Below are 57,177 nucleotides of genomic sequence, written 5' to 3' on the forward strand. Positions count from 1 at the left end.
CTCCATCTGGGTCTCCTGGATCGCCGGGTTCGCGCTGCTCGCCGGCCTGACCTTCGCCATCCAGGACTACGCGGGCACCCAGGACACCGCAACGGGTGTGCCGCCCGCCCAGATCTTCATCGACGCCCTCGGCACCGGCGCCGCCACGGCGCTGCTGCTCGTCGTGATCGTCGCCCAGCTCTTCTGCGGCAACGCGGAGGTGGCCGCCGCGAGCCGTATGGTGTTCGCCTTCAGCCGTGACAACGCCCTGCCGGGTTCGGCTCTGTGGCGCAAGGTGAGCAGCCGTACGCAGACGCCCGTCCCCGCGGTGTGGCTGTCCGTGTCGTTCGCCTGTCTGCTGGCGGTGCCGTCGCTGTATTCCACGACCGCCTACGGCGCGGTCACCGCGATCAACGTCATCGGCATCACCCCGGCCTACGCGATCCCCGTCTATCTGCGGCTCCGCGCCGGCAGCCGCTTCGAACCCGGTCCCTGGTCCCTGGGGCGCTGGAGCAGGCCGATCGGCTGGATCGCCGTGGTGTGGGTGGCATGCGTGACGGTGCTGTTCTGCCTGCCGCAGTCGTACCCGGTGACCGTCGACTCGATGAACTACGCCTCGATCGCGCTCGCGGCGGTGCTGATCCTGGCAACGGTGTGGTGGTTCGTGGCGCGCCGCTCCTACAGCACACCGTCGGCGTACGGGAACGCGCGCGAACAGGCGGAGATCGCGGAGAACATCGTCTGACCGCCCGCCGCAACAGGCCGACACCAGGCGGACATGGCACTGGCCGTGGGCGCGTGCGCGGAACCGCTCGAGTGACGCGGCCGCGCCGCTGAGCGGTCCCTTCGCAGCGGAGCAGGGCAGGCACCTCTCCGATGATTCCCGCCCGGTTCCGTCTGCGCGGCGTACGCCGGGGGCGTTGCTTCGGGCGCGGTGGTCGTGCACGAAGTGGCCCTTTTGGCACGGCAGTTGAGCAGAGTTCAAGGAGCCCCTGGCGGGGAGTCCGCATGTCCGGATCACTGGCAGCCGCGGCTGTCGTCGCGCCGTTCGTCAGCCCCGCCCGCGACGTCCTTCACCGGCGCCGTCGTCGAATCCGCGCAGACCGGGCCGGCGGACAGCGCTCCGGCCCCGATCGTGGCCCCGTCGCCCGGTACGGTACGCACAAGGCGCACGAAAGGTGCAGAAGTTGAGCAGAACGCACGGCGTCGAGGTGTCCCGTGAGCAGGTGCTGGCCCATCGGGTGGCCGTTCAGGGCCTGGACCGCTCGTCGGCCACGCCAGAGGTGCTGACCCTCGGTGTGCAGGACACGCCGAGCGGCTCGGCGCGATCGGCGCTCGCCGCGCGGGGCGCTTCCGCCGAAGGGCTGGAGCTCGTGTGGTCGTTCCGCGGAGCCCCGCATCTGCATCGGCGCGCCGGCCTGCCCGGCCTCGCCGCCGCGCTGTGGCCCGTGGACGACACCGATGCCACGGCCCGGCTCGACACCGCCGTGATCAAGGAGGGCGCCGGACTCGGCATCGAGGCCTTCAGGGCCACGGCGGAGGCGTTCCGCGAGGTGGTGACCTCTCCGATGGTCAAGGGCGAGGTCAGTACGGCGGTCAGCGCGATCGTGCCCCGGTCCCTGACGTACTGGTGCGAGGCGTGCGGCGCGCGCCACATCTCCGGACTGCTGTTCCAGCAGGCCGGGCTCTTCGGCTCGGTACGGGTCGCCGCGCAGGGCGGCAGGACGGTGCTGTCCCCGCTGGAGCGGCGGTTCCCCGTGCCGGAGTCCGCCACCGGTACCGCCCGGGTGATCGAGTCGTATCTGCGCTTCCTCGGTCCTGCCACGCCCGCCGAAGTGGCCAAGTACCTGGGCACGAAACCGACCGTGGTCAAGAGGGTGTGGCCCGTGGATCTCGCAAAGGTGTCGGTGGAGGGAAGGACTGCGTGGCTGCCGGCCGCCGACGTCGACGCTCTGGTCTCGGCGAGGAGCGGGAGGACGGTGCGGCTCCTTCCGCCCGGCGACCCCTTCCTTCAGGCGCGCGACCGCACACTCGTCGTACCGGACACCAGCCGCGCGAAGGAGGTCTGGCGCGCCATCGGAGCGCCGGGCGCGGTGCTGGTCGGCTCCGAGATCTCCGGCATCTGGCGCGCCAGGTCCGCCGGCCGCAGGATCGACGTGACCGTCCGGCCCTTCGGACGGCTGCCGGCCTCCGTCCGCAAGGCCGTCGAGGCCGAGGCCCGGATCGTGGCCGATGCCCGTGGGGCGACCGAGGCGAAGCTGCACGTCGAGGACAGTGCTTAGGGAGTACCACCGCCCGCCCGGTCGGGAGCCGGTCGCCGGCCCGACGGACGCTCCGGCAGTCCCGTTTCCCAACGGCCCCGGAGCGCGGCAGAGGCCGCGTCGGACACTCCGACACGGCCCCGGTCCACAGCTCTTCCGGGTCGGGACGACTGATTCGAAGCTGCGACCCCGTCCGGCGACACTTCGTGGGCATCGCCGGACCTGGCAGGACGGCCTGTGCAGAGGGGGTCCTTGGCCGTCCGGGTCCTCGGCGTCCGGTACTACGACCGCGTCCTGGCCGACACCGGCGGCTTGTGACCGTTGGCGGACGCCTGTCGGCGAGGCGCCAGCCGCGTCGAGAGGAGCGCCGAGAGGCGGCCTGCCGCCTCCGGCTTCGGCTGGTACCGGTATGCGTAGCCGTGGGCCTCACCGTCGCCCCGTGCAGGAGCAGCGTTCAGGACCGCCCCGAATACAGGCGCGTTGACGCGTTCGAGGATGCGCAGGGCGTCGAGGATCTGGCTCCTGCTCGTCCGTCCGGCACGTGCGACGAGCAGGTAGCCGTCGACGGCGTGTGCCATCGCCGGGGTGTCGGCGAACGGAAGCACCGGAGCGGTGTCCACGACGAGGTGGTCGAACTCCTCGGCGAGTTCCTCCAGCACGGCGGCGAATTGGGGACTGCCGAGGATCTGGGTCGGGTTGGGGGGAATCATCCCACTGGTGAGCACCGAGAAGGACCCGGTTGTCTGCAGGACCTCATGCACCCCTGCCTTGCCCACCAGAACGGTGGTCAGCCCGGCGTCCCTGACCAGGCCGAGGGCCGAGGCGACGGAAGGACGGCGCAGGTCGCAGTCGATCAGGCATACCTTGGCGCCTTCCTCGGCCAGTGTGGCGGCCAGGTTGACCGACACGCTGCTCTTGCCTTCGCGCGGCAGCGGGCTCGTGACGGCGATGACCTTCGGCCGTTTGCCCACTTCGGTGAACTGGAGATTGACCCGTAGCTTCCGGAAGCCCTCCGCACGGGTGCTGTGCGTGTCGTCGCGCAGGGAGACCGGGCGCCGTGAGGCTCGCGAGTCGTGCACGATGCTGGACAGCACAGGGGGTCCGGCAGCGGCCGCCAGGCACTCGGCCAGGGCTTTGGAGTCCCGCATCGACGTATCCACCGTCTCCAGTGCGACGCCGATCGCCAACCCGAGGACCAGTCCAACGGCCAGACCGAGTGCGACGTTGAGCGTGGTTTTCGGTGACGAAGGGACGGACGGCGCGGTCGCGGGCTGGATGACGGTGAGCCGCACCGGGGACTCGGTCGTGTCCGCGTCGGGGCTCTCCAACTCCCTGATCACCTGGGCGAAGCGGGTGGCGACGGCATTGCTGATCCGGGCGGCTCGTGCCGCGTGGGTGTCGGTGACGGTCAGACGGAGGAGCACCGTGTTGACCGGGGCCTCGGCCGAGACGCGAGCACCCAGTTCGCTCGGCGTCATTTTCAGCTTGAGGGATTTGACGACCGGGATGGTCACCTCGGGACTGGCCACGATGTCGGCGTAGGACTGAACTCTTGCCTGGGTGAACGAGTTCCCCTGGTTGAGCTGGGATGTGTCGTCGCCACCTTGGAGGGAGGCGAAAAGTGTGCTCGTTGCCTGGTACTCGGGAGTGGCGACAACACTGGTGAAGACGCCTGTCGCCGTCCCCAGCAATGCCACCAGGGCGATGACGCGCCATCGGCGGGAAAGGACTCGTAGGTATTGGTGCAAATCCAAGGTCTTCCCCGATCAGAGCGAGTAATTTGGACAGTCACCTTAGGGTCAGCACCGAGAATTTCGGGCACGCGGCATGCGTGTTCGGCCACTCGGTACCCTCCGCACTCCTCGGCGGAGTGCATCGGTCCCTTCTCAGAGGCGCTCCGCGGAGCCTGAACGGCAACGATTGCAGGCGTCGAACACGTAATCGGCGACACGCTCCACCATTGCGTAGTCGAAGTCGTCGTGATCGGTGGCCACGACCACTGCGTCGGCTGACGCGACCTGCTCCTCTGTGAGGTCGACACAGAGAATGTCCTGGGGCAGCTGCGACGGGTCGACATACGGTTCCACCGCGAGGACGTGCGCGCCGAGTTTCTGGAGACCCTGGGCGACCGCGACGGAAGGGGATTCGCGGATGTCGCCGGTATTCCTCTTGTAAGCGAGCCCGAGGACCAGGATCTGGCTTCCGTTGACCGGCTTGCGCCGCGTGTTGAGTCCTCTGGCCACCCGGAGAACCACATGATCGGGCATATGGCTGTTGATGTCGTTGGCGAGCGACACGAAGCGGAAGTCGTGCTGCAGCGCCTGTTTGACCTGCCACGACAGATACGACGGATCGATGGGCAGGCAGTGACCGCCGACGCCCGGCCCGGGCAGAAAGCGCATGAATCCGAAAGGCTTGGTCGACGCCGCGTCGATCACTTCCCAGATGTCGATGCCGAGCGGCCTGCAGAACATCGCAAGCTCGTTGACCAGGGCGATGTTCACATGACGGAAGGTGTTCTCCAGGAGCTTTGTCAGCTCCGCCGTGCGCGGTGAACTCACCGGGACGGTACGGTCCACCACGTCCTTGTAGAAGTTCTGGACATGCCTCAGGGAGGCGTCATCGATCCCGGAGACCACCTTGGGCGTGTTCTCCAGCCGCCAGGTCGGGTTTCCCGGGTCGATCCTTTCCGGACTGTATCCCAGGAAGAAGTCCTCGCCGGCCCGAAGACCGCTGTGAGCCTCCAGAAGCGGGCGCACGACGTGTTCGGTCGTGCACGGGTACGTGGTGGACTCGAGGATCACCGTGGCGTTCGCCCGGAGGTGGGGGGCGACTGCCTGCGCGGCGCTTTCCACGTAACTCAGGTCGGGCGCGCCGTTCTTCAGCGGCGTGGGCACCGTGATGACGCACACGTCGAAGCCCGCGGCATCCGCGTAGTCGATGCTGAGGAAGTAGCGGCCGGAGTTGAGGGCGGCCAGGAGACGGGGGGACGTGACGTCCTCGGCGAACGATTCACCGGCCGCGAGGCGCTTGACGCGCATCTCGTCCAGGTCGATACCCACGACGTTGTGCCCGGCCTCCACCACACGAATGGCGAGGGGAAGGCCTACATACCCTTGGCCGACGACGACCACCTTCTGCACTGACACCGACACGTCTGACTCTCCTCTCGCCTGCCCAGCTGAATTCTTCGAATACTCGCCATGTATGCCAGGCTCCGCCCGCACTGTGCCTGCCGGGTGACACCGCTTCAGGCAAACAGAGTCATCTTGTCCTCTGAGCGACGGGGCAAGTGGACTAACCGATCTATCAATTCACTCTGTTTGTGCGGTTCCGGGCTATCGTTGCCCTCGCGTCGCCGGTGGTGCACATGACCCTGGCAATGCCCCACCCACAGACATGGAGTGACGCCGTGACGGACCACCCGAAGTACCTGGTTACTGGAGGAGCCGGATTCATCGGCTCCCATCTTGTCGATGCGCTGCTGGCCCGTGGCGAGCCGGTCGTCGCACTCGACGATCTCAGCACCGGACGCCTGCAGAACCTTGCCGGCGCACGCAATCACGGACACTTTCAGTTCGTCCACGGCTCGGTGCTGGATGCGCCGCTGGTCGACAAGCTGGTAGGCGAATGCGACCGGGTCGTACACCTGGCCGCGGCAGTTGGGGTGAAGCTCATCATCGAGCAGCCACTGAGGTCTTTCACCATCAACACCAAGGGAACAGAAACGGTCATGGAAGCGGCGTACCGCCACCGCCGGCCGGTCATTCTTGCCAGCACGTCGGAGATCTACGGCAAGAACTCGTCGGGGCCGCTGAACGAGATGTCGGACCGCATTCTGGGCAGTCCCTCCGTCCCTCGATGGTCCTACAGCACGGCCAAAGCCGTGGACGAGATCCTCGCCGAGCTGTACCGCCGCGAGTACGGACTGCGTTCGACGATTGTGCGCTTCTTCAACACCGTCGGACCCCGGCAGAGCGCGGCCTACGGCATGGTGATTCCGAGATTCGCCCGACAGGCGGTCAGGGGGGAACCGCTCACCGTCCACGGCACCGGTCGGCAGAGTCGCTGCTTCCTCCATGTCACCGACGTGGTCGCGGCACTCGTCTCGCTGATCGACCGTCCGGAGGCCGAGGGAGAGACGTTCAACATCGGAAGCGACGAGGAAATCAGCATCCTCGATCTCGCCGCACGCATCGTCACCTGCGCGAAGAGCGCGTCGAGCGTGGAGCGTGTCTCCTACAACGAGGCATATGGACCTGGGTTCGAGGACATGGACCGCCGGGTCCCGGACACGACGAAACTGAGGGCCCTCACCGGCTGGCAACCACGGCGGAACCTCGACGACATCCTCGCGGACGCCGTGGCGGACGCCTTGGCGGACACCGCGGCGGACGCCCGTGGTGAAATGCCGCAGCAGGAGCCCGGCGCCGCCTCCCGTCGCGCGGACGAAGGACACACCGGCGACACCGACGGCCGGGCGACGGCGGCGAGTCCATGTCCGGTCTGAGCCCGTGGATGGTGACGGCACTCGCGGGGCTGGGGGCTCTGGCCGTCGCGGCTCTGCTGACCGAGCCCCTGCGTCTCCTCGCCGTGCGGCGTGGATACACCGACCGGCCAGCGGCACGCAAGGTGCATGTCTCCCCCACGCCCTATCTGGGCGGCATGGCCGTCGCACTGGCGACGGCCGGCTCCGCGGGTCTGGTGATGTACGCGGCGGGCGGGAGTGATTCGACCCTGGGCGTCGTGCTCGGATGTGCCGCTGTGATCGCCGTGCTCGGCCTCGTCGACGACCTGCGTCCGCTCAGTATCCGGGTGCGGCTCTCCGTCGAGACGGCCGCGGCGTTCGTGGTCGTCGCCTGGTGCGGCCACCCCGTGCTCTTCGGCACGTGGGTCGACGCGGTCCTTGCGGTGACGTGGATCCTCTTCACGACCAATGCCTTCAATCTGCTGGACAACATGGACGGCGTGGTCTCCACGGTGACCGCTGTCATCGCGGCATTCCTCTGCTGCGCCGCGCTGACCGCCGGGCTGGTCGGCACCGCGGTGGTCACCGCCGCCCTTGCCGGGGCCTGCGCCGGGTTCCTGTTCCACAACTGGCACCCGGCGCGCATCTTTCTCGGTGACGCGGGCGCGCTCTTCGTGGGCTTCCTGGTGTCGTCCGCGAGCATGACCCTCCACAAGGACAGCACCGCTCTCTCCGGGTACGGCAGTCTGCTGCTCATCACGCTGGTGGTCACCGCGGACACCGGATTGGTCATGGTGGCTCGGCGCAGGGAGGGACGGCCCGTGCTGCAGGGTGGCAAGGACCACATCGCACACCGCCTCCGACAGCTCGGGCTGACGGTTCGGCAGGTGGCGGCCGCCATCGGAGGCTTCGCGGCGGTGACGAGCCTCACGGCCATCCTGGTCATGCTCAAGGCCGTCCCGCAGCCGGTCGTGCTGATCACTGTTGTCGCGGTGACCGCCGTCGTCTGGCTCCGGCTCCTGCGAGTCCCGGTGTACAGCGCGGTTCCGGCGAACAGCACTCAGAGCAGCCCCAGCGAGGCGGCGTAACCGGCTTCGAGGAACGATGCGGCGGTCCGCGGCCGCTGCGCGACCCGTGCCGGCGCGTCAACAGGAACGTCGTCCTGCCGGTCCTCCAGCGCCGCGGCGAGGAGTCCCCAGATCGCGGCCGCCGGTGACCGTGCCCGCCGTGATCCGCCCGGGCAACTGCTCACGAAGCCGGCCCCGCCCCGTACCGCAGCACCTTCAGCCGCACCTTGGACTCCGCCCCCGACCACATGATCAGCCGGCTCTCGCCTTCGAGGGCCGATTGCAACAGCCGCTTGATCAACTGCTGCAGCCCTGCCTCGCCGGTCAGCTGAAGCCCTCGCCGCCGGGCCCCACCAACGAGCTCGTCCATCAGCCGGTCGTCGATGCATCTTCCCTCTCCAGGAGTCGCACCGAACGATTCGCAGGCCCCACTTCGCCCTCCTGACCGAAGCGCGCCCTCATTGCTGTCCTGGTCCGCTCGGATCGGGAGGTCTACTGCTGCGCGGCGCGGCCGAGCTGGCGAACGGTCCATCCGGCGGTACGCCAGATGTCGGCGTCGAGAACGTTACGGAGGTCGACGATGACGGACTCCGCGGCCAGGGTGGTCAGGTGCTTCGGGTCGGCGTCACGGAACTGCGGCCACTCGGTGGCCAGCACGATCAGCTCCGCGTCCTTGACGGAGTCGTCCAGATCTTCGTTGTAGTCGAGCTCAGGGTGCCGGCGCATCGCCGTGAGGACGGCGTGGGGGTCGTGGACCGTGACGGCGGCGCCACGTTGGTGCATGAGCAGGGCGATCGCGAGAGCGGGGGACTCGCGGACGTCGTCGGTGCCGGCCTTGAAGGAGGCGCCCCAGACGGTGACCCGTACACCGTCGACCGGTCGCCCGATGGTCTCTTCCACAAGGCGCAGAGCGGCAGCGGCGCGGGATTCGTTGACCTGCTCTGCGGCTCGCAGAAGTGCTGCGGCGTCGTGGGCCCCGAGGCTCAGGGCGGAGGCGGTGAAGGCACGGATGTCCTTGGGCAGGCAGCCTCCTCCGTATCCCGGACCGGCGTTGAGTCCCCCACGGCCGATACGGGGGTCGAGTCCGATGGCCTCGGTGAGTTGCTGTACGTCTGCGCCGGCCGCGGCGCACATGTCGGCGACGCCGTTGATGAAGGAAATCTTCATGCCCAGGTAGGCGTTGGCTGCGCCCTTGATCAGTTCAGCCGTGGCGGGGGTGGTGATGTACAGCGGAATCCGGTTCTTCAGCAGCGGGGCGTAGATCTCCCGAACGACGTCCTCGGCGTGCGAGGAGGGGACGCCGGCGACGATGCGATCGGGATGCAGAGTGTCCTCGATGGCGTGACCCTCGCGCAGGAATTCGGGGTTCCACACCACCTCGACGTCGTCACCCGCAGGGGCGAGACGTGTGAGGACTTCGGAAAGGTCGCGGCTGGTACCCACAGCGACGGTGGACTTACCGATGATCACGGCGGGTCGGGTCAGGTGGGGTGCCAGGGAGCGGGCGGCGCCGAAGACCTGGCTGGTGTCGTAGCTGCGGCCGTCGACGTCGATAGGGGTGCCGACCGCGAGGAAGTGGACGTCGGCGAAGGCGGCGGCCTCAGCCATATCGGTAGTGAAGCGGAGCTGTCCGGAAGCGGTGTGGGTGGCCAGCAGTTCAAGAAGGCCCGCTTCGTAGATCGGGCACTCGCCTGCGTTGAGCCGGTCGATCTTCGCCTGGTCAAGGTCCACTCCGACGACCTCATGGCCGATCTCGGCCATCGCAGCGGCGTGCGGGATACCCAGGTGTCCGCAGCCGATGACGGATACGCGCATGGTGCCGGCGCTCCTTTCCCTACTCTCACCCGGTCTCTCCGGGTCGGTCAGGGCGCCAGACTAATGCCGGTTTCTTCCTTAGCTGGGTATATGTCCTGGTGACGGGGTGGTCCGGGTACCCGGGGGCGGTTGTGGGGCGATGGCGCTCCCGGCACGGCCGGGTCGACAAGGACGAGGAAGGCGTCGTCCGTCGGTTGCCGCCGGCGCAGGAGGGCGCTGCGGGATCCGGTGACCCCAGGCCCTGGACCGCCCACACCCGCGCCGCCAACCGCCCATGCAGGACACGGCCCTTAATCCCCTGCCCGCCCCGCGTTGCAAGACATATACCCCCATCCGGGGTGTTACGTTATGGAACAAATCCATACAACTCGGAAATCTAGGAGGTCGCCGTGGGCCGAGCGTCGACGGTTCGTCGATGGGTCACGCACTCCGGTGTGGGGCCTGTCGCATCGGTGATGAGCGGATATCTCGCCATGCGGACCCTGGGAACCGGCATCCGGCGGTACACGGCGCCGGCCGTCATGGACTTCACCCGCGCCGGAGGAGCCGTCGTCACCGCAGCGGCCGCCTTCCTCGAGAACCTCGGCTGGCAGCCGGCTGAGGTCGAGCAAGTGCTGGCCGAGTACGAGGAGGTCGCCGAACGACTGACCCGCCGCTACGACGAGACCGAACTCTTCTACCCCTCGACCCATGGTGTAGAGGCCGAGACGAGCGCGGTCCTGTACGGGCTCGGCCGACTGCTGAAGCCGCAGACGGTCGTGGAGACCGGTGTGGCGGACGGCCGCTCCTCATGGCTGATCCTCGCCGCGCTGGAAAACAACGGCACGGGCATGCTGCACAGCTTCGACATCAACCGCACCGCCGGCCGGCTGGTGGGCAAGCACCCGCAGTGGCAGCTGGAGATCCTCGACCGCCGACGGCCCGAGTCGTCCCTGACCCGGGCCCTCGGGGACATCGGGAAGATCGACCTGTTCTTCCACGACAGCGACCACCTCTACCTGCCGCAGTTGTTCGAGTACGAGCGGGCCTGGCCCCTGATGACGGCGGGCGGCGTCATCGCCAGCGACGACGTCAACTGCAGCAGGGCCTTCCTCGACTTCTGCGGACACCGCCGTCAACGTCCGGTCTTTCTTTTCGACTCCAGGAAGATCACCGGCGCCATGCGGCTGCCGGGAGTGGCTCAGCGGCACGAGGCACGACTCGAGCGGTTGGGCTAGTGGCCGGCGTGCCGTACGGCAGGGCACACGGCGCAGCGACCTCCGCCGGGCCCGCTGACCGTCCGCGGCTCGTCTATGTGGTGCCCCACCTGACCGACGACGAGTCCGAACACTTCGCACACATCCCCGCATTGCTGGCGGCGCTGGGCAGGCGCGTGGACGTCGCGGCCGCGGTCGAGCGCGGAAGACCTCCGGCGCGACTCGCGGGAGTCCACCTCCTGCTGCGCGTCCCGGGCCGGAGCACGATCGGTCGGATGCTGGGCACCGCGCTCACGATCCACCGCCTGTCCCGCGCCGGTTACCGGACCTACTTTCTGCGCTACTCCACCCTCTTCGTGATCGTCCTCATTCTGACCCGCCCGCTGTACCGCCACCGCATCCTGCTGTGGCGCAGCGGTCTACCCGGTGTTCGGGCGCCCGAACAGCCCCGGACCGTCCGGCTCGGAGTCCGTGAATCGGTCAACAGGATCACAGCCCGGCTGGTGCACTGCATGGTCACCGGACCGGAGACCATGGTCCCCCTGGTGGCCGACCTGTGGGGCGTTCCGCGGCACAGGATGCGGCTGCTCTACAACGATGTCGATGCCGGCCGTTTCGCCCCTCTCGACCGCGCGGCACGCGACGAGACGCGGACGCGGCTCGGGTGGGCCGACGACGAGTTCGTCGTGCTCTTCGTACATCGGCTGTCGTACCGCAAAGGCGTCCGCCTCCTCTCGCCCCTGGTCGACGCGGTCGCCGAGGCGCCGGAGGCCCAGGCCTCGGGCCTACGGGTCCGGCTCGTCGTCGCCGGGGACGGACCGGAGCGGTCCCGCCTCGAGCGGGAGGCGGCCGACCCGGCGCGGAGCAGCCACATGCGGCTACTGGGCGCAGTGCCCAATCGCGACCTGCCACAGCTGTACGCGGCGGCGGATGCCGTCGTCATGCCCAGCTACGAGGAGGGATTCCCGCGGGTGCTGCTGGAGGCGATGGCCTCCGGCACACCGGTGGTGACGACCGACGCGGGTGGTTCAGTGGATGTAGTGGGTTCCGACTACCCCTATGTGGCACCGGTCGGTGACCTCGACGCGCTGGCCGGCCATCTGCGGTCGCTGATGGCCACCACCCTTGCCCAGCGGCAGGAGTTGGGGCAGCGTCTGCGGCACCGGGCGCAGAGCGAGTTCTCGCCCGACCGCGTGGCCGCGATGCTGCACGGGCTGCTGTGAGGCCGGTCCGGGCGATTGCCCGGGCCGACCTCACCGGGCCTTGCGGCGGTCCCGACGCCGAGATGACGGGACCGGGGCTCGAACGACAGGGCCTCGGAGCCGTCCGTCAGGCAACGTCCACCGCAACGGGCCCGATGGGTTGACGCCCCTCACCCCGCGCCGCATGGTCCGGCAGGGTGCGGAACCAGGTCACCGTCTGCGCGAGTCCCTCCTTCAGAGGAACTGGGGCGATACCGGGGAAGAGATCGCGCAGCAGGTCGTTTGAGGCCTGGGAATCGCGGACGTCCCCCGCCCTCGGCTGTTCATGCCGGATGCCGGCCGGCAGTCCGGTGATGTCACTGAGTTCGCGGGCGAGGTCGAGAACGGTGACCCGGGTGCCGAAGGCGAGGTTCACCGGACGGTCGCACGAAACCTTGCGCATCACGGCGTCTGCCAGCACCCGGACCACGGTTCCGACATAGGTGAAGTCCCGGCTCTGCAGTCCGTCGCCGAAGATCCGCACGGGTGTGCCGCGCAGCATGGCGTCGATGAAGGCCGGGACCACGGCGGCGTACGCATGGCCGGCCGACTGCAGCGGCCCGTAGACGTTGAAGAAGCGGAACGCCAGGGTGGGCAGGCCGAACGAGGCTCCGTAGGCAAGGACGTACGCCTCCGTGGCGAGCTTGCTCGCGGCATAGGGGCTCAGTGGCCGGGTCGCCAGATCCTCGTGCTTCGGCAGGACCGCGGTGGCTCCGTAGACCGAGGAGGACGACGCGGCGACAACGTGGACACCCGCGCGCCGGCAGGCCTCGAGGACGGTGACCGTGCCGGTCGCGTTGACGTGATGGCTGGCGACCGGGTCGGTCAGAGAGCGGGGTACGGACGGGCGCGCCGCGAGATGCACGACGGCGTCCATTCCGGGCACGACGCTGTCGAGGAGCCCGGAGTCGAGGATGCTGCCCTCGACCAGTTCCACGTCGGTCCCCGCAAGGTTGGCCGCCGAGCCCGTGCTCAGGTCGTCCAGGGCGATGACCTTGCCGGTGTTCGGACGCGACACCAGTTCTCGGCACAGGTTGGCGCCGATGAACCCGGCGCCTCCGGTAACAAGGACGTTCACTGTGCTCACCTTTCGGACGAGGATGCGGTCCACCAGCCGCGGGCGACGGCGATGGAGGTGTAGAGGGCCTGTGTGTCGGCCACCAGGCGCTCCTCGCCGAAGCGTCGGGTGGCGAACGCACGCGCCCGCGCCCCCATCTCCCGGCGCAACTGGGCGTCGCGCAGAAGAGTCACGGTGTGGCGTGCGAGGTCGGCGGTCCTTGGTGCGGCCAGGAATCCTGTTGTTCCGTGCTGCACGACCTCCGCGACACTGCCGACGTCGGTGGCCACCGTCGGAAGTCCGGCTAGGCCGGCTTCGATCAGACTCACCGGCATGCCTTCGTTGTCCGACGTCAGGAGCACCATGTCGGCCGCGGCGTAGACGGTCTCGACGTCCGCGCGCCAGCCCAGCTGATGCAGCGAGTCGCCGAGTTCGGCGAGGGCTTCCGGATCCGGACGGAAGTCTCCTGCTCCGCAGACCACGAAGTGGGCTTCCGGTACGGCCCGGTGCACCTCCCGGGCGACGGCGAGGAGACGGTCGGGACGCTTGATCCCGGTGATGCGTCCCACGTACGCGACAACCGGGCACCCCTGCGGGAGTCCCAGCATGCTTCTGGCCTTCGCGGTGTCGGGAGCTGGGGCGAGGCTGGTGCCGGGCGGAACCACCGTGTACTGCCCGGGCCGTCCGATACCCGCGGCGACGAGATCGTCACGTACCCGCCCGCCCACCGCGACCAGCCGGTCCGTGAGGGCCGCGAGCCCGCGTTCGGCGGCCACCACAACCTTGGTCTTCGCAGGAGAGAAATAGCCGTGCAGGAGATGGCCGTGAAAGGTGTGCACCCGTGAGGGCACCCGGGCCAGCACGGCGGCGGTCCGGCCGAGCGCGCCGGCTTTCGCCGTGTGCGTATGGACGATGTGGGGCCGGAACCGGCGCATGGCGGCCACGAGTTCGGCGAGGCAGCGTGCGTCGTCCGTGGGCCGCACGGCACGTCCCAGGCCGTTGATCCGGTGCACGGGCAGCCCGGGCGCACGCTGATCCAGGTGGTCCGCCTCGTCGTGACCCACGAATCCGGTGACCAGACGATGCTCGAACCGCTCGGGATCCATGCCTCGCATGAGTGCCGAGACCTGGACGGCCGGACCACCGATGTTCATCCGCGCGATCACCCTCATCACGCGCAGCCGAGGAATTCCGGAACCGCTGGTTCGCTGCATTGCGGTCGACATGTGCCCGATATTAGGCGGAGCACAGTCCACTGTCTGTCAAGGGCATGAGAACCCCGCGTGGCGCCCTCGGCGCGCCCGGTCGTGCCGGATATAAACGGCACAGACCCAGCCGGGTCTTGTTCAGGTGATGGACGGCAAATGCACTGCCATTTGCGTCGTGAGGCAGGAGCCCATGCCGACTACCGTGCAGGAAATGCTCAGACTGATCTGGAACCACCCGGCCAACCGGGGCCACCGCTCCGGAGCATACGCGCGCATGGCGCTGTGGCAGGCGCACAAACGCCTGCTGGGCAGGCCCTTTGACCTGAAGGTCTACAACGGCATGCGGTTCCGTGCCTATCCCGACAGCACTCAGGTGGGCCGCCTGCTCTATTTCGGCGGCCTGCCGGACTTCGAGGCCATGACCTTCATGAAGCGCTATCTGCGTCCCGGTGACGGATTCATCGACGGAGGCGCCAACGAGGGAATCTTCACTCTTCTGGCGGCCGAACTCGTGTCACACCGGGGCGCGGTGCACGCTTTTGAGGCTCACCCGCTCTATGCGAAGAGGCTGCGCGAGAACCTGCAAAAGAATCGGCTGAGTTCCGTGACGGTGCACGAATTGGCGGTCGGAGAGACTCCCGGCACCCTGCCCTTCGTGCTGCGCGGGACCGGTTCCCGGATCCGGACCCCGAAGGACGTCGGCGAGGTCGTGTCCGCGCGGGTGGTGCGCCTGGACGAGACGCTGCCGGACCGTTCCTGGGCCATGGGCAAGCTCGACATCGAGGGCGCCGAGCACTGTGCGTTGCGCGGAGCGGAGAAGCTGCTGTCCCGTGCCGACCCGCCGGTGTGGTTCCTCGAACTCGTCGATCCCTTCCTCGCGCGGTTCGGCTCGTCGGTCCACGAGGTACGCCGATGGCTCGGGGACCACGGATACGACTTCATGCACTACGAGCCCCGGCTGGACCGGTTCGTTGCGGGCCGGGGCACCCGCGGGCCGGACGTCTTCGCGGTCTCGCGGGAACGCCTCGCCGAGGTCGCGGCCCGGCTGCGCGAGAGCCGCGAGCGGGAAGTCGGCCTGTCCCACTCCCGGGCGGGCAGGCGCGGCGCACGGCAGGCGGCACGGTGACGACGGCCCGGATCTGCGAGGTCATCAAGACACTCGACGTCGGTGGCGCCGAGGTCCTCCTGGTGGAGCGGCTGCGTGCCGCACCGCGCGACAACCGCGCCTACACCGTGGTGTTCCTCCGGGCCGCCACCGAGACGCTGGCCGATGAGCTGCGTGCCTGCGGGGTGAACGTCGTCGATCTGCGGTCCTGCCCGCGGTGGTTGCGCTACGCCGAGCTCGTCCGTGTCGTGCGCAGGCTGTCCCCCGACGTCGTCAACGTCCACTCCCCCGCCCCGGCGGCTCTGCTGCGCCCGTTCCTGCGTCTGATGCGCCGCCGCCCTCTGGTGGTCTCCACGGTCCACTCGGTGTGGTACCGCCCGCTCACGATGCTGCTCGACCGGTCGACCCGCTGGCTGGACGACGTCACGGTCGCCGTGTCACCTCAGGTGGCGGGCGCTCGTACGGTGCGCGGAGCGCGCCGGGTACGGACCCGGATCCACGGCGTGGACGTGGCCGCACAGCGCTCCTGGGCACGACGCGCCCTGGACGTACGCTCGGAGTTCGGGATCCCTGCGGACTCCTTCGTCTTCGCGTGCGTGGCGAACCTCCGGACGCCCAAGAACCACACGCTGCTGATCGAGGCAGCGGAACAGGTGCTCGCCCGGCGCGCCGACGCGCTCCTGGTCCTCGCCGGCGACGGCCCCCTGCGGGATCAGGTGCTCGCCGAGGTCGACCGGCGGGGGCTGCAGGAGCGGGTTCGCTACCTGGGCGCGGTCGCGGGAGCCAACCGTCTGGTGGCAGCCTCGGACGCACTGGTGCTGTCCTCCTCGTACGAGGGGCTTCCCGTGGTGGTCATGGAAGCGATCGCGGCGGGCGTACCAGTGGTTTCCACGGCCGTCGGCGGAGTGCCCGACCTGGTGCGCGACGGCGACAACGGCATTCTCGTGCCGCACGCCTCGCCGCGGCGGCTGGCGGAGGCCATGCTGCGGGCGATGCGGCCCGATGTGCACGCGGCGCTCGCCGCCGGGGCACGCGCCGGCGCCGAGGCGGTGGATGTGAGGGCCACGACAGCGTGGTTCGACGAACTGTACGCTGCCGCGGCGGGCGGTGTGCGCGCCTAGTGGACGGTGATCTCATGGCAGAACGTGCGGGCGTGATGCTCGGCAGTGACTCTCCCTCCGGCACCTCGCGCGTGCCGGAATTCCGTGTGCTCACCGTGTGCACCGCCAACCTGTACCGCTCCCCGCTCGCCGAGTGCCTGCTGAGGACGCGGCTGGCCGTGGTGCGGGAGGCGATCCAACTCAGCAGCGCGGGCACACGGGCCGTCCCGGGCACTCCCATGGAGACGTCGGCCGCTTCCGCGGTCGTCGCGCGGGGCGGGGAGCCATCGGGAACGGGGGCCCGCCGGCTGACGGCCGGGCTGGTCGAAAGTGCGGATCTGGTGCTGGGGGCGGGGGTGGAGCATCGTGAGGCGGCGGTGCGCCTGGCGCCTGTCCGGGCTCTCTCCCGGGCCTTCAGCCTGCGCGAGTTCGCCCGGCTGGTGAGGGCGGAGGACGGCGCGGATGTGGTGGATCCGGCTGCCAGGTTCACCGCTCTCGTCGCGGGAGCCGCGGCGCGGCGCGGCGCTGCCACGGCGGACGCGGCCGATGACGACGTGGCCGACCCGCTCGGGGGCAGTGAGGCAGTGGTGCGGGAGTGCGTGCGGCGTATCGAGGAGTCGGTGGAACGCATCGCCGTGGCGATGGGCCTCGGCTGAGAGGTGGGTCCGCTCAGGCCGCGCAGGTCGGGTAGGGTTCCACAACGGTCCGCAACGGCGTGACCAACGGCTGGCGCAGGAGCACCGGCGCGCGGTGGCTGACCGGCTCCACGAGCCGGAGCGTCAGGGTGCGGCTGCTCTGTGCCGGCAGTTCCACATCGGCGGTGTAGACCGGATGACCCCGCTCGACACCCCTGTGCAGCATGGCGGGACGGCCGTCGACGGTCAGAGCGGTCAGTTGTGCGCCCTTGCTCGCGTAGTAGGAGACCAGCAGCCTGTTGTCACCGGGTCGTGTCGGGTAGGGCGGCTTGTCGCCGCGCTGGGTGACGTATGCGGGAAGCCCCGTGGCGGGGGCACGGTTGGTGAGCGTGATCCGTGCGGTGACCAGCCGCCCGTCACGTGTGCAGCGGCCGGGGATCCAGCGCAGCTCGCGGTCGAGGTAGTAGTCGAGCTTGCCACCCGCGGCGTTGTTGACCACCACGCCGGCGAAGGGGTCCGGCGTCGCCGGAAGCGCGCCGCTCAAGGGGCGGGTCATCAGCAGCCGTTGCTCGTCGGCCCGGGCACTCCACACCTTCAGGCGTTCCTCCGCCATGACGTCGTACGTGCCTCTGAGCAGTGCGGGGAGCCGCTGGGGGTCGCCAAGGGCCTCCATGAGCGACGTGGCGGCCGTTCGCGCCACATCGAGGAGGAAGGACTTGCGTTGCACGCTGTCCGGATAGCGCGCGTAGCCGTCCCGCTCCGCGAGGTCCAGTGCGTTGTCGGCGGTGAGCTCCGTACCGTCGGGCATCCGTGCGGGACCGGTCGCCCGCAGCAGTCTCGCGAGTCCGCTGGGGTCGAGGGCGATCACGCCGTCCACCCGGTCTCCGCTGTGGTCGTGCCAGGCCGCCGACCAGATGCGGGCCGCATGGGGAAAGTGCGGGCTGATGTTGGAGTTGGCCCAGGTGCCTACGGGGTCCATACGCGCGTACTGGGCCGTGTACTCGGCACCCAGATCGATCGCGGGTTCGGCCTCGGCCAGCATCGTGTCTGTGCCGAAGGTCTCGAAGCGTGGTTGCCCCTGCTCGAGAGAGAGCACGGCGAACGCTCCGGGCAGCCCGCCCGTACCGCGCGCCTCGGCGGTGTTCTGGAAGACCACGAGATACCGCCGCGGACTGTCCGCGCCCAGCATGGGCGGCACCACACGTGCCGCCACGGCGGCGTCGGTCAGCAGGGGGGCGATCCTGTCGAGTTGGCGGACCAACCGGGCCCGTGCCTGGTCGGCGGCACCCACCCATGTGTGGGACGGCAGTTCATGAGTGTCGTTTCTCGTGTCGGAGGCCACCCGTGCCGCCCGCTCGAAATCCGGAGCGGTCTCGTCCAGCCGGGACAGCACGTCCTGAAGGCCGCCGTCGCGAGAGTCCTTGCTTTCCGCCACCATGCTCACCAGGGGCGGGAGCACATCGTGCGTCAAACGGTGGGCGGCACGCGTCACACCGCGCACCGTGGTGAGAGGCCGGCCGACGAAGGGTACCCGCGCGGCAACGTACCAGGCGGGGCCCGAGGTGAGGCGATGGGCCCGGGTGGCATGCTCTGCGGCGGACCGCATCGCCGCCTTCGGGTCCGCCGACGCCTGCGGACCGGCAGCCTGTGCGGCGTTCGGCGCAGGCCCGGAGACCGATTGCCGCAGCGCCTCAAGGGACCCTTGTGCGGCAAGGAGTTCGGAACGGGCGACAAGGCCGGTGACCACGATCCAGCCGGCCCCGGCCAGACACAGCAGCACGGCCGCCCCGACCGCGTATGCGGCCCGCCGCCGGAGGGACGGTCCTGCCGTATCCGCTTCGGCCGGCCGGCCGAAGCGGATACGGCCCTTCCACTTCACCCGGGAACGCGGACGAATTGTCCTCATCGGAGCGGCCTGGGCAGGTCCGACGGCGCCTCACAAGAAGTGAGTGAAGCGGAACTCCATCTCGACGGGGCCGTCATCTCTTCACGCTCCTCGGCTCAGTTCGGTCGGTCCTCTGCACATCGCGAACTCTCGGACCGGCAGATGGATACATAACCCTCGTATGGTGACCGAGCGGTCCGCTTCCCCGAAACCACCGGATGGCGTAAGAGCCCCCGCACGCGGCTCCGATGCGCAGACACCGGGACGTTGCTGCATCAGGGTGGTGCCCAAAGGACACACACAAGGAGTCGGGATGAGGGCCCTGAGGGCATGCGTCAATGGCCCGGAAGAGGCATTGAGGAGCGTACGGAGTGCTGAAGGTGTGGCGAAGCGCGTCCGGTGAACCAGGGGTTGTGGTCGCCGCAGGGTTTGTCGCGGCCGGCCTTCGCACGGTCGGTCGCACGCTCGCCGTGAGCCTGTGAACCCGTCGCGCCGCCGTGCATGGAAACGCCACCTGCGGACCTTCGGCTCACTCACCGTCGCCGGCCAGGTGGAGGCAGCGCTCTCGTTGGCCACCACCGCCGCGCTGGTGCGGCAGGTGGGCGGCGCCGAGGCGGGGCAGGTGCTCTTCGTGCAGTCCCTGGCAACGGTCTGGTTCCTGCTGTGGGATCCCCGCCTGGAGGATGCGCAGCAGCGCTTCGTGCCGGCAGAGCAACTGCGCGGTGCGGGCCGAGGCACCCAGCTGTACCACCGGCTCGTCCGGCTGGACTTCGCCTCCGGGCTGCTGGCCACGATCGTGGGCGTGGTGGTGGCCTTCGCCGCCGCCGGCGCCGGATGGCTGCCCGCCGAGTTGCTCTGGCTGCTCGTTCCCGCCGTACTCGGAGCCGGTGTCGCGACACCCGTGGGAAGCGCCTCGGCCGGCTACGCGCTCACCGGCCGGCTGTTCCGGTTGGGCACTGTCCGTCTCGCGCTCGCCGTGTTCGGGTGTCTGGTCACGCTGACGGGGCTGCTGGTGGCCGGCCCGGTCGGCTACCTGGCGGCGACCGTGGTGACCGGTCTTCTCTCCACGGTCGTGCTCACCATCGGCGCTGTCCGGCAGGTGCGCGAAGCATGCGGTCCGCCTGCCGCCGAGCCCGTCGCACTGCCACCGGGCCTCGTGCCGTTCCTGGTGAAGACATCGGCGACGGGATCGGTCTCCGCTGCTTCGGAGAGCGGCGTTTCCGTACTCGCCGGAGTGTTCGGGGGCCCCACTCTGGTGACGTATCTGAAGGTGGCCACGTCGATGGCCCGCCTCTTCATCACCATCGTCAGCCCTGTGGCAGCACAGCTCTATCCCCGCCTGGCGATGGCGGGAGCCCATGGACGCCGTACCGCGGTGATGAGTGACGCCCTCCGCTCCAGTGCGTTGACGGGAGCGGTCGGGGCGCTGGCGGTGGCGGTGGCAGCTCCCCTCACCGGACTGCTACTGGGCCTGGTGTACGGCGCCGAGTACAGGGTGCTGTCGACGGCGGCGGTGGTACTGCTGGCCGGGGCCGCGCTGCGCGGCACGGTGATCTGGGGCAAGGTACTGCCGGCGGCCCTGGGGTTTCCCGGCGTCCGGCTGGCGTTCCTGACGGCCGAGGGTGTCTGCCAACTGGCCGTGCTGGTCGCCGTGACCCAGTTCTGGGCGGGCCCGGAGCGCATGGCGCTGGCCTACGCCTGTGGTCTGCTGTGCCTGCTGGCGTTGAGCACGGCGTGCTGGTTCCTCGTGCTGCGCGTCCTCGTCAGGTCGCTGCCCCATACGGTTCCGCCGACCGCTGCGGTCGGCGAGCCCGTGGGAACGACGCACGCATGAGTGGCAGGGCCCTGCGCCGACGCCCGTGAGAGCCCCTCTCCTGCGGTCGTCGGGCGGTCCGACGGCATGGGTGCATCGCCTGCCGGGGCCAGCCCCATTCCCGCGTAGGTGAAGAACAGGAGCGTCAGCAGGGACCCTGCGTACAAGGTCATCTCCGTGAGCGACATCGCGAGCACCGCGACCGTGAACAGCAGCGGAGCGCCGCGCCTCGCCACCAGACGGTGGAGCAGCCGGCACAGGAAGAGCACGAGCATCAGCACGCCCGGTACGCCCACCGAGGCGAAGACGCACACGAACAGGTTGTACGGGAGGACGTAGTCAACTGCCTGGTAGAGGTAGGACGGCACGGAGTGGTCGAGGCCGGACGAGGCATAGCCCCATCCGCTGCCGAAGAGGGGGTTTTCGAACCCGCGACGCAGGCCGGCCTCGATGGTCTGCCAGCGGTAGTCCGCGCTGGTCGAGTTGAGCCCGAACATGCCGGTGACCCAGCTGACGGTCTGCAGCCCCAGCAGGGCGAGCGCCGTGAACACGACGAGGAGCCTGCGCAGAGTCAGCCTCTTCTGGGCCCAGACGACGAGCACGACGACCGTGGCGAACCAGACGCTGCGCGTCTGCGTCAGGAAGATGCCGCAGAGCAGCACGGCGCCGACGAGCCACGTCCAGGGCGTCCGGAGTTCCGATGTCAGCAGAGGGCACAGTGCCGCCAGGAGCAGGCTCCCGGTCTGCGCCGGATCTCCGATGTCCAGGCCGACCAGCCTCGTCTGGTCCTGAATCACTCCGCCGACGACGTTGACCAGGGCGTAGCAGATGACGATCGCGTAGACCGGCTTCCGGTTCGTCCGGTGACGGCCCAGGAGGAGGAACACCGCGCCGTAGACGGCGATCCGCAGCAGCGGGGTCGCCGATGTGCCCGCGTGGAGTGTGGCCAGCAGAGCCCAGCCGACGAACAGCACCAGGCATACGGCGAGGAACCTGTCCTGCTTCACCTCGCCGGCACGCCGCTGGAGGAGACAGCCAAGGCAGGCGAGCACCAGCAGATCGCTCAGCAGCAGCGGCCCCACAAGAGGGGCCTTGAGGGCGGAGAAACCCAGGCCGCTGCCCGCCACGACGGCTGCCACCAGCAGGACTTCGGGGGGCAGGAAGAGCGCAGAGAGCGTGATCACGGCTGTGACCGCTACGGGGAGCGGCCCGCCCGGGCCCGCGAAGTGGGCGATCAACGCCACCGCAACTGTGAGAGCCAGGATCGGCGCGGCCTGTCGGGACAGTACCGGCATCATGTGATTCCTCCGCCGCAGACAGGACAGCTCCTCGTGTGAGTCCCGCCGAGACGTCGCAGGTGCGGACGGAAGAACAATGAGCAGGCGTCCTTGGACATGTCGAGGGCCGAGTATCGCCGTGCCGCGGGCCGTTGCGGATCCGGCGCGCGGAACGGCCTACCCCTCCGGTGCAACAGCACCCGGAGGATGTCCGCCGGAGGGGTGTACGGACCTCCCCAGCGGCCCGGTCGGCGACCCCACTCGTGTCGGCCGTGTCAGGCTGTGGCCGCTTCCACTCGGCGAAGGGTGGCGCGGGGAGTGGCGCGATGCGCAGCGCTCTGCCCCGACACGGGACGAGCAGGCTGCCCCCCTTCCACGGCGCCTATCACCGGCCGGCCTACTTGGAGGAAGATGTGACGCCTTGGGACTACCCGATGTTCGTCTGCGCCGTGTTGGGCGACCCGTCATGACCGCCGGACTTCACTCCGCCGAATCCGTGGCCGTCGATCCGGCGCAGCGCCGGATCACGGTGGTCACGCTCTCGGGATCCCGGCAGGCAGACGTCAAGGATTCCGCGGACTTCCGCACCTGGGCGGCACTCGCGAGCCGCCTCGGCGCCGCCGAATGCATCTGGGCGGGCCCGGACCTGGAATGCCGGCGAGGAGCGCTGCACGTGCTCAGGCGCTCCCGGGGCCCGGGAGTGCTGCGCTCGCTCGTCTGGGCGGCCGGGTCGGCACGTCACGGCGTGCGCCTCGCACGCGCCGCCCTGCGCAGGGGCGACAGCGTCGTGATCAATGGAGGGGAACCGTGGGGGTGGCCGTCCGCCTGGATCGTTGCACGTGCCACGAGGTGCCCGCTGCTGATCGACGTCCACGGGGACCTCCTGGCCCTGCCGGTCGCTGTCTTCGGCCGCTGGCGGCGGATCGTGCTGCGGCGGGCCGCCGTCACCTTCGCCCGGCACGCCGAGGGCTGCCGGGTCGTCGCCCGGTCGATGCAGGAGGGGCTGGCCCGGCGAGGCATTCCCTCGGTGCTCGTCCCGTCGCGGCTACTGCCCGTCTGGGAGGAGCCGTTGCAGCGGAACAGGCCCCCGCTCGCCGATCCAAAGGCACCCCAGCTCCTGACGGTCGGCCGGCTCCATCCTTCCAAGGGCCTGGACATGCTCCTGCCGGCGATGGCCGAGCTCGTGCAGACCCTCCCCTCGGCGCGGCTGCGGATCGTGGGGGACGGACCGCTCCGGGCCCGCCTGACCGAACAGGCAGCCCAGCTCGGCCTGGCGGGTCACGTGGAGTTCCTGGGCGCACGCGGAGTCGAGGACATCCGCGCGGAGCTGGCCCGCGCGGATCTCTTCGTCATCTCTTCACGGGACGAAGGACTGCCGAGGACTCTTCTCGAGGCCACGGCCGCCGCGGTTCCGGTCGTCGCGACCGAGGTGGGTGGCATTCCGGCCGCCGCGGCACGCTGGGAGAGCGTGACGCTGGTCGCACCGGACTCCGCCTCGATCGCGGACGGAGTACGCCGGGTCCTCGCATCCCCGCCGAGCGGCGAGCAACTGCTCGCGGTACGCGGCGACGTTCTCGCGCATTACGGCTTCGACGTGAACATCGATGCCGTGGCTGCCCTCATCCGCTCCGTCGGGGCCAAGTGAGACGGACGTCCATGGAGCACACCAGCGATCTGAGAGAAGCAAGGAGATTGTTGTGGACCGAGCGTCGACCGATGGTCGGCGGGCACAGGAGTGCACGCCGGTCCCCGAAGCGCGGAATCGGCGCCCGAGGCTGGTCTATGTGGTCCCCCATCTGTCCGAGACCGAGTCGCAGCACTTCGCACACATCCCGGCCCTGCTCGCGGCGCTGGGGAAGCGGATCGACGTCGCGGCAGCCGTCGAACGAGGGAACCCGCCGGCTCGCCTCGCCGGGGTGCGGTTGCTGCTGCGTGTTCGGGGCCGGGGCCGCCTGGGCCGGTTCCTGAGCACCGTACGCACGGTCCACCACTGTGCCCGGGCAGGCTACCGGACCTATTTCCTGCGCTACTCCACGCTGTTCGTGACCGTACTGATCCTCACCCGACCGGTGTACCGACACCGCATCCTTCTGTGGCGCAGCGGCACGGCGAATGTACCGGTGCCGGGCGAGCGCACCTTGTGGCACCAACGGCTTCGTCGTCTCCTCAACCGGGTGACGGCACGTTCGGTGGACTGTCTGGTCACCGGTCCGGAGTCGATGGTCCCCGTCATGGCCGGCCTGTGCGGAGTCCCGCGCGACAGGATGCGACTGCTCTACAACGACATCGACGCCGAGCGGTTCGCCCCGCTGGCCCCGGAGGCGCGAGGCGCAGCGCGGGCGAAGCACGGGTGGGGCGACGACGAGTTCGTCCTGCTGTACGTCCACCGGCTGTCCCACCGGAGGGGGGTTCGTCTCCTGGTGCCGCTGCTCACCGCCCTGCGCACGACGGAGGAGGGACCAGCCCGCAATGTCCGGCTCATCGTCGTGGGCGACGGCCCGGAAAGGTCTCGGCTGGAGCGTGCGGCGGCAGATCCCGCGCTGGGCGGTCGGATGCAGGTCGTAGGGCCGGTGCCCAACCGCGACCTTCCCGAGCTCTATGCGGCGGGGGACTGCCTCGTCATGCCGAGCTACGAGGAGGGGTTTCCACGAGTGCTGCTGGAGGCGATGGCCAGCGGCACGCCCGTCGTGACGACGGACGCGGGCGGATCGGCCGACGTGGTGGGCGCCGACTACCCTTATGTGGCTCCCGTGGGCGACCTGGATGCGCTGATCCGCCACGCCCGCGCCGTCAAGCTGTTGACGCCGGAGGAGCGGCGCGTCCTCGGACAGCGGATGCGGGAACGCGCGCGCAGGGAGTTCTCACCACAGCGCGCAGCCGCGATGCTCGAAGCGATCCTGTGACGCTCCTACCACCGTTACCCGATGAAGGATCCCTCCCGGAGCCCGGACGGCCTGGGGCGCGACATGGCCCGGCCCAGGCCACGGCATCATCCGACGGGTGCGAGCAGCGCCAAGTATGTGGAACCCAGCAGGTTGGGCCAGCGGCACACGGCCCGCCCGATGCGTTGCGTGTTCGGACCGGCCAGCACCCGCTCGTCCACGACCCGCCAGCCGTGCTCGCGCCCCGAGTTCCGTACGAACGCGCGCGCCTCGTCCAGCGAGAAGAACCACCGGTGACGGTCGCTGGGCCGCATCACGGGCAGCCCGTACTTCTGGGAGATCGGCTTCCCTCGCAGATGCCTGAGACGGGTCCTCACCTCGTAGGCGTTCGGGAGCGTGATGACGACATGCTCGCGCGCCACACGGCACAGCTCCGAGAAGGCGTTGTGGAAGTCGTCGGTGTGCTCCAGGACGTCGAAGGCGGTGACCACGTCCACCGACCCGTCGTCGAAGGGCAGACGTTCGCCGAGATCGGCCACCACCTCCGCCGACGGGTCGATGTCCACGCCCACATAATGAACCTGACGGCCCTTCAGTGCGGTCTCGAGCTCGCGTGTGCGGCATCCGACATCGACGACGGTGCCTCGCCAGATGGACGGGTAGACGCGCACGACGCCGGCCACCTTCTGCAGTGCCATGCCACCCTCGACCCTGGCGATGTCCATCGTGCGCATCGGTACTCCTTCTGTCGCTTCGCATTCATGGCGCGCGGGGACGACGTCGGTGTTGCCATCACCCGTAGACGCGCGAGATGTCCTTTATTCTGACTACTCGTTCCGGTCTGTCTCACCTGAGACATGCGCTTCAGGTGCAATGTCGTCCCAACGCCGCTGCGTGACGGTCCTCCACGTCGATCAGGGCGCGCAGTGTCACCCGCCGGAGCTCCCGGGGCAGAACGAGCCGCCGAGGAACCGGACGATCCAGGTCATCGGCGAACTGCGCCGATGACCTTCCTGCGATCGAGGAGCAGGGAAGGAGTCGTTCCGTTCCTGTGACAGAAATCCAGGAACGCACGGCTGTCGTCGACATCGTCGCTGGCGAACACACTGCCGGGTGTCATGAAGCGCCACGCCTGTTCGTACTCGATGAGCTGGCTGAGGTAGCGATGGTCGCTGTCGTGAAAGTAGAGGTCGATCCCCCCAAGACGCCGCAGTGCTCCGACGAAGGAGGACACGGCCTCCTCTGCCTTGGAGATCTGCAGATGCCACTGCGGGTGATGCCCCACCAGCTTGCCCACTTGGGGTTTGATGTCGAAGCTGTACAGAGCTCCGCATCCGTTCCGCTCGAGAGCGGAGAGGATGACGAACGAAGAGCGACCGTCCGCAACTCCGGTCTCCACCACGCTCTTCGGCTTGAGCAACCGAGCAACGGCGTAGAGGAAGGCGCCGGTCTCGGCTTCCACGCCGTGGGTCAGGGGGAACTCCAGCGCACACTCTTCGTACCGGTCGTTCAGCCGTGACTCGACCTCCTGATATTCGTCCAGCACCTCCGAGACCTGAGGCATGCTCCATCCCAGAGTCTGGACGAAGGCGGCGGCCGTGGTGGCGAGGGATTCACCGTGCTCGGCGAAGTCGGCCATCGTAGGCGCCGTATACCGCCGTACCCCGGTCGGAACAGCATGCACCGCGAGATACCCGCAGACCAGCGAGGCGACAGGAACCACTCCCGAGTGCCTGACCCATTGGCGGACGATCGACAAGCGACCCACGAAGTCACCCACATTTCCAAGGCAGCTGAATCGGACAGACACTCATACGGTCAGGACAGGCCGACTGCGAGGGCCATTCGCTCCTAGCCATTCCATGAAACAGGCGTCAGGACAGGGCACTCGTGACTGTCGGCGTGTGAGTGGACAGCCAGTCCCACTGACGCTCGATTCCCTCGACCAACGTTACGGAGGGGTCGTATCCGAGCAGGGAACGTGCCTTGGTGATGTCAGCGGCAGTGACCTGGACGTCACCCGGCTGCTCCGCATCGCTGACGATCGGAACCTCCTGCCCGGTGACCTCTGCGACGCAACGCAGGACATCGAGCATGGAGACACTGTTGCCACCGCCGACGTTGACCGCCTCTGCGGTCGCCGTCGCCGTCGCGGCAGCGAGGGTCCCAGCCACGATGTCCCCGATGTACGTGAAGTCCCTGCGCTGGCGGCCGTCCCCGTAAAGCCGCAGCGGCCGACCGGTCAGCACTGCGCGCAGCATGCGGCCGATGGCCATGTCCGGTCGTTGCCGCGGGCCGTACACCGTGAAATAGCGCAACGCGACCACGCTGGTGGGACTCGCCGGAGCGAGGGCGTAGGCGAGAGCGAGACGCTCGGCGGCGAGCTTGGTCACCCCGTACGGCGAGAGCGGAGCTGTGAGACCGTCCTCACGGAACGGCCCCGAGCCGTCGCCGTAGACACTGGACGAGGAAGCGAGAACGACACGGCGGACGCCCAGAGAGACACACGTCTCCATCAACCGCTGCGTGGCCAGGACGTTGCACTCCAGGTACTGGGAGAAAGCGCCTCCCCATGACGGTCGTACCCCCGGCACACCGGCGAGATGGAAGACCGTGTCGGCGCCGTCCGCCCAAGGCTTGATCTCGTCGCTGACGAGGTCGCATTCAACCAGCCTGAACGCAGGATGCTCCAATGCCCTGGAGAGGTTACGTGCGGCCTCGGGATCTTCTCGGGGTGATCGACGGTCGACGCCGACGACCCTCGCACCACGCTGCAGCAGAGCCTCGACCACGTGCGAGCCGATGAATCCAGCGGCTCCGGTGACCACTGCGTCCTCGATTGCCGGTGCTCCAGTCATCGCGCTTTCCCTCTCTGCAGTTGCCCGCCGCACCCATCGAAATAGACCTGAGTGACTGAATAGTCTCAGTATTCCGATATGCCCCTCTATCGCGCCGCTGGACACGCCATGGCGCGGCCGAATGGCCTGACTACGCGCAGGAATGACGACGTTCCAGCGCCAAGCGAAACCACTCCTCGACCCTTCCCGCGACCACTGGCCAGCCCAGTTCCGCTGCCGCGTGTCTCCCCCGCTCGCTCATGACGTGCCGCCCGGGGTCGTCGTCGAGCAGGGTGCGCAATGTGCCCACCAGATCCGCCTTCACCCCGGCGCGAAAGACTCGGTACGCCTCCGGGATCGTGACCACCGGGTCGAGCGAAGCCTCCGTCGACACGACGACGGGGGTGCCCAGCGCCAACGCCTCCAGCGCGGCTGTCGGTACGCCCTCGCCCTTCCCTGGCAAACGTCGCGATGCCAGGACGAACACCTCCGCGCGGCGCACCAGTGCGTACACGTCGTCCCGACCCAGCGCACCTACGAGCTCAACTCCCGGTGCCCCAGACGCGAGTTCGGTGAGCCGTCCCCGCTCCGGCCCCTCGCCCGCAATGACCAGGCGCAACCCGGGGCGACTACGGGCCAGTTCGTGGAACGCTTCGATGAGCAGGCCATGGTTCTTCATGGGGTCCAGCGCGCCGACACTGACGATCAGTCCTCGCTCTCGGCTTTCGGGGCCGACGGCCGAGGGCATGTGGGACAGCTCGAGACCGCTGGACATCGTGAGGATGCGTCGCTCTTGCACGCCGCATGCCACCAGATCGCTCGCGGTCCCCGACCCGAGAGCGATGAACGCGTCCACGAACCGGAACGCGTGCCTGGCCAGCCGCCGTCGCCGGTCGGACAGTCTGGCATGGACGGTCATGCACAGCGGGATGCCGAGGCGGCGGCACAGTGGGCCCAGCCACAAGGCCTCGGTCTGGTCACCGTGCAGATGCAGCAGGTCCACGCCGTGAGCACGTGATCCGCCCGTCAACTGCCGGATCGCCGCCGACGCCTCCGCCGCGAAGGCGGCCCTGTCGGATCTCGGCGCCAGCAGGCGTGACAGAGCGGTCCTGCTGAGGGACAGGCGCGCAGCCCCGTCAGGCACCGCCGTCCCGTGACGAAAAGCCAGGGTGACACGATGCCCGCGGCCCAGCTGCTCTCGCGTCAGGCATTCCACATGGCGTTCCATCCCACCCGGCATCGGGGGAACTCGGTAGCTCAGCCGCAGAATATGCATGGCAGTCTTCTCCATTCATGTGCCACCTCCGCTGCGGGTTTTGCCCAGTCGCCACCGGTGGGGCGACGCACGGCGCGGCGATTGAATCGAATGCCAATCGAGGACGGCACTACGCCGCGCATGATCCCATATCGCGTGCTGACCAGGAGCGAACACGACCGGCTTGTAGGTCCACAGCGGGACAAGGGAAATAGCAGCGTCGTCATTTCTACCGCAATGGCCACGCACTCCGTGTGCGCGGCGGCTCTGCGGAAAAGGGCTGCGGGCCGGCGGCAGCCAGGCGTATCGCGTCGGCTGCACGGCAGCGCTCACCACGGCAAGCAGGCAGAATCCCGGACAGCTGTGTACTGTCCGGGATTCTGCCAGTGCGACGAGCGGGAATTCGGCTTACTTCTGCTGGGCCGCCGCACGCCGACGCTTCACGAGGATCAGCGATCCTCCGCCGAGAAGCACGAGGCCGCCTGCCGCGGTGGCCATGGCCACCGTTGCGTCCGACGAACCGGTCTTGGCGAGCGAGGAGCCGTGGTCATCGGACGACTTGCCGCCGCTGCCCGAGTCGTCGTGGTTCCCCCGGTCGTCATAGGAATCGTCGTGGTTGTCGCCGCCGTGGCCGGGCCGGCCGTGGTCGTCGTCGTGGTTGTCGCTGCCATGGCCGGGCCGGCCGTGGTCGTCGTCGCCGTGGTCGTCGCCGCCGGGTCGGCCGTTGTCGCCGCCACCGTGGTCGTCGCCGTGGTCGCCGCCGTGGTCGTCCCCGTCTCCTTCGATGGTCACCCGTGCGGTCAGCACGAGACCCGACTCCAGACCCTCGAGTTGGAAGTCGTACTCGCCGGGCTTGACGTCCTCGGGAATGGTGACCGTATCGGCCACGCGGCCATTGGCGTCCGCGAAGTGGGTACCGAGTGGCACGGTCGACAGGCCGTCGTCACCGCCGTCGTCACCGCCGTCTTCGCCGTCGTCGCCGTCGTCGTCGTCCCGTGCGACCGAAAGGGGCGCCGGGAATGCGGGTGATCCTCTCAGTGCGGCGGTGTTCACCGATCCGGCGGCGCCGCCGTCTCCGTCTCCATCCCCAGGAGGAACGAGACTTGATTCGGCCTCTTCGTGCGGCCCGTGGCCGGTTCCGACGAAGTCGACCTCATCGCCGGGAGACAGTGTGACGTCGTCGAGTTGAAGACTTGGGCCTGGCGGATACGGCTGAGCCAGCGCCGGCTCCACGGCAATGAGGGGAGCTGCAGCAATAAGGCTTACGGTGGAGGCGGCCAGTGCGACTCGCCATCCGGAGCGTCTGGGCATCGTTTCGGGCTCCTTCGGACGACGCTTGATCAGGGATGAATTCTTGTTGCCGATATGGAGGGGTCGGACCGCGTTGCAGGACAGAGCTGTCTGCCGTGTCCGTTTCCCGCCGTGGCTCTGTGTTCCGGACACCGACCCGTTTGCGCTCGCAATCGACGGCACACAATTGATGTCTGCCGTCCAAGCACCGGGATCCATTGACGTGGACGGCTCCGCCCAAACAGGCCCACCACGGGGCTCGTCAGGACGGTGCAAGAGATGCACGCGTGTGGCCCCCACCGTTCGCGATCATGGACCGGATCTGCTTTGGTCCCTCGCGCGTCACCGGTGGGCGCGGCGAGGCAACCGAAGGAAACCCGGTCGACTCGTCGGGCGGGCACGCGTTCCGCCCGGAGTCTGCAGGGGAGAGAAGACCACCGGGAGGGCGCGACGGTCGCGTGTCAGAGCGCCCGTGACTGCGCACGGCGGTAGCCTCACCGTCACGTTCTTGCCCGTGGCCGGGAGGTTCAGCCCGTGCAGCAGTCGTTCTTCGCGCTCTTCCTCGGCCGCTTGCTGGGCACGACCTGGTGGAGGACCTTTCATGTGCGGGCCGCCCTGTGGGTGTCGCTGGCCACCGCGGTCATCCTGCTGGCGGGTGCGGCGCTGGTCGTGCATGCCGAGCAGGGTGCCCCTGGGGCCAACATCACCTCGTTCTCCAAAGCCGTCTGGTGGGCTGTCGAGACAGCGACCACTGTCGGGTACGGAGATCTCTACCCCGTCACCGCCTGGGGCCGCGTCGTCGCCGCGGTGGTGATGCTGGCCGGGATCACCGCCTTCGGCGTGATCACCGCGGCCATCGCCACCTGGTTCGTCGGAAGGGCGGAGCAGGATGCCCACACCGTGGGGGCGGCGGTTCGCCAGTACACGCGGGAGGGCGAGGAGGCGTTCCACGCCGAGGTGCGGGCGCTTCACGAACGGTTCGACCGGGTCGAGAACCTGCTCGACAACCGTGACGCACGCTGAGAGCAGTTCTACGGCAGCGTGATGTGGGACCGAGGTCGGTCCGTACGCGGCGATCCGGCGTGACCGTCGCGGGGGTCGCGAGGCGGGACCTGAGCGCAAGCGCGGCGGGTGCGGCGTGGGCCCCGTTACGAGCGGCTTCCGCTCGACTATCTGGCCTTTCTCGGGCTCGCTGCGGCAACCTGATGCCGCAAGTGGCTCATCGAACTCACCATGAGAAACGGTCTACGAGTTCTTCGACGACGGGCCGACCTGTGGGCGGGAATTGTCCGGGCCCCTATCGGGGTCTTCGCTCTGCCGGGGCGGTGACGCAATGACCTTCGACGTCACGACCAGGGGCGGGATGAGGCGGCGCGACAGCGCTCGCCTGGCAGGAGTCTCGAATCTGTCGGCCAGCAGGACGCAACCCGAAACCAGCAGCACAAGGAAGACCAAGCCGCCCCATGGCGCATACTGCTCCACCCGAAGGCCGAAGAACTGCAGCAGGATTCCGCAGCTGAGCATGTACAGCCTCTTGTGCAGTGCGTACACCGCGTACGAAGCCAGCCCGAGCCTGGTGCACAGAAGGGCCGTGGCCCCCTGCGGCTCGGCCTTTGCGCCGAGCAGGACGAGCAGGGGGAGCACCACCAGTGCGCAGCACAGCTGGCTGATGGTGCTCAGATCGAAGGCGGCCAGTGCCGGCAGAACTCCGAGCAGGAGAAGCGGGTGGATCCGAGGAGCCCGTACGGCGCGGTGGAAGCGATGGAGCAGAACTCCCAGCATGAACGAGTACAGGACTCTCGCGAGACCACCGGCGAATGTGTCCCAGCCGACGCCGAGAGCCGTGGAGTCCCACCAGAGAGCTGCACCGGTGAAAAGGACGCCGGAGACGAGTACGACACCGACGAGGACCTTGGTGGATTCGAGAAGTCGGCGGGACAACACCCAGACGAGGTTGGCGAGCAGCTCGAAGAAGATCGACCACATGATGCCGTTGAGTGGGAACAGAGCAGCGGCGAACGGATCGGGCAGCATCAAGGCCGCGAAGGGAAGGTCCACCAGGAGCTGGGACCATGTCCACTCCTGATCCGGATGGTTCTCCATCACCTCCTGACCCTGGTAGCGCATCATGCACAGCGCCTGCACCAATCCCAGAATGGTTCCCAGCAGGTACACCGGATAGAGCCGCACGTACCGGGCGAGCATGAAGCGCCAAGGACTCATGCCTTCGCGGAAGCGCTCCTCGTAGGCATGCGCGAGGACGAAACCACTCAGCACGAAGAAAAGGTCAACGGCCATCTGTGCGGATGGCAGCGGGTCCCCGAAGTATCGGTGCGAGTGCAGAACGACGATGCACAGCGCGGCGACACCGCGAATTCCGTCGAGTGTCCTGAAGGCTCGATCCTTCATGTGCTGATCCGCATTTGACACCACACAGCATCTCCAGTCGGCCGGGCTTCGTCCGTTGACTGGGCAACGCTATGCCGCCGACCCGGACAGCGAATCGGGATCCGAAGCCGCCCGAACGAGTTTCAGCGGGAATTCACTCACGTGCCGCACGGCGAGACGACCGAACCAATGCTGCGAGGGCAGCAGTTGCCGGGTGCAAGGCGCCCCGTCGGTCGAGTCGGGGCGGCGAAAACCCTCTTCACTGGAAACCTGGTGGAGGAGGACCGCCCATCAACGGAGTGCGAGATGCCGACGAAGATCCTGCTCGAGGGGCGCCCTGGGGTGGGCAAGACCACCGTCGTCCGCCGCCTGGCCACGCTTCTGCACACCCGGGAGGTCGTCGGCTTCACCACGGAGGAGGTCCGGCAGGGCGGCGCCCGGGTCGGGTTCGTTCTGGAGACGACCACGGGTCACCGCGCCGTGCTCGCCCATGTCGACTTCCCCGGCCCACCGAAGGTGGGGCGGTACGGCGTCGACCTGGGCGTCATGGACCGCTTGGCGATGCCGGGGCTCCTCGCGGCGTCCGCGGAACCCGTTCCCGGACGGCTCGTACTCATCGACGAGCTCGGGCGGATGGAGTTGTACTCCGCCTCGTTCAGTAAGGCCGTTCGATGCGTGTTCGAGACAGGCATCGATGTGGTCGCGACCGTGCACGCGCACAGCGACCCGTTCACCGACCCCCTGAAGCGGCGCACCGACGTCGAACTCGTCGTCGTGACCCGGGCGAACAGGGACACTCTCCCGGGGAGGCTGGCGGCACGGCTGGAGCGCCGGTGACGCATGCGGCGGTTCACCCGCCCCTGCGCGGCAGCGTGGTAGAAGGTGGCTGTCGGAACGGGACGTCCTGGCCAAGGTCGTAGTTGGCAACGCACTCGGCGGCCTTCATGAACCGTTTGTCGTCGCAGCCTTGAACCGGTCGAGGTCGAAGGCCCGGTAGCGGCAGATGAGTTCGGTGACGTTGGCGAACCGGTAGCCGTGGATCCCGCGGCCAGGAAGCGGTCCGTGTTGCGAGCCGGGCAGCTGGTGCCGGAACCGCCGGCCGCGGTGACGCCCAGCACTCTGTACCAGGCGGAGAGTCGGGGCCGGTCCAGACCGGCGGCGGAACGGACGGGCCGTGGCACGGTCCGGACCCCGCCGGCCGAGGCGGAGGTTGCGCTCACGTTGTCGAAGGCGCCGGTGCCGGTGCCGGACTCTGCATACTCCTGGTGGGCACCGGTGCATGTGTGGCGCCGCGAAGCCACTGAGGCGACCCGGGGCCCCAGCTGGTCCCCGGAAAACGCTCAGAGGCCGTCCGGATTTCTCCGATACGACCTCTGACCTGCGACTCTTTCGAGTCGGGACGACAGGATTTGAACCTGCGACCCCTTGACCCCCAGTCAAGTGCGCTACCAAGCTGCGCCACGTCCCGATACGCGACTGTGCCGGATTTCCCGGCCGAGCGCGCAAGAGAACATTACCTCACTCTGCGGGGTCGGCGAACGCCCGGCCTGCGGCGCCGGCGGCGGCGTCGCGGTGACGCCGCCCAAGGCCTCCGGTGCGCGGGAGGGACAATTGCGGCATGGACAAGGCACGCAGAGACCGCGACACCGAGGGCAGGGCCCGCAATGCCCGCCCCCGGGACGGCCTGGGCCGTCCCCTCCCCCATGGCGCACCCGGCGTGCAGCGCCAGCCGGAGGGGGTCGTGCGCACCCCGGCCCAGACGCTCGCCGAGGCGCAGCGCCTGCTCGACGCCGGTATGCCGTTCCATGCGCACGAGGTCTTGGAGGACGCCTGGAAGTCAGGCCCCGAGGAAGAACGCGAGCTGTGGCGGGGTCTGGCGCAGCTCGCAGTGGGGCTCACTCACGCCGCACGGGGCAACACCACGGGCGGCGCCCGTCTGCTGCTGCGCGGCGCCGACCGGATCGCCGGCCTCCCGGCGCCGTACTCGATCGATGTGCCGGGGCTGGATCTCTGGGCCCGGGAGCTGGCGGGTCGGCTGACCGGCCCGGTGGATCCGGCGGCGGAGGCGCCGCGGCTGATCGGCGGGCGCGACTAGCGCCAGCGGTTCACCACCACACAGGGAGGGCCTCGGGCGATGACGCCGTGACAGCGGCCGGGTCACATCGAAGACGTCCGGCCGGTCGTGGCTGCGCTCGTCGCGATCGGCGGAGCCGTATGCCACGAACATCGTGGCCGCTGTGGCCAGTTCGGTGCCCGCGAGGGTGACGGGCCGGATGGCGGTTCGCCGGAAGCCCTGGAGGGCGGTGTCGTTCGTACGGCCTCCTCCAGGGCTGCCGGTACCAGCTGTGTTTCGTCGGCGAGCAGCACCCACTGACGGTGGTCGGGCAGCGGGTCTACAGGAGGCGCCGGAGCACGGAAGTGTGGCTGCGGTCAGGATCCTTGGCCGCCGTCAGGAGGGTCAGCGGCCCCTTGGAGGCCAGGGCGCGCAGCTTGTCCAGGGCCTCCGCCGCGGCCGGTTCGGCGAGCTCCGCCTCGTAGCGCCGGCAGAACTCCTCGTATTCGCCGTCCGGTCCGTGGTACCAGCGCCGGAGCTCCGTCGACGGCGTCACCGACTTGGGCCACTCGTCGACGCGCGCCTCGTCCTTGCTCAGGCCGCGCGGCCAGAGCCGGTCGACGAGCACCCGGAGGCCGTCGTCCGGGTCGGGTGCATCGTAGATTCTGCGAACCTTCGCCTTGCCACTGCCTCGCTGCATGCCCCCAGCGTCACAGGCCCGGGACTTGCGTGCGACTGGGCGCGGCAGACCCGGGCCGGGCGCGGGAGGAGCACCGAATCGACCACCGTCCGGCAGCACGCCGGCACAGGTGAACCCGGTCCTCGAAGCACCGTTCGACGCGCGGTACGCCCAGGGAGCAGGGACGACGCAACGGACCGCCCGGATTCGCGGCGCGAGCTCCGGCCCGGTCGATCCCGCGCCGCGCCATCGCCTCCGGCGGGTACGACGACCCGGCGCGGGCCGCGTCGTACGTCCGGCACGCCGACTTCCGGCTCGTAACTCCGCACAGGGCTGAGCCCCCGCGACGGCACGTCGGGACCGGAGAGCTCGCCGGCTGTACATGCCAAGTTCCGGGCCGGTACGCAACCTCACCGGTGCTCATGGGCTCGACCACCACTGGGCCGGTCGGCGCACACACGATGTCCGGCACGGCGGCCGGCGAGTGGTAACGCGCCCAGGGCGCACATGGCCCCCGGCGTCGGGCTGCGGCCGCTCGCCTGGTCCGACAAGGCCGTCGGCACTGTGACGCCCGCGGGCTGCGAACTGCCCGCAGGCATCCGCGTCACCACCGGCACCTTCGACGCCCGGGCCGAAGCGCTGAGTGTCGGCCTCCCCTGTCGTGGTCCCTCGTCCGATACGCCGGGGACGGGCGCCGACACGCCGCCGCACGGCCCATCCGCACGATCAATGTCGTCGTCTGACTAGCTCCCACCCCGCGAACAACGGCAGCATGGGAGCAGCGCGGTACGTGACCGCGTACGGAGGCGGTGCGCGCATTGACACGGGCGAACTTTGCGTTCTGCGGGGCTGAGCTGGCCGCTGTCTACGTGCTCACGGAGAGTGGCGACGAACTGCGACTGGCCGAAGTGGTGGGGGACCGCGGCGGGACGTACGGGCTACCGGCGGTCGTCGCCCTGGGCGGGCGCTCCCCCGCCACGGACGCCTACCGCGCCGGCCGCCCGCTGTGGCTGAGCCCGGCGGAGCTGTCCGCGTACGTCTCGGCCGAAACCCGTGGCGTGTCCCCCGTCGGCGCCGGAACTCTGCCGCCCAAGTTCTCGCTCGGTGCCCTGCCGCTCGGGCACGGCGCCACACAGGTGGGCTGCCTGGTCGTCGCGGGCGAGATGGCGGACGGTTTCGACGCCGATCGCCGAAGCCTGCTGGAGCTTTACGCCGACCAGGTGACGGCCGGGCTCGAGTCCGTACCGGCCCGCGTCGTCGGCCGGGCAGGGCCCCGGGGGCCTCGGCCGCACCCGGGGCCGACACTGGTCCCCCTCCACAGCGGGGCGTTCACCCTGACCCTGGACAGCGGGCTCATGGAGGCGGACGCACGCGTGCTGGAGCTGCTCGGCATCGCTCCGGAGGACTTCGACGGGCGGGTGGAGACCCTGCTCGCCTGTGCCGTACCGGACGACATCCCGGCACTGATGGCCGTCGTCGAGCCGGGCAGGCTGTCGACGTCCGGCGAACAGCTGGCGTTCCGCATCCGCCGCCCCGGCGGCGAGCTGCGCTGGCTGGGCCTTCGCTGCCGCCTGCGGCTCGGGGCGGACGGCATGCCGGAGCGGGTCCTCGGAGTGGTCGCCGACGCCGTCTATCTGCGCCCCACGGACGACGAGGTCGCCATCGTTCAGGGGCTGTCGGCGCGGCTGGCCGGGGCGACGACGGTCCGGGACGTCAGCCGTACGGTCGTGGAGACCCTGCGCCGTCCGCTGGACGCGAGCCGGATCGCCGTCGCGGAGGTGGAGTCGGACCGGCTGCTGGTCACCGTCCTGGACCCGCCGGAGCCCGATGCGTGGCCGGGCCTGTGGCAGACGGAGTGGCGGTCCGAGTGGCCGGACGCTTCGGTGCACGCGCTGCCCACCCTCGGGCGCGCGCTGCGGGACGGCCATATGAGCCTGTGGCCCCCCGGCGCCGATCTGGAGCCGGGCCTCATCGGCATCGGACCGGGCGGTCTGGCGGTCGTCCCGCTGCCTGCCGAAGGGCGCCTGGTCGGGGTGTGCCTGGTGGGCTGGGACGCGGAGCACGAGTTCACCCCGGAGGAGCGGTCACTGCTGACGGCTGTGGCGGGCCTGCTCGGCAGCGCACTCAGACGCGCCCACGCCCTGGACGCAGGGCACGAGCTCGCCAGGATGCTGCAGCGCAGTCTCCTCCCCCGCAAGCTACCGGTGCTGCCCGGCGGCGTGGCCGTCGCCCGCTATCTGCCGGCGACGGCGGGCCTGGAGGTGGGCGGCGACTGGTACGACGTGATCCCGCTCGCCGACGCGCACGTGGCGCTCGTCATCGGCGACGTCCAGGGTCACAGCGCGGCTGCCGCCACCATCATGGGCCAGATGCGCACGGCCGTACGGGCGTACGCGGTGGAGGGACATCCCCCCGACGTGGTGGTCTCTCGCGCCAACCGGCTGCTCGTCGGCATGGAGACGGACCTCTTCGCCACCTGTCTGTACGTGGACCTGGACATGGAGGAGGGCATCGCCATCTTCGTACGGGCCGGGCATCTACCCCCGCTGCTGCGCCATCCGGACGGCACGACCGAGGAACTGGCCGTGGAGGGCGGGCCGCCGCTGGGGGTGCTCGCGGAGACGGAGTTCTCCATGACCGAGGCGGGACTGGTCCCCGGCACCCTGCTCACGCTGCTCACGGACGGCCTGGTGGAGTCGGCCCGCCTCCCCCTGGAGGACGGGATGCAGCAGGTGAGCGAGGCCCTCGCCGCATCGGACCCGTCCGACATCGGCCGGGTCGCCGACGAACTCCTCGGCACCGCGGACGGACGGGACGACGACGTCGCGGTGCTGCTCCTGCGCTACGACGGGACGCGTGTGCGTCCGCTGCGGACCCACTGGACGGTGTGGCGGCTCACCAACGCCGTCCTGCACGCCCGCCGTTTCGCCGCGCGCACCCTCCGCTCCTGGGGCCTGACCGAGGAGATCGACATGGCGCTGCTGGTGGTGTCCGAGCTGGTCACCAACGCCATCGCCCATACCCAGGGAGAGGTGGGGCTGGATCTGACGCTGTCCTCCGAACGGCTGCGGATCGCCGTCAACGACACCTCCCCCCGCTCCCCCGTCAAACCGGCGGACGTCGGCTGGGAGGCGACGGGCGGCCGGGGGCTGCGCATCGTCGAAGCGACGACGGCCGCTTGGGGTTCGATGCCGCTCAGCGGCGGCAAGCAGGTGTGGGCCGAGATCGACGTGTCGGGGAGTGGCCGGGGCTGACACGGCACCGGCCGCCCACCGATGGCGGGCGGCCGGGACGCAGAGCTCGGACGGTGGATCAGACCGCCGGGGCCGGGAAGGTCGGGTACTCCACCCCGGAGACGTGCTGGACGACCCGGATGACCTGGCACGAGTAGCCGAACTCGTTGTCGTACCAGAGGTAGAGGATCGCGTTGTCGCCGTCGACCTTGGTGGCGCCGGCGTCGACGATCGAGGCGTGGCGCGAGCCGATGAAGTCGCTCGAGACCGCGTCGGGGGCGGTGGTGAAGTCGATCTGGCGCTTGAGCGGCGAGGTCAGCGAGACGTTGCGGAGGTAGTCGAGGACTTCCTCGCGGGTGGTCTCGCGGCCGAGCCGCAGGCTGAGGATCGCGATCGAGACGTCCGGCACCGGGACACGGATCGAGCTGCCGGTGATCGGCGCCTCGAGCTCGGGCAGCGCCTTGGCGACGGCGGAGGCGGCACCGGTCTCCGTGATGACCATGTTGAGCGGCGCGGAGCGGCCGCGGCGGTCGGCCTTGTGGTAATTGTCCAGCAGGTTCTGGTCGTTGGTGAACGAGTGGACGGTCTCCACGTGGCCGCGCAGCACGCCGTACTCGTCCGCCATCGCCTTCAGCGGCGGGACGATCGCGTTGGTGGTGCAGGACGCACAGGACAGGATCTGCTCGTCCGGCTTGATCATGGCGTGGTTGACGCCGTGGACGATGTTGGGCACGTCGCCCTTGCCCGGGGCGGTCAGGACGACCTTGTCGATGCCGGGGCGAAGATGCTTCGACAGGCCCTCGCGGTCGCGCCACTTGCCCGTGTTGTCGATGAGGATGGCGTCCTTGATGCCGTACGCCGTGTAGTCGACCTCCGACGGGTCACCCGCGTGGATCACCTTGATCTCGTTGCCGTTGGCGATGATCGTGCTGTTCGCCTCGTCGACGGTGATCGTGCCCTGGAACTGGCCGTGGATGGAGTCACGGCGCAGCAGCGAGGCGCGCTTGACGATGTCCTGGTCGCCGCCTTGGCGGACGACGATGGCGCGCAGCCGCAGGCCGTTGCCTGAGCCGGCCTTCTCGATGAGCAGGCGGGCGACGAGGCGGCCGATACGGCCGAACCCGTAGAGGACGACGTCGCGGGGCTCGCGGCGCTCGATCTTGTCGTCACCCGTGGCGCCGGAGACGGCCCGGGCGGTGAACTCGGCGACCGTGAGGCCGCGGTCGTCGGCCTTGTAGGTCGCGGCGAGCATGCCGATGTCGATCTGGGAGGGGCCGAGATCGAGCGTGGTGAGGGCCTGCAGGAACGGCATCGTCTCGGTGACCGAGAGCTCCTCGCCGGCTATCTGCCTGGCGAACCGGTGGGTCTTGAGGATGCTGACCACGGACTTGTTCACCAGGGAGCGGCTGTGGAGGAGGACGGTGACGTCCCGCTCCCGCTGCAGCTTCCCGATGATCGGGATCATCGACTCCGCAATCTCCTCGCGGTTCTTCCAGTTGGTGAACGAGTCATCTTTGACAGTCACAGGTTTATCTTTCGAGCTAGGCGGCGCTCATATGCTAGCCGTACGAGATTTTGATCGTTCAAGCGGTGTCGACTGAGGCAAATGCCACCTTTGCCCGACCGTCGGGCCCTGAGACCACCGTCGTCCGGGCATGAAAAAGGCCGTCCTCCCATGTGCGAGAGAACGGCCTACGACCTGCAAGAAGCAGAGTCGGGACGACAGGATTTGAACCTGCGACCCCTTGACCCCCAGTCAAGTGCGCTACCAAGCTGCGCCACGTCCCGGTGCCCGTCTGACCTGGGGTTTCCCCTGGCCGAACGCGCATGAGAACAATACCGCACTCCGGTCGCTGGTCACGAACCCGTATTCACCCTCGAGCCTGCTTGACCTCAAGCAAACTTGAGGTTGTGCGGTGGTGGACATGGCCGACCACGGCATCCGGCACCCCGTCCACCACCGTTTCCTCCGGATTCGGCGACCTCGGCGGGCTCATGGCCCTGATGACCGGCGACGAGAAGCACGGGCCCGCCGCCACCTCCACACTCGACGCACTCTGGGTCCTGTACGACCGCGTACCGCGGGTGACACCGGCGACCGCCGACGCGCCGGACCGGGACCGGTTCCAAGAACGCCTGATCCTTCCGCTCACCGCGCCGTCACTGAGGAGATTCCGACCGTGGACACCATGCGTGACCGTTTCATCGCCACCGCCTCTCGCCTGCTCGACGAGGACCCCCGCCTGGCCCTCGTCCTCGCCGAGATCAGTGCCGCCGGTTTCGAGCAGGCGCAGCGCCGCCATCCGGCCCGGGTGATCAATGCGGGCATCCGTGAGCGGTTGCTGATCGGCGCCGGTGGCGGCATCGCACTCACCGGGATGCGGCCGATCATGCACACGTTCGCGAGCTTTCTCGTTGGAGCGGCCGTTCGAGCAGGTGAAGCTGGACCTCGGTCATCAGGACACCGGCGGGGTGCTGGTGAGCGCAGGCGCTTCGTACGACTGGCCGGCCGGCGGCTTCACGCACATGTCACCGGGGGACGTGGCGCTGCTGGACACCCTGGACACCCTGGACGGATGGACGGTCCACGTCCCCGGCCACCCGGACGAGGCCGAGGCACTGCTGCGGCACGCGGCGCGGGGGACGACCGGCTGTACGTGCGGCTGTCGCCGCAGAGCAACGCCGAGGCCCGGCCGGTCACCGGCGACCGGTTCCTCACCGTCCGCGAAGGGCGGGGCGGGGTCGTGATCGCGGTCGGCCCGTTGCTGGACAACGTGCTCGCGGCGACCGAGGGGCTCGACGCCACCGTGCTGTACGCGACGACGGTGCGTCCCTTCGACCGGACGGCCCTGCGCGCGGCGGTGGGCGTCCGCGCCGACGCGGTGATCGTCGAGCCGTATCCCGAGGGGACGTCGACCGCGGCCGCGAACGATGCCCTGGCGAAGGTTGTGCACCGCGTGCTGGGGCTCGGGGTGGCGCGGCGTGAGCTGCGCCGCTACGGCACGGTCGACGAACACCTCGCCGCGCAGGGCCTGGATCGGGCGTCCCTGCGGGCGCGCATCACGGCGTTCCTGTGACGGCGGGGGCAGTCACCGGTCACCTCCGCAGCTCCTGGGCGGGCCCCATCACGACGACCGGCTGCTTGGCCGGGTCGAGCAGGCGCAGCAGCTCACGCATCCGCTCCCTCGACAGCGAGACGCACCCCTGGGTGGGCCCTTCGTGGTCCACGTGGATCCACAGCCCGCTCCCCTTCTCCGGGCCGAGCGGCCGCTCCTTGTCCAGCGGGCTGGTCCCAGGCACTCGGTTGTAGTCGATGGCGACCACATAGTCGAAGGACCCCTCGAGGGACTCCCCGAGGAATCCGGTACCCAGGGCGACGAACTCCTCGTCCTGGTCGTAGGGCAACCGGGTCCCGGGATCCGGTGAGAGTCCGCCGGCGTCACCGAGGCCGAAGACGCCGATGGGGGTGCGCAGATCGCCGGCGTGGTGGTCGTCGGTCCAGCCCCGCATGCCGTTGTGGGCGGGCCAGGGGCCGGCGACGGGCCGCCAGGAACGCGCCGTGTCGCTCTCGTAGAGCACGGCCTCGGCAACGTTGGTGTCCGCCGTCCCGCCGGACACGACCAGGGCCTGGCGGGTGCCGCCGGGGATGCGGGAGCGGAAGTGGGGGCCGAGGCCCGGGATGTGACGGGCAACCGGCTTGTGCGGACCCGGACCGGATTGCCCGACGGTGCTCCCGTCGGTCGCTTTCCGGGCGGGCGATGCGGGCTGCTCGGACGATGCGTCCGAGCAGCCGGTGAGAAGCAGAGCGGCGCACACGGCCGTGGCCAGCATGCTCCCGGCGCTTCTGGTGACGGGCATGGGTCGGGATCCTCCCGGCGTCGTGGAACGGCGGGCCATCCCTACCCCTTCCGCAGTGGGAAGCGGTTGCTCCGGGCGCGCACTCACCCGACCGAGGCATCGGCCACGCGTCCATCCGGCCCGGCGGCGGTCCGGATCGGGGCCTCACCCCTGAGGATCCTTCAGCTCCGGGTGGGCGTCGAGCAGTTTGCGGGGAGCCGCCTGGCGCCACGAGTCGAGAAGGATGGCGCGCAGTTCGTCGTCGCCCTCCAGGGCCTCGAGGCGCACGCGCAGCCACGCGTAGTGGTCGTCATGGCCCTCGCGGAGGAAGAACTTGTCGGGCTCGGCGGCGATCAGCTCCGCACGCTCCTCCTTCGGGCACTTCACACCCATCACACGGTCGTCGTCGTCCAGCGACGCGAAGATCCGGCCGCGCTCCTCCAGCCGGAAGGTGGGCATGCCCCAGGCGAGCTTCTCGATCGCTCCGGGGAGCGCGAGGGCGATCCTGCGCACGTCGTCGGCGGTGGTGGCCATGGCACCACCGTAGGCGCCGCCCCCGACAACGTCCGTTCACCCGCGAGGTCGGGTACGCCGCCGCCCGTACACTGCTGGCCCGCGGCAACCTGCCCACCTGTGTGTTCGCGGTGAGGGACGTGATGGCGGTCGTCGCGCCGGCCGCCTTCCGGGAGCAGGACGTACGAGTGCCGGACGTCGTCGCGCTCGCCGGTTCGGCGACATCCCTCTCGTACGGGACCGCTCCCGACCGGTGACGACGGTGGCGTCCGCCGCTCATGGCCATGGGGGCGGGAGGTGATGCCGCTCGCCTGCGCGAACCGAGAGGTCCGCGCTCACGCGTACTTCGGGTGGGCGGCGAGGTGGTGCTGCGCGTCGGCGTGGATCCACCGACGGCCGTCTCCGGCCTGCGCCCCCGCCCGAACGGGGGCGCACGACCGAACGGGGTGAGCGCTTTGCACGCCGTACGCGCCGACCATCACCTCGGTGCGCCTGAGCTCTGACCACCGGCGTCGCCATATGCCCGCGAAACCCTTGCCGTTGGCATGTGGCAGGAACCCTCATCCGGGGAATGCCGTACGGCAGGACAGGACGGAGGGGTACCACGCGCACCACGTGATCATTCAAACGTCAATGGACTTGATTTCGGCCAAAATTGACATCCACCTTGTTCCATGACGAAAGGGTCAACACGCTGATGTGGTCGGCCGATCCGGGACGGTCAGCACGCCGATGCACCACCTGCTCGAACAATCGCGCGAGCAGGCGTTTCGCGGAGGGGAGCTCGTGATGGACGGATACTTCGCCGGCCGGCTGCATCACCGACTGCGGGCCGAGGTGAGGGATTTCGCGGAAAGGGAGGTGGGCCCCCGGATTCCGGCCATGGAAGCCGCCCGGTCGGTGCACCGCGAACTGTCCCGTCTCATCGCACGGCAGGGCTGGCTCGGTGCCACCATCAGCAGCGACTACGGCGGGATGGCGCTCGGCCACCTCGCCAAGACCATCATCATCGAGGAACTCTCCCGGGTCAGCGGCGCCATGGGGGCCATGGTGCAGGCCTCGCAACTGGGCGTCGCGAAGATCGTCCACTTCGGAAGCGACGAGCAGAAGAAGACCTGGCTGCCGCCGATCGCCGCCGGTGACTGCCTGCCGACCATCGCCGTGACCGAGCCCGAGTCGGGCGGGCACGTGCTGGGTTTGAGCGCCACCGCCGTGAGGGACGGGGACGACTACGTCCTCAATGGCCGAAAAGTGTATGTCGGGAACAGTCATGTCGGGGATCTTCATGGCGTGGTGGTGAGGACCGGGCCGGGATCGCACGGGCTGACCGCCTTCCTCGTCGAGTCGGACCGGCCGGGCCTGCGGGTGGTGGACGAGAAGCCGACCATGGGCCTGCACGGATTCAGTTTCGGCGAGCTGCACTTCGACGACTGCCGGGTCCCCGCAGACAGCCGGCTCGGTGCGGAGGGCGACGGGCTGGCCGTGGCGTACTCATCGAGCGTGCTGTACGGGCGCGCCAATCTCACGGCGGTGTCACTCGGCATCCACCGGGCGATCCTCGAGGAGACCACCCGGTTCTGCGAACGACGGCACCGCTACGGGCAACCCCTGCACGAACTGCCCTCCGTCAAGCTCAAGCTGGGCACGATGCAGTCGCGGCTGATGACCTCCCGCCTCGCCGCCTACCACGCCGTCCATCTGCTGGACGAGGGCATGCCCTGCGACGCGGAGCTGATGAACGCCAAGCTGGTGAACGTGGAGGCGGCGATCGACTCGGCCCGCAACGCCATGGAGATCCACGCCGCCGCGGGCCTGTTCACCGACCGCCCCATCGAGCGCTATCTGCGCGACGCCCACCACATGTTCGCGCCGGCCGGGACGTCGGACGTGCAACTGCTGCGGCTGGCGGAGGTTGCGCTGGGAACGGACAAGGGTCAGTGGTCGCAGCGGCTGTCCGACGAGGTGCGGTTGGTCCCGGTGGGGTGACCGAGTGACGTCCCGAGGGGCGCAGGACGGCCGCCCCTCGGGCGCCCGGTCAGATGCCGCCGTCCTCCCGGCGGTGGATCTGCTCGATCAGCTCCGCCGCGAGCGACTTGATCGTCTCGAGGCCGGCCCTGCCCCAGGGCCTGGGCTCGGTGTCGACCACGCAGATGGTGCCGAGCGCGATCCCCGTACGGTCGATCAGCGGCGCCCCGAGGTAGGAGCGGATGCCGATCTCGTCGACGACCGGGTTGCCCGCGAAGCGCGGGTAGTCGCACACGTCCTCCAGGACCAGCGCCTTGCGGCGGACGACCACGTGGGGGCAGTAGCCGTGGTCGCGTGCCATGAACCGGCTGACCCCGCCGCCGCCCGGCGCGGCGCCGAGGTCGGGGCCGCTGTGCATCCCTGACGGGGTGTGCAGTCCGGCGAAGAACTGACGGTTCTCGTCGATGAAGTTGACCATCGAGTACGGAGCTCCGGTCACCTCCGCGAGTTTGCGGGCGAAGTTGTCGAAGGCCGCGTCGGGGCGGTCCCCGAACCCGAGTTGGCGCAGCCGCTGGACCCGGACGGGGGCCTCGCGGTCGACCGGCGTCAGCAGCAGATGACCAGTGGGGTCGTACGTCATGTCGGTGCTCCATAGCTCGGTGCCGGGCCCGGCACGACGGCGGTTGTGGTGAGAAGATGCTGGACCAGGGTGACCAGGGTCCCGATGCCGGAACTCGCGATCCGTGCGTCGCACAGCACGACCGGCACCTCCGGTTTGAGGTCGATCGCGGCCCGCACCTCGTCCGGTTCGTAGCGGTAGGCGCCGTCGAACTCGTTGACGGCCACGACGAATCCGATGCCGCGCCGCTCGAAGAAGTCCACGGCGGAGAACGAGTCCTCCAGCCTGCGGGTGTCGGCAAGCACGACTGCGCCGAGGGCGCCCTCGGACAGCTCGTCCCACATGAACCAGAAGCGCTCCTGCCCCGGTGTGCCGAACAGGTAGAGCACATGGCGGGCGTCCAGGGTGATCCGGCCGAAGTCCATGGCGACGGTGGTGGTCGTCTTGGACTCGATGCCGTCGAGACGGTCCGTGGCCACGCTGACCTGGGTGAGCAGCTCTTCGGTGCTGAGCGGGTCGATCTCGCTGACCGCGCCGACGAAGGTCGTCTTGCCCACCCCGAAGCCGCCCGCGACCAGGATCTTGAGTGCGGTGGGCAACTGGTCGCCGCACTGTTGGCCGTAGGTGTCAGAGCCGTCGTCGTAAGCCATCCAGCACCGCCTCCAGCAGTGAACGGTCCGTGGGTATGTCGTGGCTGCGCGGCGCCCGCGCCGTGAGGGCGCCGCAGTCCACCAGGTCGGAGAGGAGCACCTTGGTCACGACAGCCGGAAGCCGTAGGTGTGCGGAGATCTCGGCGACCGACGTAGGCCCATGGCACAGGCCGAGGGCCATCGTGTGCTCCGGCCCGAGGTGCACCTGCGGTGCGGCCCCCGTCGCCATCACCATGGACAGCAGGTCCAGCGCGGCCGTCGGACGGGTGCGGCCGCCGCTCACGGTGTACGGGCGGATCAGCCGGCCCGCCGCGTCGTCGAGAAGCGGCCCGTCCTTGGGCGAGGGCATGGTCACTGTCCCGCGGCGCTCGGTGATCCCGCGGCTTGTCTGACCGGCGTGGTCAGATAGGGGCGCACGCTCTTGACCAGCATCGCCATCTCGTAGCCCAGTACCGCGGCATCGGCCTCGCGGCCGGCGAGCACGGCGAGGCAGGTACCGGAGCCGGCCGTGGAGACGAACAGCAGCGTGGAGTCGAGTTCGACGACGACCTGGCGTACCTCTCCGCCGTCGCCGAAGCGGGCTCCCGCGCTCCGGCCGAGGGAGTAGAGGCCGGAGGCCAGGGCCGCCATGTGGTCCGCGCTGTCGTTGTCCAGGCCGTGCAGCGATTTCACCAGGCCGTCGGAGGAGAGCAGTACCGCGTTGCGGGTGTACGGCACACGCTGGACCAGACCGCTCAACAGCCAGTCGAGGTCCGGGGCATGGCCGGTCGGCACGTCGCTCGCCATGGTGCATCTACTCCTTGATGGTGTGGTCGTGGTGCTGGGCGTCGATCCGGCCGGAGGGCTGTGGCTCATGCTCCGGCCGGTTCTCCGCAAGGCCGATGCCTCGCTGGAAGGCCGCCATCAGACCCGGGTCGTGCAGGGCCGGCTCGTCGTCCCTGCGCGGGGCGGGGGCGTCACGCAGCTGCGGCACGAGGTGCTCCTGGCTGCGGCGCTTGGGCAGTTGGGGGCGGCCCATGGTGCCGCGGTCGACCGGCTGCACCATGGACCCGGTCGTTTGGGGGGCGGGGCTCTGCACGGGCGTCCGGTGGCCTGCGCCGGGGTGGGCCGCGGCGCGGGTCGGGCGCTCGGGGTGCTCTCCCCGTACGGGCAGCGGCTCGGCGGTGATGCCGGCGGGAAGCGGTTCACGCTGCGCCGGCAGCGGTCGGGGCCGGCCGGGCAGCGCGGACGGCGGCAGCAAGGGCGGTGACATCGCCGCGATGTGGGGTGCGCCCGTGTGCGCAGGGGGTGTGCTCTCCTCCGGTGCGGCCCCCTCGGGGTCGGCGCCGAGCAGGCCCTGGGGCAGGACGAGTACGGCCTGGACGCCTCCGTAGATGTTCGACTGGAGCCGTACGGCGATGCCGTGCCGGCGGGCGAGCGCGGAGACGACGAACAGGCCGATCCTGCCGTCCTGCAGCAGATGGGCGACGTTGACCTGGTCGGGGTCGGTGAGCAGGGCGTTCATCTTCTCCTGCTCCGACAGCGGCATGCCCAGGCCCCGGTCCTCGACCTCGACGGCGAGTCCGGCGGTGACGTGCTGGGCCCGCAGCAGCACCTGGGTGTGCGGGGCGGAGAACAGCGTGGCGTTCTCGACGAGTTCCGCGAGGAGGTGGATCACGTCGGCGACCGCGTGCCCGCGCAGTGTGCCGTCGATCGGCGGTACGAGCTTGACCCTCGGGTACTGCTCGACCTCGGCGATCGCGGACCTCAGCACCTCCGTCATGGTGACCGGGTTGGACCACTGCCGGCGGGAGATGGCGCCGCCGAGGACGGCGAGATTCTCGGCGTGCCTGCGAATGCGGGTGGCCAAGTGGTCGACGTGGAAGAGGCCCTTGAGCAGCTCCGGGTCCTCGACCTCGTTCTCCAGCTCGTCGAGGAGCTGGATCTCACGTTGCACCAGGGACTGGAGTCTGCGGGCCAGATTGACGAAGACCTCGACCTTCTGTTCGTTGCCGACGCTGCTGGAAAGCCGGGACGCCTGCACCACGGCCGTCAGTGCGGCGTCGTGCGAGCGCGCCAACTCCTGTGCGAGCAGGTCGAACTCGTCCCCGCCCATCGGTGGCCCCGGTGGCCGCGCGGGGCGGGGCGGCGGGCCCTCGCCGCGCCTGAGCCTGTCGACGACGGTGCGCAGGTCGTTCTGGGCGCGGGCGGTGGCGCGGCGCAGTTCGGAACAGCGGTCGAGCACGGACCTTGCCGTGCGGTCGGCGCCGCGCGCGGCTACGGCCACGGCGGCCATGGCGAGGGCGGCCAGGGCGACCAGCGCCGCCCAGAGGCCGGCGGACGGTTCGGGAGTCGTGGCACGCACCGTGATGAGCACCGCCGTCGCGCCGCTGAGGGCGGCGACCACGGTCGGCAGGACTGCGGTGCGCAGCAGTCGGGGTCGTATGCGGGCTTCGGGCGGCGCGGCCGCGGCCGGTGACCGGCCCGCGGTCGACAGTGAGCGAGCGCCTGGCCGGCCGTGACGCCCGCCCTCTCGGCGGTCGGACCGCGCGGCTGGTGCGCGTAGTTGAGACATCAGTGTCCTCGGTACGTGGGGCCCCAGGGATCGGCGTTGTGCTGTCGGTCGGCCTGTGGTCGACGTGTGGTCGGCATGACTCCACGGCGGACTCCGGGCACGCGAACAGGAGCCCACCGTCGATCACCGGCCACACACGGTAGTCGCCGCGAGAACACGTGCGACGGGCAGTTGCCAAAGTTGCCCGCTTCCGGTCCCGCTCTGGTATGAGGCCTCGTACGGAAGTCTGAATAAGGGGAGTTGTGCAACGAGCCCGGTTCGGTCGGCTGGTGCGTCGACGACGGTGCCCCAGCCTCCTCGGACGGAGGCTGGGGCACGGTCGGGTCGGCGGGCATGCGCCTACGGCCGGTCGGCGCGGACTGCCCCAGCGCCGGCCCGGGGGGCAGCCTCCGGGCCGTCATGTCTGCAGTACCGGCCCGGTGGTGCGGGCGTTCGGCGCGGGTGTCCGACTGATCGAGCCTGCCGAAAGGGTCCGCCGCCGTGCGGGGCGGCCCGTCCACCGGACGCGCCTGCCCGCGGCCCTGCCTCGTTCATGGGCGGGGCAAGGTGCGCCCCTCGCCGGAGGTCGTCGTTCCCGGCAGTGTCACCGGTCCCCGGCCAGGTCGTGCTCGCGGCCGTCCTTGACCGTGGTCGCCGCGACGGCCGGCCATGCGGCCCAGCCGCCGGACGGTACCTTCGCGACCTCGCGCCACCAGGGGTGTGCGGAGGACAGGACCAATGGCTCGAACGGCTGGCCGGGCCGCGGTGTCGCAACGGTCTGGCCGACCCGGTGCCCGGCGTACAGGGTGAGCTCGGCAGGCTCGTGCCAGGGGTGGGGTGCGAGGTTGAACGTGCCCCAGTGGATGGGCAGCATCACACCGTGCGGCTTGCCCTGCTGCAGATCGAGCTGGGCCCGGACTCCTTCCTCGGGAGTCATGTGGATGTCCGGCCAGTACTCGGAGTACGCGCCGATCTGGATCATCGTCACGTCGAACGGGCCGTGCTCGGCACCGATGTCCTTGAACCCGGGGAAGTACCCGGTGTCTCCGCTGTGGTAGATCCGGTGCTCGGGCCCGGCGACGGCCCACGAGGCCCACAGGGTGTGCTGCTGGTTGCGCAGTCCGCGGCCGCAGAAGTGGCGCGCGGGGGTCGCGGTCAGCCGGATGCCGGACACCTCGGTGGACTCGTTCCAGTCCAGCTCGCGCAGCCGGCCCTGCGGGACGCCCCAGCGCTCGAGGTGGGCGCCGACGCCGAGGGGCACGACGAAGACGGTGTCCGTGGAGGCCAGGGCGCGGATGGTGGGCAGATCGAGGTGGTCGTAGTGGTCGTGGGAGATCACGACGACGTCGACGGTGCCGAGGGCGGCCAGCGGCGCGGGCACCGGATGCAGACGCCTGGGCCCGGCGAAATTGAACGGAGAGCACCGCTCTCCCCAGACCGGGTCGAAGAGCACTCGGCGGCCGTCGATCTCCGCGAGGACGCTGGAATGCCCCATCCAGGTGATCCGGAGTCCGGACGCGGCGGGCCTGGCGAGGTCGGCGAGGGTGGTGGGGTGCACGGGCACGGCGCCGTGGGGCGCGCGCAGGGCGCGGGACTCCTTGGCGAAGTAGATCTTGGCGAACTCGACCATGGAGCCGCCGGACGGTCGCGTCCTGGCTCCCTCCGGGTTCTGGAAGACACCGTCGATGAAGTTCGGCGAGCGGCGGATGCGCGCCATGCGCTCTCCCGCCGGGTCGGCCCCGAAGGCGGCCGGCCGGAGCGAGCGCAGCCGGGAGCTCAGCGAGTGGGGGGAACCAGCGCCGGACACGGCACCTCCTGATGCTCGGGGCATTCCATTATGTGCCGTTCATATACGGTCCGGGACTGGTGGGACGGGCCCGCGGCCCGTCCCACCAGTCCCGGACCGGGACACGCGGCCCTGAGGTGACAACGCCCGCCCGGGTTCCGGTGTTCCTCGAGACCAGTGCCGCTTCGATGTCACATTCGCGCGGGCCCGCTCCGTCGTACCGGTGACAGCACACGGCTTCCCGAACGAGGAGCACGTCATGGCCCGCATTTCCCTCGATCCGCGCCGCTCGCTCTTCCTGCGCGCCACGGAGTGGTACTCCAGGCGCACCTACGGCAAGGTCCTCGACCCGGTCCGCGCACTGGGGCACCACCCGGGGGTGCTCCGGGCGGATCTGCGCTTCGAGCTGGCGGTCGGCAGGTGGAAGAAGCTGGACACCGACCTCAAGGCGCTCGCGGTGATGGCCTCCGCCGCGTCGATCGGCTGCAGTTGGTGCATGGACTTCGGTCACTGGGAGAACCGGCAGCGCGGGATGGACGCCCGCAAGGTGCGTGAGGTGCCCCGGTGGCGCGAGAGCGACGCGTACACGCCACTGGAGCGCGACGTCATGGAGTTCGCCGAGGCCATGACCGCCAACCCGCCCGAGATCGATGACGATCTCGCCGCGCGGCTGCTCGCTGCGCTCGGCGAGGCGGCCTTCGTCGAGCTCACGGCGATGGTCGCGGTGGAGAACCTGCGGTCAAGGATGAACACCGCGCTGGGACTGACCAGCCAGGGGTTCAAAGACCACTGCGAGATCCCGGCTCGCGTCAGGGCCGAGGCCCCCGCCACCGCCGGCGAGGCGGCCGGCGGGTGAGGCGCTCGCGGGGCCCCGTGGCGGGCGCTGTACAGGGCTGGACTTCATCCAAGATCGCCTGTGTACTGTGACGCCGTGGCCAGAGTTCGGTTGAGCGTGGCGGAGAGGCGCGAGGAACTGCTCGGCGCCGCCGTCCAGCAGATTGAGGAACGGGGTGTGGCGGCGGTACGGATCGCCGACGTCGCCGCCGCCCTCGGCGTGAGCAGCGCCCTGGTGCTCTACCACTTCTCCACGAAGGAGAAGCTGGTCGCGGCCGCCTTCACCCACGCCGCCGACGCGGATCTGGCCCACCTGCGCAAGCTGCTCAGCCGCCGTACCTCGGCGCTGCGCCGGCTGCGCGCCGCGGTGCGCTGGTACGCACCGACCGGGCAGGCCAAGGGCTGGCGGCTGTGGATCGAGGCATGGGCGGCTTCGCTGCGCGAACCGGCGCTGCGGGAGGTGTCCCGCGCCCTCGACCAGCAGTGGAAGTCGGCGCTGACGGAGGTCATCGCGGAGGGTGCGGCCGCCGGGGAGTTCCCGTGCGAGGATCCGGCGGCAGCAGCCTGGCGGCTGACGGCGTTCCTGGACGGGCTGGCCGTCCAGATGACGTCGTACGCGGGCTCACTGTCGCGCGCCGCGATGCTCCAGTGGGCCGATGAGGCTCTCGCTCGTGAACTGGGCATCGACCAGGCCTCGCTGACCGCCACGGCACTCTGAGCACCGGCCCGGTCCAGGGTCACGCCGGGCACCACCGCCGCCCCGCCCTCTCGGCGGCTCAGGTCTGCCGCAGCGGTTCGTAGGCCGCGGCGTCCAGTCCGAACGTCCAGGCGACGCCTTCCTTCGCCGTGCGCGTCGTGGGCGGCACGCGCAGCCAGTACGTACGGTGGGTGCCATCGGGCTCGGGCGTGGAGTTGACCACCTCGACCATCACCACGTCCTCGTCGTCAGCGAGTGCGATCCGCCACAGGATGCCCGTCTCGTCGCGGTGCACCGGCTCGGCGCCGGACTCCGCGAGGTAGCGGTCGTATCCGTAGTACTCCAGCATCACGCGGCGCAGTTCCGCGTTCTCCTCCGTGCGTATCCGCTCGGGGGTCAGTGCCCTCAGCTCGCGCAGGAACTCGGCGGGCACCGGCATACCGCGCCACGCGTGCAGGGCGAACCCGTCCGGGAAGACCAGGGCGGGGCCGTCGCCGTTGTCGAGCCGGCCCGCCTCGTCGCGGTGCAGCTGCGTGGGCCGTTCGCAGATCACGACCGCGTTCTCGTACGGCCACCACCAGCCGGCGTGGGCGGCGACGCGCGCGAGTCCCTCCAGCCGGTCGCTGCGGCCGTCGAAGGCGGCCAGCCATGCTGCGTCGTGCTGCCCGAGGACCGCGTCGAGCAGGACGACACGGATGTCCGTCTCGGCCTCGGCGCGGGCGACGGTGTCCTCCGGCGCCTTCTCGAGGAGCGCGTCCACGACTCCCGTCCGTATCCGCTCGGCCAGCGAGCGGGTGCCGTCCCAGAGCAGCGCGCCGGTCGTGCTCCACAGCGCGGTCCAGCCGCCGGGGCCCAACTCGTCGTGCACCCGGCGCCGTTCGTCCGCCCACGGGCGGGTGCGCACGTCGTCGCGCACCGAACGTCCCGGCTCCTCGAGGGCCCGCACGGCCTCGACGCCCGCAAGAGGCGAGTCCGCCCAGACGATCCGCTCGGGCGCGGTGAGCCCGGCCGTACGGTATGCGAGCCGTACGCCCTCCTCGGCGGCCGCCCGGTCCGCCGGTCCGGTCGCCGCCGCGACGGCCCGCCACTTGTCCGCGTACTGCATGTGAAAGTCCCGTCCCCTGTTGTCGTTCCGTGTCTCGTCCCCGGTCACCGCCACGCCCGCCGGGATCAGTCGGCGACGATCCGCACCGCTCCGGGCAGGTACTCGCGCTGGCGCACCACCCGGTACCACCCCTTCGGCAGCGGTATCGCCGCGTGCTCCTCGTGCACCACCCGGCCGCCTTCCGGCAGATGGAGCAGCATCGGCCCGAACGGCCCCGGCTCGCGCACCAGTCGGCCCGGCCCGGTCACCGCGTGGGCGTGGCCCGTGACCTCACCGAGGGCGAGCACCATGCGGCCGCGTGCGTCCCGTGCCTCGCCCGGCGCTTCGGCGACGTGCGCGGGCACGGCCTCCCCTGCGACGGGCACGATCAACACGTCTCCCTGCCGGTACATGGCTCTCCCCTTCCCGCCGGGCGCCGTGTGCGTCCGATCTGCTCACGACGTTAGGGGGCGGGTCTGACAACGGCGTTCGGCGTCGCGGGGAGGCCGCCCCCCGCGGGCCGGAGTGTCAGTGGCGCTTGGTAGAACTTGCTCGCACGTCAGCGATCAAGCCTCACCGGTGTCTGGAGCCCGTCATGACCATTTCGGACCATCTGCAGGAGTGGTACGGCCTGCCCGCGTTCGACTTCCCCGACGCCGAGGCTCAGGCCGCGTCCAAGGCCGCGCTGCCGGCACCGGAGAGCGTCGCCTGGCGGATCTCCGTCGACTCGTACGACAGCGAGGAGGAGTGGCACGAGGCGTTCGCCCGGTTCACCGCGACGGTGGACACCACACAGGTGCGGGCGCTGATCGTCGGCTCCTGGAGCGAGGCCTACGACTCGTCCCCCGACGACGTCATAGAGGCGCTGACCGGGGCGAAGGACCGACTGCCGCGGCTGCGCGGCCTGTTCCTCGGCGACATCACGTTCGAGGAGTGCGAGATCTCCTGGATCAACCAGGGCGAGGTGACGGGGCTGCTCGACGCCTTCGCCGACCTCGAGGAGTTCGGGGTGCGCGGCGGGCAGGAGCTGGGGTTCTCCGCGGTGAAGCACGAGCGGCTGCGCTCCCTCGTCGTCGAGACGGGCGGCCTGGACGCGGGCGTGGTCCGCGGCATCGCCGCGAGCGACCTGCCGGCGCTGGAGAATCTCGACCTGTGGCTCGGCACGTCGTGGTACGGGGCGAACGCGGACGTGTCGGACCTGGAGCCGTTCCTGTCGGGTACGAGGCTGCCGCGCCTGCGACATCTGGCGCTGCGCAACAGCGAGATACAGGACGAGATCGCCGTCGCGATGGCCGGCGCACCGGTGGTCGCCCGCCTCGAGATCCTGGATCTGTCGATGGGCACCCTCGGTGACGACGGCGCCGAGGCGCTGCTGAGCGGCCAGCCGCTGACCCATCTGAAGAAGCTGGATCTGCACCACCACTTCATGAGCGAGACGATGGTGCAGCGCCTGTCCGACGCGCTGGTGCCGGCCGGTGTGGAACTCGACGTGTCGGAGTCGCAGAGCGGCAGCTCCGGCGGCAGGGAAGACCGCTACACGGCTGTCGCGGAGTGACCGGCTCCGCCTGCCGCCCCGGCCCCCGTCTCGCGGTCGTCGGCATTCCGACAGGCCGCCGTGTGGCGTTGTTCCAGGACGCGTTGCGTGCCGCGGGCCTGCCCGCCGCGCGGGTGGTGCCCTGGCTCGATGTGCTGGGCGGCCGGGCGGAGTTCCGGGCGGGCGAGTTGGTGCGGATCGACTCGCCGGGCGAGGACGCCGAGGTGGAAAGGGCGTTGCGCGGCGTCGACGACCCGACCCGCGTGGAGGGCACCCGGCTCTGGTACGAGCGGTTCACCGCCGCGGTACTCGAGATCGGGGCGCTGGCGGCGGCCGGCGGGGCTGAACTGCTCGACGATCCGGCGGGGCTCGCCGTGCTGTTCGACAAGCGGCTGTGTCACGCGGCCCTGTCGGCGGCGGCCGTGCCGGTGCCCGAGTCGCCGACGTCCGGCGCCGGTCCCGAGGCCGGCGGCTGGGACGATGTGCGCGCGCTGCTGGCGGCGACCGGCCTGCGGCGGGCGTTCGTCAAGCTCGCGCACGGCTCTTCCGCGTCCGGGGTGCTGGCACTGGAGACGGCGAGCCGAGGCCGGGTACAGGCCACCACCTCGGTGGAACGGGACTCGAGCGGACGCCTCTTCAACAGTCTGCGGGTCCGGCGCTACAGCGGCGAGCGCGAGGTCGCCGCGCTGATCGACGCACTCGCACCGGACGGTCTGCACATCGAGCGCTGGCTGCCCAAGGCGTCGCAGCACGGCCGGGTCGCCGATCTGCGGGTGGTGGTGGTCGCGGGCCGTGCCACGCACGCGGTGGTGCGTACGAGCCGCTCCCCCATGACCAATCTCCATCTGGGCGGCGGGCGCGGCGACCTCGCGGCCGCCCGGGCGGCTACGGAGGCGGCCGGCGGATGCTGGACGGAGACGCTCGCGGTCTGTGAGCGGGCCGCGGAGTGCTTCCCCGGGCTGTCGCGCGTCGGCGTCGACCTGCTGCCCGCGACGGGCTGGCGTCGTTTCGCCGTCGGGGAGGTCAACGCGTTCGGGGATCTGCTGCCGCGGCTGACCGGGCTGTCCGGGAGCGGCGCCGAGGGCCTGGACACCTATGCGGCGCAGGTCGCCGCCGTACTGAGCATGACGAGGAACGATCACCGTGCACATGCCTGACCACGACGCTGTCCATGGCCGGGAGGCCGCGGAGCCGCCCGACATGAACGAGGTCGTCGGGCGGGACGATCTGCTGCTCGTCACGCTCGACACCCTGCGCTTCGACGTCGCCGCCGAGCTGGCGGCCGAGGGCCGGATCCCCCATCTGGCGCGTCATCTTCCCGGTGGCGTCTGGGAGAAGAGGCACGCGCCGGGCAGTTTCACCTACGCCTCCCATCAGGCGATGTTCGCGGGTTTCCTGCCCACCCCGGCGACGCAGGGGCCTCATCCGAGGCTGTTCGCCGCCCGGTTCGCGGGCAGCGAGACGACCGCGGGCCGTACCTTCGTCTTCGACACCCCGGACCTTGTCTCCGCCCTCGCGGGGGCCGGCTACCGCACGGTGTGCATCGGCGGTGTGGGGTTCTTCAACAAGTTGGGACCGCTGGGCTCCGTGCTGCCGGGTCTGTTCCAGGAGAGCCACTGGGAACCGGAGTTCGGCGTCGCCTCGCCCACGTCGTTCGAGGCACAGGTGCGGCGGGCGGAGCAGGTGGTGGCCGCGCTGCCGGCCGACCGCAGGCTGTTCCTGTTCGTCAACGTGCCCTCGCTGCACCAGCCCAACTGGTTCCATCTGCCCGGCGCCACCCGCGCCGCCGGTGACTCGCGTGCGACGCACGCCGCGGCCCTCGAGTACGTGGACCGCCACATCGGGCGGCTCTTCGCCGCCGCGAGCAGCCGCCGCCGCTGCTTCGCGATCGTCTGCTCCGACCATGGCACCGCCTACGGCGACGGCGGTTTCACCGGCCACCGGCTCGGCCACGAGGCCGTCTGGACGGTCCCCTACGCCCACTTCTTCCTCGAGGCCTCCGCATGAGCACCCCCGTCCCGCAGTTCCTGCCGCGCCCCTACCAGAGCTACGTATACGCCTATCCGCACAAGACGGCCTACCGCTCCCTCGGCGACAGCCTGCCCGCGCTGCGCGAGCTGTGGGCGCACGAGCCCAAGGACGCCCTCTCGCTCTATCTGCACATACCGTTCTGCGAGGTCCGGTGCGGCTTCTGCAACCTGTTCACCAGGATCGGCGCTCCCGACCAGCTGACCGGGCGTTACCTGGACGCGCTCGACCGCCAGGCAGCCGCGGTGCGCGAGGCGCTCGGGGACGACGGCCCGGTCCGGTTCGCGGCAGCCGCGTTCGGCGGTGGCACACCGACGTTCCTGACGGCGGGTGAGTTGGAGCGGCTCTGCGACATCGCGGAGAAGCGGATGGG

General features: G+C 69.8%; 50 protein-coding genes, 2 tRNA genes and 3 pseudogenes (2 of these 55 only partly in view). 25 read left to right on the forward strand and 30 right to left on the reverse strand.

What is annotated here, in order from left to right:
- A protein-coding gene (locus IE198_RS01055; protein ID WP_189881646.1) for an amino acid permease crosses the window boundary here: on the forward strand, positions 1–724 show its end. It extends 806 nt beyond the left edge of the window; the window shows 724 of its 1,530 coding nt (coding positions 807–1,530); its start codon lies off the left edge, out of view; its stop codon occupies positions 722–724.
- 272 nt (positions 725–996) lie between these two features.
- Here the strand turns inward: IE198_RS01055 and IE198_RS01060 are convergent, their stop codons facing one another.
- The gene (locus IE198_RS01060) at positions 997–1,143 is read right to left on the reverse strand and encodes a hypothetical protein (protein ID WP_189881649.1); all 147 of its coding nucleotides are present in this window, start codon (positions 1,141–1,143) and stop codon (positions 997–999) included.
- Between the two features lie 23 nt (positions 1,144–1,166).
- On the opposite strand from IE198_RS01060, the gene IE198_RS01065 reads away from it, so the two are divergent.
- Positions 1,167–2,261 (forward strand): DNA glycosylase AlkZ-like family protein, encoded by a 1,095-nt coding sequence (locus IE198_RS01065; RefSeq protein WP_189881651.1) that lies wholly within the window; start codon positions 1,167–1,169, stop codon positions 2,259–2,261.
- Between the two features lie 260 nt (positions 2,262–2,521).
- Here IE198_RS01065 and IE198_RS01070 read toward each other — a convergent pair whose 3' ends face one another.
- Both IE198_RS01070 and IE198_RS01075 read right to left on the reverse strand, forming a co-directional pair.
- Entirely contained in the window at positions 2,522–3,994 is a 1,473-nt protein-coding gene (locus IE198_RS01070) for a tyrosine-protein kinase domain-containing protein (RefSeq protein WP_308426774.1), read from the reverse strand.
- Positions 3,995–4,126: 132 nt separating this feature from the next.
- Positions 4,127–5,395, reverse strand: coding sequence for a nucleotide sugar dehydrogenase (locus IE198_RS01075; protein ID WP_229833668.1), 1,269 nt, complete (start codon positions 5,393–5,395; stop codon positions 4,127–4,129).
- Positions 5,396–5,652: 257 nt separating this feature from the next.
- Here IE198_RS01075 and IE198_RS01080 point away from each other — a divergent pair, with 257 nt between their 5' ends.
- The gene (locus IE198_RS01080) at positions 5,653–6,750 is read left to right on the forward strand and encodes an NAD-dependent epimerase/dehydratase family protein (protein ID WP_229833669.1); all 1,098 of its coding nucleotides are present in this window, start codon (positions 5,653–5,655) and stop codon (positions 6,748–6,750) included.
- Positions 6,738–7,796 (forward strand): MraY family glycosyltransferase, encoded by a 1,059-nt coding sequence (locus IE198_RS01085; RefSeq protein WP_189881653.1) that lies wholly within the window; start codon positions 6,738–6,740, stop codon positions 7,794–7,796. The genes IE198_RS01080 and IE198_RS01085 overlap by 13 nt, the downstream gene beginning before the upstream one ends.
- On the opposite strand, the gene IE198_RS01090 is transcribed toward IE198_RS01085, so the two are convergent.
- The 3 genes and pseudogenes from IE198_RS01090 to IE198_RS01100 form a co-directional block, all read right to left on the reverse strand.
- On the reverse strand, positions 7,769–7,960 hold the full coding sequence (locus IE198_RS01090) for a hypothetical protein (RefSeq protein WP_189881655.1): 192 nt from the start codon (positions 7,958–7,960) through the stop codon (positions 7,769–7,771). The two genes, IE198_RS01085 and IE198_RS01090, sit on opposite strands and share 28 nt — an antisense overlap.
- A 77-nt stretch (positions 7,961–8,037) precedes the next feature.
- Positions 8,038–8,145 (reverse strand): annotated as a pseudogene (locus tag IE198_RS36890) (transposase); the annotation flags it as partial.
- A gap of 122 nt (positions 8,146–8,267) precedes the next feature.
- Complete coding sequence (locus IE198_RS01100; protein WP_189881657.1) at positions 8,268–9,590, reverse strand: UDP-glucose dehydrogenase family protein; 1,323 nt, start codon at positions 9,588–9,590, stop codon at positions 8,268–8,270.
- 434 nt (positions 9,591–10,024) lie between these two features.
- On the opposite strand from IE198_RS01100, the gene IE198_RS01105 reads away from it, so the two are divergent.
- Complete coding sequence (locus tag IE198_RS01105; protein WP_189881659.1) at positions 10,025–10,807, forward strand: class I SAM-dependent methyltransferase; 783 nt, start codon at positions 10,025–10,027, stop codon at positions 10,805–10,807.
- A gap of 8 nt (positions 10,808–10,815) precedes the next feature.
- Positions 10,816–12,009: a glycosyltransferase family 4 protein gene (locus IE198_RS01110; RefSeq protein ID WP_229833671.1), complete on the forward strand. Its 1,194-nt coding sequence runs from the start codon at positions 10,816–10,818 to the stop codon at positions 12,007–12,009.
- A 106-nt stretch (positions 12,010–12,115) separates the two neighbouring features.
- On the opposite strand, the gene IE198_RS01115 is transcribed toward IE198_RS01110, so the two are convergent.
- Both IE198_RS01115 and IE198_RS01120 read right to left on the reverse strand, forming a co-directional pair.
- Positions 12,116–13,105, reverse strand: a complete 990-nt coding sequence (locus tag IE198_RS01115) for an NAD-dependent epimerase/dehydratase family protein (RefSeq protein ID WP_189881663.1) — start codon at positions 13,103–13,105, stop codon at positions 12,116–12,118.
- Positions 13,106–13,110: 5 nt separating this feature from the next.
- On the reverse strand, positions 13,111–14,310 hold the full coding sequence (locus IE198_RS01120) for a glycosyltransferase (RefSeq protein ID WP_229833672.1): 1,200 nt from the start codon (positions 14,308–14,310) through the stop codon (positions 13,111–13,113).
- A gap of 193 nt (positions 14,311–14,503) precedes the next feature.
- On the opposite strand from IE198_RS01120, the gene IE198_RS01125 reads away from it, so the two are divergent.
- From IE198_RS01125 to IE198_RS01135, 3 genes are read left to right on the forward strand one after another with little or no spacing between them, the layout of a single operon-like run.
- Positions 14,504–15,418, forward strand: a complete 915-nt coding sequence (locus IE198_RS01125) for an FkbM family methyltransferase (RefSeq protein ID WP_189881665.1) — start codon at positions 14,504–14,506, stop codon at positions 15,416–15,418.
- On the forward strand, positions 15,415–16,518 hold the full coding sequence (locus IE198_RS01130) for a glycosyltransferase (protein ID WP_189881667.1): 1,104 nt from the start codon (positions 15,415–15,417) through the stop codon (positions 16,516–16,518). Before IE198_RS01125 ends, IE198_RS01130 begins: the two co-directional genes overlap by 4 nt.
- Positions 16,519–16,532: 14 nt before the next feature.
- Positions 16,533–17,153, forward strand: coding sequence for an arsenate reductase/protein-tyrosine-phosphatase family protein (locus tag IE198_RS01135; protein WP_229833673.1), 621 nt, complete (start codon positions 16,533–16,535; stop codon positions 17,151–17,153).
- A 13-nt stretch (positions 17,154–17,166) separates the two neighbouring features.
- Here IE198_RS01135 and IE198_RS01140 read toward each other — a convergent pair whose 3' ends face one another.
- Both IE198_RS01140 and IE198_RS01145 read right to left on the reverse strand, forming a co-directional pair.
- Positions 17,167–19,038 (reverse strand): DUF4012 domain-containing protein, encoded by a 1,872-nt coding sequence (locus IE198_RS01140; RefSeq protein WP_189881669.1) that lies wholly within the window; start codon positions 19,036–19,038, stop codon positions 17,167–17,169.
- A gap of 1,671 nt (positions 19,039–20,709) precedes the next feature.
- Positions 20,710–22,128, reverse strand: a complete 1,419-nt coding sequence (locus tag IE198_RS01145) for an O-antigen ligase family protein (protein ID WP_189881671.1) — start codon at positions 22,126–22,128, stop codon at positions 20,710–20,712.
- A 445-nt stretch (positions 22,129–22,573) separates the two neighbouring features.
- Here IE198_RS01145 and IE198_RS34865 point away from each other — a divergent pair, with 445 nt between their 5' ends.
- Both IE198_RS34865 and IE198_RS01155 read left to right on the forward strand, forming a co-directional pair.
- Positions 22,574–23,752 carry a glycosyltransferase gene (locus IE198_RS34865; protein ID WP_229833674.1) on the forward strand — a complete coding sequence of 393 codons (1,179 nt, stop codon included), beginning with the start codon at positions 22,574–22,576 and terminating at the stop codon, positions 23,750–23,752.
- A gap of 52 nt (positions 23,753–23,804) precedes the next feature.
- Positions 23,805–25,010, forward strand: coding sequence for a glycosyltransferase family 4 protein (locus tag IE198_RS01155; RefSeq protein ID WP_189881673.1), 1,206 nt, complete (start codon positions 23,805–23,807; stop codon positions 25,008–25,010).
- Between the two features lie 86 nt (positions 25,011–25,096).
- Here IE198_RS01155 and IE198_RS01160 read toward each other — a convergent pair whose 3' ends face one another.
- The 5 genes from IE198_RS01160 to IE198_RS01180 form a co-directional block, all read right to left on the reverse strand.
- Positions 25,097–25,723 carry a class I SAM-dependent methyltransferase gene (locus tag IE198_RS01160; RefSeq protein ID WP_189881675.1) on the reverse strand — a complete coding sequence of 209 codons (627 nt, stop codon included), beginning with the start codon at positions 25,721–25,723 and terminating at the stop codon, positions 25,097–25,099.
- Between the two features lie 251 nt (positions 25,724–25,974).
- Entirely contained in the window at positions 25,975–26,628 is a 654-nt protein-coding gene (locus tag IE198_RS01165; protein ID WP_189881677.1) for a class I SAM-dependent methyltransferase, read from the reverse strand.
- Between the two features lie 235 nt (positions 26,629–26,863).
- Positions 26,864–27,847: an NAD-dependent epimerase/dehydratase family protein gene (locus IE198_RS01170; protein WP_229833675.1), complete on the reverse strand. Its 984-nt coding sequence runs from the start codon at positions 27,845–27,847 to the stop codon at positions 26,864–26,866.
- A 130-nt stretch (positions 27,848–27,977) separates the two neighbouring features.
- The gene (locus IE198_RS01175) at positions 27,978–29,117 is read right to left on the reverse strand and encodes a glycosyltransferase family 4 protein (RefSeq protein ID WP_189881679.1); all 1,140 of its coding nucleotides are present in this window, start codon (positions 29,115–29,117) and stop codon (positions 27,978–27,980) included.
- 372 nt (positions 29,118–29,489) lie between these two features.
- Complete coding sequence (locus tag IE198_RS01180) at positions 29,490–30,134, reverse strand: LPXTG cell wall anchor domain-containing protein (protein ID WP_189881681.1); 645 nt, start codon at positions 30,132–30,134, stop codon at positions 29,490–29,492.
- 771 nt (positions 30,135–30,905) lie between these two features.
- On the opposite strand from IE198_RS01180, the gene IE198_RS01185 reads away from it, so the two are divergent.
- Positions 30,906–31,394 carry a potassium channel family protein gene (locus IE198_RS01185; protein ID WP_189881684.1) on the forward strand — a complete coding sequence of 163 codons (489 nt, stop codon included), beginning with the start codon at positions 30,906–30,908 and terminating at the stop codon, positions 31,392–31,394.
- A gap of 222 nt (positions 31,395–31,616) precedes the next feature.
- On the opposite strand, the gene IE198_RS01190 is transcribed toward IE198_RS01185, so the two are convergent.
- Positions 31,617–32,780, reverse strand: coding sequence for an acyltransferase family protein (locus IE198_RS01190; RefSeq protein WP_189881686.1), 1,164 nt, complete (start codon positions 32,778–32,780; stop codon positions 31,617–31,619).
- A 285-nt stretch (positions 32,781–33,065) separates the two neighbouring features.
- Between IE198_RS01190 and IE198_RS01195 the strand changes: the two genes are divergently transcribed.
- Entirely contained in the window at positions 33,066–33,596 is a 531-nt protein-coding gene (locus IE198_RS01195; RefSeq protein ID WP_189881688.1) for a nucleoside-triphosphatase, read from the forward strand.
- Positions 33,597–34,153: 557 nt separating this feature from the next.
- Here the strand turns inward: IE198_RS01195 and IE198_RS01200 are convergent.
- Positions 34,154–34,227, reverse strand: a tRNA-Pro gene (locus IE198_RS01200).
- Positions 34,228–34,377: 150 nt separating this feature from the next.
- Here IE198_RS01200 and IE198_RS01205 point away from each other — a divergent pair.
- Positions 34,378–34,854 carry a DUF309 domain-containing protein gene (locus tag IE198_RS01205; RefSeq protein ID WP_189881690.1) on the forward strand — a complete coding sequence of 159 codons (477 nt, stop codon included), beginning with the start codon at positions 34,378–34,380 and terminating at the stop codon, positions 34,852–34,854.
- A 298-nt stretch (positions 34,855–35,152) separates the two neighbouring features.
- Here the strand turns inward: IE198_RS01205 and IE198_RS01210 are convergent, their stop codons facing one another.
- Positions 35,153–35,512, reverse strand: coding sequence for a DUF488 domain-containing protein (locus IE198_RS01210; RefSeq protein ID WP_189881692.1), 360 nt, complete (start codon positions 35,510–35,512; stop codon positions 35,153–35,155).
- A gap of 797 nt (positions 35,513–36,309) precedes the next feature.
- On the opposite strand from IE198_RS01210, the gene IE198_RS01215 reads away from it, so the two are divergent.
- Positions 36,310–38,745: a SpoIIE family protein phosphatase gene (locus tag IE198_RS01215; RefSeq protein WP_189882746.1), complete on the forward strand. Its 2,436-nt coding sequence runs from the start codon at positions 36,310–36,312 to the stop codon at positions 38,743–38,745.
- Between the two features lie 58 nt (positions 38,746–38,803).
- Here the strand turns inward: IE198_RS01215 and IE198_RS01220 are convergent, their stop codons facing one another.
- A complete protein-coding gene (locus IE198_RS01220) occupies positions 38,804–40,249 on the reverse strand; it encodes a glyceraldehyde-3-phosphate dehydrogenase (RefSeq protein WP_189881694.1) in 1,446 nt (481 codons plus the stop codon).
- Between the two features lie 189 nt (positions 40,250–40,438).
- A tRNA-Pro gene (locus IE198_RS01225) sits at positions 40,439–40,512 on the reverse strand.
- Positions 40,513–40,611: 99 nt separating this feature from the next.
- On the opposite strand from IE198_RS01225, the pseudogene IE198_RS36505 reads away from it, so the two are divergent.
- Both IE198_RS36505 and IE198_RS01230 read left to right on the forward strand, forming a co-directional pair.
- Positions 40,612–40,851: pseudogene (locus IE198_RS36505) on the forward strand (hypothetical protein); the annotation flags it as partial.
- Between the two features lie 53 nt (positions 40,852–40,904).
- Positions 40,905–41,801: pseudogene (locus IE198_RS01230) on the forward strand (transketolase family protein).
- Positions 41,802–41,820: 19 nt separating this feature from the next.
- On the opposite strand, the gene IE198_RS01235 reads toward IE198_RS01230, so the two are convergent.
- Both IE198_RS01235 and IE198_RS01240 read right to left on the reverse strand, forming a co-directional pair.
- The gene (locus tag IE198_RS01235; protein ID WP_189881695.1) at positions 41,821–42,582 is read right to left on the reverse strand and encodes a L,D-transpeptidase family protein; all 762 of its coding nucleotides are present in this window, start codon (positions 42,580–42,582) and stop codon (positions 41,821–41,823) included.
- Positions 42,583–42,726: 144 nt separating this feature from the next.
- The gene (locus tag IE198_RS01240; protein WP_189881697.1) at positions 42,727–43,095 is read right to left on the reverse strand and encodes an MmcQ/YjbR family DNA-binding protein; all 369 of its coding nucleotides are present in this window, start codon (positions 43,093–43,095) and stop codon (positions 42,727–42,729) included.
- A gap of 101 nt (positions 43,096–43,196) precedes the next feature.
- Between IE198_RS01240 and IE198_RS36010 the strand changes: the two genes are divergently transcribed.
- A complete protein-coding gene (locus tag IE198_RS36010; RefSeq protein WP_268246453.1) occupies positions 43,197–43,331 on the forward strand; it encodes a hypothetical protein in 135 nt (44 codons plus the stop codon).
- A gap of 532 nt (positions 43,332–43,863) precedes the next feature.
- Positions 43,864–45,060, forward strand: coding sequence for an acyl-CoA dehydrogenase family protein (locus IE198_RS01245; RefSeq protein WP_189881699.1), 1,197 nt, complete (start codon positions 43,864–43,866; stop codon positions 45,058–45,060).
- A 49-nt stretch (positions 45,061–45,109) separates the two neighbouring features.
- On the opposite strand, the gene IE198_RS01250 is transcribed toward IE198_RS01245, so the two are convergent.
- The 6 genes from IE198_RS01250 to IE198_RS01275 form a co-directional block, all read right to left on the reverse strand.
- A complete protein-coding gene (locus IE198_RS01250; protein ID WP_189881701.1) occupies positions 45,110–45,679 on the reverse strand; it encodes a GAF domain-containing protein in 570 nt (189 codons plus the stop codon).
- A complete protein-coding gene (locus IE198_RS01255; RefSeq protein ID WP_189881703.1) occupies positions 45,676–46,308 on the reverse strand; it encodes a GTP-binding protein in 633 nt (210 codons plus the stop codon). Before IE198_RS01255 ends, IE198_RS01250 begins: the two co-directional genes overlap by 4 nt.
- A complete protein-coding gene (locus IE198_RS01260) occupies positions 46,286–46,657 on the reverse strand; it encodes a DUF742 domain-containing protein (protein ID WP_189881706.1) in 372 nt (123 codons plus the stop codon). The genes IE198_RS01255 and IE198_RS01260 overlap by 23 nt, the downstream gene beginning before the upstream one ends.
- A gap of 2 nt (positions 46,658–46,659) precedes the next feature.
- The gene (locus IE198_RS01265) at positions 46,660–47,094 is read right to left on the reverse strand and encodes a roadblock/LC7 domain-containing protein (RefSeq protein ID WP_189881708.1); all 435 of its coding nucleotides are present in this window, start codon (positions 47,092–47,094) and stop codon (positions 46,660–46,662) included.
- A gap of 7 nt (positions 47,095–47,101) precedes the next feature.
- On the reverse strand, positions 47,102–48,862 hold the full coding sequence (locus IE198_RS01270; protein ID WP_189881709.1) for an ATP-binding protein: 1,761 nt from the start codon (positions 48,860–48,862) through the stop codon (positions 47,102–47,104).
- Between the two features lie 583 nt (positions 48,863–49,445).
- Entirely contained in the window at positions 49,446–50,648 is a 1,203-nt protein-coding gene (locus IE198_RS01275) for an MBL fold metallo-hydrolase (protein ID WP_229833676.1), read from the reverse strand.
- 238 nt (positions 50,649–50,886) lie between these two features.
- Here IE198_RS01275 and IE198_RS01280 point away from each other — a divergent pair, with 238 nt between their 5' ends.
- Entirely contained in the window at positions 50,887–51,483 is a 597-nt protein-coding gene (locus IE198_RS01280) for a carboxymuconolactone decarboxylase family protein (RefSeq protein WP_189881712.1), read from the forward strand.
- Positions 51,484–51,558: 75 nt separating this feature from the next.
- On the forward strand, positions 51,559–52,179 hold the full coding sequence (locus tag IE198_RS01285) for a TetR/AcrR family transcriptional regulator (RefSeq protein WP_189881713.1): 621 nt from the start codon (positions 51,559–51,561) through the stop codon (positions 52,177–52,179).
- Positions 52,180–52,237: 58 nt separating this feature from the next.
- Here the strand turns inward: IE198_RS01285 and IE198_RS01290 are convergent, their stop codons facing one another.
- Together IE198_RS01290 and IE198_RS01295 are read right to left on the reverse strand one after the other, a co-directional pair.
- Positions 52,238–53,263: a DUF6745 domain-containing protein gene (locus IE198_RS01290; protein WP_189881714.1), complete on the reverse strand. Its 1,026-nt coding sequence runs from the start codon at positions 53,261–53,263 to the stop codon at positions 52,238–52,240.
- Positions 53,264–53,328: 65 nt separating this feature from the next.
- Positions 53,329–53,655, reverse strand: coding sequence for a DUF8820 family protein (locus IE198_RS01295; RefSeq protein ID WP_189881715.1), 327 nt, complete (start codon positions 53,653–53,655; stop codon positions 53,329–53,331).
- Positions 53,656–53,837: 182 nt separating this feature from the next.
- Between IE198_RS01295 and IE198_RS01300 the strand changes: the two genes are divergently transcribed.
- The 4 genes in view from IE198_RS01300 to IE198_RS01315 are tightly spaced (at most 43 nt apart) and all read left to right on the forward strand, a layout consistent with a single transcriptional unit that may run on beyond the window.
- Complete coding sequence (locus tag IE198_RS01300; RefSeq protein ID WP_189881716.1) at positions 53,838–54,797, forward strand: STM4015 family protein; 960 nt, start codon at positions 53,838–53,840, stop codon at positions 54,795–54,797.
- On the forward strand, positions 54,794–55,933 hold the full coding sequence (locus IE198_RS01305) for an STM4014 family protein (protein WP_189881717.1): 1,140 nt from the start codon (positions 54,794–54,796) through the stop codon (positions 55,931–55,933). The genes IE198_RS01300 and IE198_RS01305 overlap by 4 nt, the downstream gene beginning before the upstream one ends.
- Positions 55,934–55,976: 43 nt before the next feature.
- Positions 55,977–56,783: an STM4013/SEN3800 family hydrolase gene (locus IE198_RS01310; RefSeq protein WP_189882748.1), complete on the forward strand. Its 807-nt coding sequence runs from the start codon at positions 55,977–55,979 to the stop codon at positions 56,781–56,783.
- Positions 56,780–57,177 carry the start of an STM4012 family radical SAM protein gene (locus IE198_RS01315; protein WP_189881719.1) on the forward strand. It continues 949 nt past the right edge of the window, so 398 of the gene's 1,347 nt are visible here — the first part of the coding sequence; it begins with the start codon at positions 56,780–56,782; its stop codon lies off the right edge, out of view. The genes IE198_RS01310 and IE198_RS01315 overlap by 4 nt, the downstream gene beginning before the upstream one ends.

Origin of the sequence: Streptomyces xantholiticus, from assembly GCF_014651015.1 — a bacterium.
Classification (GTDB): Bacteria; Actinomycetota; Actinomycetes; order Streptomycetales; family Streptomycetaceae; genus Streptomyces; species Streptomyces xantholiticus.

Excerpts from the sequence above, each read along its gene's own strand:
- IE198_RS01085 (WP_189881653.1), top strand. The coding sequence starts at position 6,738 with ATGTCCGGTCTGAGCCCGTGGATGGTGACGGCACTCGCGGGGCTGGGG.
- IE198_RS01100 (WP_189881657.1), bottom strand. The coding sequence starts at position 9,590 with ATGCGCGTATCCGTCATCGGCTGCGGACACCTGGGTATCCCGCACGCC.
- IE198_RS01120 (WP_229833672.1), bottom strand. The coding sequence starts at position 14,310 with ATGTCGACCGCAATGCAGCGAACCAGCGGTTCCGGAATTCCTCGGCTG.
- IE198_RS01125 (WP_189881665.1), top strand. The coding sequence starts at position 14,504 with ATGCTCAGACTGATCTGGAACCACCCGGCCAACCGGGGCCACCGCTCC.
- IE198_RS01135 (WP_229833673.1), top strand. The coding sequence starts at position 16,533 with ATGGCAGAACGTGCGGGCGTGATGCTCGGCAGTGACTCTCCCTCCGGC.
- IE198_RS01140 (WP_189881669.1), bottom strand. The coding sequence starts at position 19,038 with ATGAGGACAATTCGTCCGCGTTCCCGGGTGAAGTGGAAGGGCCGTATC.
- IE198_RS01145 (WP_189881671.1), bottom strand. The coding sequence starts at position 22,128 with ATGATGCCGGTACTGTCCCGACAGGCCGCGCCGATCCTGGCTCTCACA.
- IE198_RS34865 (WP_229833674.1), top strand. The coding sequence starts at position 22,574 with ATGACCGCCGGACTTCACTCCGCCGAATCCGTGGCCGTCGATCCGGCG.
- IE198_RS01160 (WP_189881675.1), bottom strand. The coding sequence starts at position 25,723 with ATGCGCACGATGGACATCGCCAGGGTCGAGGGTGGCATGGCACTGCAG.
- IE198_RS01165 (WP_189881677.1), bottom strand. The coding sequence starts at position 26,628 with ATGGCCGACTTCGCCGAGCACGGTGAATCCCTCGCCACCACGGCCGCC.
- IE198_RS01170 (WP_229833675.1), bottom strand. The coding sequence starts at position 27,847 with ATGACTGGAGCACCGGCAATCGAGGACGCAGTGGTCACCGGAGCCGCT.
- IE198_RS01175 (WP_189881679.1), bottom strand. The coding sequence starts at position 29,117 with ATGGAGAAGACTGCCATGCATATTCTGCGGCTGAGCTACCGAGTTCCC.
- IE198_RS01190 (WP_189881686.1), bottom strand. The coding sequence starts at position 32,780 with ATGAAGGATCGAGCCTTCAGGACACTCGACGGAATTCGCGGTGTCGCC.
- IE198_RS01195 (WP_189881688.1), top strand. The coding sequence starts at position 33,066 with ATGCCGACGAAGATCCTGCTCGAGGGGCGCCCTGGGGTGGGCAAGACC.
- IE198_RS01205 (WP_189881690.1), top strand. The coding sequence starts at position 34,378 with ATGGACAAGGCACGCAGAGACCGCGACACCGAGGGCAGGGCCCGCAAT.
- IE198_RS01210 (WP_189881692.1), bottom strand. The coding sequence starts at position 35,512 with ATGCAGCGAGGCAGTGGCAAGGCGAAGGTTCGCAGAATCTACGATGCA.
- IE198_RS01235 (WP_189881695.1), bottom strand. The coding sequence starts at position 42,582 with ATGCCCGTCACCAGAAGCGCCGGGAGCATGCTGGCCACGGCCGTGTGC.
- IE198_RS01240 (WP_189881697.1), bottom strand. The coding sequence starts at position 43,095 with ATGGCCACCACCGCCGACGACGTGCGCAGGATCGCCCTCGCGCTCCCC.
- IE198_RS01245 (WP_189881699.1), top strand. The coding sequence starts at position 43,864 with ATGGACGGATACTTCGCCGGCCGGCTGCATCACCGACTGCGGGCCGAG.
- IE198_RS01250 (WP_189881701.1), bottom strand. The coding sequence starts at position 45,679 with ATGACGTACGACCCCACTGGTCATCTGCTGCTGACGCCGGTCGACCGC.
- IE198_RS01255 (WP_189881703.1), bottom strand. The coding sequence starts at position 46,308 with ATGGCTTACGACGACGGCTCTGACACCTACGGCCAACAGTGCGGCGAC.
- IE198_RS01260 (WP_189881706.1), bottom strand. The coding sequence starts at position 46,657 with ATGCCCTCGCCCAAGGACGGGCCGCTTCTCGACGACGCGGCGGGCCGG.
- IE198_RS01265 (WP_189881708.1), bottom strand. The coding sequence starts at position 47,094 with ATGGCGAGCGACGTGCCGACCGGCCATGCCCCGGACCTCGACTGGCTG.
- IE198_RS01270 (WP_189881709.1), bottom strand. The coding sequence starts at position 48,862 with ATGTCTCAACTACGCGCACCAGCCGCGCGGTCCGACCGCCGAGAGGGC.
- IE198_RS01280 (WP_189881712.1), top strand. The coding sequence starts at position 50,887 with ATGGCCCGCATTTCCCTCGATCCGCGCCGCTCGCTCTTCCTGCGCGCC.
- IE198_RS01290 (WP_189881714.1), bottom strand. The coding sequence starts at position 53,263 with ATGCAGTACGCGGACAAGTGGCGGGCCGTCGCGGCGGCGACCGGACCG.
- IE198_RS01295 (WP_189881715.1), bottom strand. The coding sequence starts at position 53,655 with ATGTACCGGCAGGGAGACGTGTTGATCGTGCCCGTCGCAGGGGAGGCC.
- IE198_RS01300 (WP_189881716.1), top strand. The coding sequence starts at position 53,838 with ATGACCATTTCGGACCATCTGCAGGAGTGGTACGGCCTGCCCGCGTTC.
- IE198_RS01310 (WP_189882748.1), top strand. The coding sequence starts at position 55,977 with ATGAACGAGGTCGTCGGGCGGGACGATCTGCTGCTCGTCACGCTCGAC.